Raw genomic sequence first — 57,671 nt, 5'->3', positions numbered from 1 at the left:
CAAAATTAATGCGTTGGCAGCAATAACATTTATACACAATTTTACAAATACCTCAAAAGTAAAGTTTTGTTTTAAATCTGTATTCTGTTTTATAAATCCAATAAAGAACCAAGTATTTAAAAGTGCAATCCCTATACTCTGTGCCCAAGGGTATAACACAAGTCTTACATAGTCCCATGCTTCTTGTGAGAATGCAGAGGGTGATGTTGTCATCACCCCTGTTACCATTCCCATTAAAAATTGCCATATTAGGTTGCCAATGGAAAATGCCGGTCCCATTAAGAATCCTGTCAATATATCCATCAATTTATCCATTTAAAACCTCCATTTTATACTAAGGTTGCCAAAATTTGCGGTGCAAGTACCATAACAATACCGCCACCAATCCGTTTCAGGGCACTTGCTTGTGTTGTACCATCTTGTGAACTTGTACTAATTCCCCATTCACCAATTCCCCAGGCACAAAGAATCATGCCAATCGCCGATACAAAGGCTAAAACAAGCTCTTGTAAACTACCAAGTCCTGCAGTAACAGCAGCTCCGCCTCCAGTCGCTGCAAATGTTGTCATTGGAGATGCAAAAATCATTACTCCAGCTACAAACACAAATGCTACAAATCGTTCAAATGCTTTTTTTCTAATTAACTTACTTTTTTCTTCTGTCATTTTTACATTAATGTTTTTCTTTACCATCTTCATTTTCTTCTCCTCTTATCGTCTATTAATTTTTCTAGCTATAAATCCAAAAATTAGTAATAGAAATAATGCGATTACAAAAAATACCAGCATTTTTCCTTTTACAAGTAAAAATGCGAGTGGTGTAATCGGCAACAGGTACGTTACTATTAAATACGCTAATACAAGCGCAACTATTAAAACTAACACTGTGATAATCTTATCTTTAATTCCAAATCCATTATTTCTCATAAAATAATCCTCCTTATTTTGATGTACCGAAATTCGGTACAAAAAAAAGACCCTTTAGGTCTTTATCATGGTTACTTTTTATCCGGGAAGTCTCCGGCATTTCATTTCTTCATTTTGAACGATTTTCCAATACGTCTCAAGATAGTCGTGACTATCTTCTTTCAAATAACATTCTAATGCCGTTTCAATGTCTTTATAACGACTTTTAGATAAATAGGCTTGTGCTGCCTGCAGACGTTTTTTTATTCCTCCTTCCTTATATCTCACCAACATACTATCTAATGCACAACGAAAATCCTCTGTAACAAAGTACATGTCACTAAGATCTGTATAGAAATCTGATCCGAAAGCAATTTTTCCTCTTGGTATTTCATATCCTGTTTTCTTTTGGGTGCTTTTCACTATATACCCAAAAACAACTAAGCAGCCCCCAGCTATTACTGCCAATACGATTCCAATTATGCTATAACTATTCATAGGCAGCTATTCCTTGGGTTTAAATGCATTGCTTACCTGATCTACCGCTTCAACAAGATTATAAAGAGGCAAATCTTTCATAAAATAAGTAGATGCAATTGCCTTTCCATCTTCATAATCAAACTTAGTCTCTGGATATAATTGATTCAATTCTGTAAATGCTTTTTTCAGTGCTCTATCATACTTCCGCTCCTTCAGGATTTCAAAGCGAGGAATATCAGTAAATAGAAAATAGTAATCCAATCCGTTCTTTTTAGCCGTTACAATCTCACCATCTACTCCGTGGCGTTTCTCCACATCGGAATATTCGTCATTTGAGGAAAGATAATTGTATATTACCATTGGTGTAATATCCTCTTTATTCTCCGTGCCTGCTACTGGCTCCATTTTTTCCTGCTTCAATTGCTCGGTATAATTTTCCTCAACAACTGCTATTTCTTCTGTTGGTCGCTCATTTTCTTGTGGACTAGTAATCTGTTGAGAAATCATTTTTTTTAGTAATTCTGCTTTCTCATTGACGAGATTCTGAATTTGCCCATTTAATGAGTCTACCTCTTTCTGGTGTTCCTCAATAGAAATCATATCATCACTCTGTCCTAGGGCATTAATCTCTATTTCAATTCCGCTCTCCTTTAAGCTTAAATCATACTCTAAGCGATCCTTAATACGCTCTGCTTCAATGCGGAGTGTAGTGACTTTTTCACTTTCCATTTGCGCCTTTAGCTTAAGTGTTGATATATCCTCCTCCATTGCTATACGATCCTGATTAATTTGCTCTTGAAGTACCCTTAGCTCATCCTCTTTCGCGCTTAATTGCCCCTCTCTTAATTGGTATTTTGCATTTAGTCCGTCAATTCTTTGTTGCTCTTCATTGAGCTGCTCTCTCGAAATTTGAATATCTTTCATTTTCTTGTCCAATTGTAACAACGCCTTTTTTAACTCGTCATTACGTTGACGGAATTCTGCATCACGCGCCTTATACTGTTCTTCTCGCTCTGCATGAATTGCTTGCATCTTTTGCATTATCTGTTCTGCTGCTTGCATCTTTTACCTCCTTTTTCTAATTCGGTATTAATCAGATTCTTAATCTTTTATACCTTTTTTCCTGATAAATACCCATACTTTCCATAGTAATAATCACACCAGATAAAACCTCGGCAATAAGCAGAAGAACCAAATTCTCTTCATCACCTGTTTTAACTGGTATCTCGTCTGTTTGGCGGCTTTCTAGTTGCTTTCCTTCTATATCTCCGTAATCTGCGACATTTTTTTCTTTAACTTCAATTTCTTCTTTTTTTTCTGAAAGAACAATAAGTTGTTCTCTTTTTGAGAACATCTTCCCATTTTTTTCATAAGTGATGATAATTGGATATGTACCTGCTGTTTCGCTATCTACCTGCGTCAAATCAACTGATATCTTTTTTATCCCTTTTTTAACCTTTAACTCCTTTTCTATGTTCGGAAAATCATCACATCTCTTCATATTTAACTCACTAGTTAGGATAATATCCGGTTCTTCTTTTTTTATCTCTTCTTTCTTACTTAAGTTTAAGAAGAGAATTGCACCCCCTGTACATAAGACAAAGAGTGCAATAAATAAAACACACCATCTCTTCATTAATCTACCCTTTCTTTGTACCGAAATTCGGCACAAAAAAAGCAGGTCATCCCTGCTCTACCTTAGATTTTTTTATTATAGCTCTTTTTCCCTTGTTTCCGGTAAATCAAATAACTAATGAACGCTATAATCAAAAATCCAACTGCAATTCCTAAATATAGATTCTTATTATTTCTAAGACCTGTCGCTGGTGCTTCACCATTCACTGTTTCAGGTGCACCCGGCTTCGGCAATTTAACTTTAAGCTCTGTTTCTGATGGTGGCACATTATCTCCTTTTGCTGTTGCCTTATTTGTAACAACATCTTCCTCAATTTCCTCTTTTAGCAAGGTTGAATATGTCACCTCCAGCTTATCCTTTACGGTTAAATCTTTACCTGTTTCTATTGTGAATTTATTACCTTCTACTATGATTTGCTCCTTTTTAAGTTCCAAAGCCTCACCATTGAAAAACAATTTAATAGTATCCGCTTTTAATTCACTTCCCTTTGTCACATTTTCATCTGTAATAATAACATTTTTTACAACGGATCCCTCTACCGTATTTACTACAGTCAGACGGTAATTTGCAGTTTCTCCTCGTACATAAGATTCCTTATCTGCAGCTTTTTGAATTTGCAATAAAGGTCTCAAAACTTTTGTCATATGCTCTGCTTCCGCCGGTGGAGTATTCTCACTCTTCACACTAGCTTTATTAACAATAGTATCCGCTTCTATTTCATCCGTAAATACAACATCATAGGTTACAACAATCTTATCTTTATCTGACAGGTCTTTTCTTGTTTCTATGGTGAATTTATTGCCTTTAACCTTAACTTGCTCCTCTGAGAGCTTTAGAGCCTCCCCATTGAAAAACACTTTAATAGTATCTGCCTTTAATTCACTTCCCTTTGTCAAATTTTCATCTGTGACAATAATTTTCTTTGCAACAGTATCTGCAACAAGATTTGTAATCTCCAAAGTATACTTTCCTGTTTCTCCTACTTGATAGACCTCCTTATCCACAGTCTTTATAAGATTCAGGGATGGTTCAAGAAGTGTCACTTTATTATCTGTATCAACCTTAGGAACTTCTTTTCCTTCCGCTACAGCTTTATTTACTACTGTATTATCTGTCACAGCTGTGTCAAAGAGAACATCATAAGTCACCGTTATTTTATCTTGATCAGTCAAATTCTTACCTGTAACAATGGAGAATACTCCATCTTTTACTTTTAACATCTTTTCTGTAAGCTTTATCTCTTCATCATTAAAATAGAGCTTAAGACTTGATGAAATCGCTTTTACTCCCTTCGTTTGGAAAGCATCTTCAATCGTTACATCAAGGACTTTAGAATCTGGGACTTTATTCATAACAGTTATTTTGTACTTACCTGTTTCACCTACGCAATAAGTTTCTTTATCAGATGATTTTTCAATGTTTAAAAGTCCATTTTTCTGCTTAATATAGACAATATTATCATCACTAACTGGGGGAACCTCTGTTGCACTAGCAGTCGCAATGTTAATAATTCCATCGTCTTGTACAAGAGCTGCTTCTTCAAAAGTACCTTTATAACGAACCTTAAGACGATCATCCTGTGTTAAGTTTTTCCCTGTTACAATTTTGAAACTCTTACCGTCATCACTAAAAGTAACTTCTTTGGGTTCAAATTCTTTTCCATTAAATGTTACTTTAATACTTTCTTGATCAATTACTGCACCATCAACTTGGAATGCATCTTCGATTACAACCTCTTTTGCATTTGTGCCTGGAACTTTATTACTTATATCCAATTGATAATGGAAAGTATCACCTATGTTATACTCCGCTTTATCTGCGGTTTTTACAATTGATAATCCCGGGAATTTTTCATCCTTTGGAACAATGACAACTTCGTCATCTTTTTCGTCTGGCGTATTATCAGATGAAGCTGTTGCAACATTTTCAACCGATTTTCCAGCTAGGCTTTCACTCACAATTGCAACTTGATACTCACAAGTGATAAGGGTCTCCGTTTTCAACTCCTCTGGATTCTGTTTCTTTTGTTCTGTCACTTTGCCGTTTTCATAAATGCTATAGTTGTCTGGATTAACACTGTCTTTTTCTAACACTGCCGTGAAGGTATTTCCGACAATTTCAATACTTATTGGCTTAATCACTTTTCCCTTTGAGTCGGTAAAGACAATACTGCCCTTTTGGAGTTTTACTCCTTCCGTTTTGATCTCGTCTTTTATGATAATATTACGAGCAATCGTACCGACCTGCTTATTGGTTAAATCAATCGTATAGGTCACCAAATCACTTACCTTATATTCTTTTGACTCTCGATCCGCTCTCTTGTCTAAAACAAGTTTAGGAGTGTTAATCCACACCTTAGCCTTTGCTTCGATATTATTTTTCTCAACGTTCGATGCAGACATAATTGCTGTATTGATAATCTCCATCCCATTTTTATCGGCTGGAGCTTTTACTGTAAAGCTTACAGCAACCTCTTCATTCTGTAGATATGGCCAGCTAACGGAAATTTTACTTCCATCTACATTCACTGTTGGCTTATTTTCCAAGGTTTTCCCGTTCAGTACAACATTAGCTTGTCCTGTTACCTTAACAGATTTTGGATCAATACTCATATCTGCCGGAAGACTTTCATCTTTTATTACGACGTTTTTAGCAGTCGCACCTGAAATTGTCTGTTTGCCTTTCAATGTGTACTTTATATCATCTCCTACTTGATACTCATATTTTTCAACTTCTTTTGATAATGTGATTTCCGGTGAATTGACATATACCTTACTCGTATCTTTTGGTTCGTCTGGAACATTCTTCGCCGAAACGCTTGCAGTATTTATTGTCTCTTTACCATTAAGAGTTTTATTTGCAACCCCTGTAAATGTTACAGTTACCGTCTCTGTTGTAAGTTCAGCAATATTAACCGTTAATTTGTTATTAGTTACAGAAGCTGTGGCACCTTGAATTCCTGAGACTTTAACACTTGATACATCAATCTCTAAATCCGTTGGAAGTGAATGGTCTTTTATGACAACTCCCTTTGCTACTGATCCAGCCGTTGTGTTTTTAATTACTAATTTGTAGGGGATTTTCTCTCCGACTTTATACTCTTCATATTTCTTTCCATTTATCGTTTTTTCAATGGAAAGTTTTGGCATAACAGGCTTAACTGTTGTAACATTTGTTTCAGCCTTATCTCCGTTGATTGTCGTCGTTCCTTTATTGGTAAACGCTGCACCTGTGTCAAATGCCTTTTTATTTACCTTTGTCTTGATTACAAACTGATAGGTTTCACCTTTATAATCCACCCCATTTGCTAAATAATTAGCATTGATGGTTCCCGTTACTGTATGACTATTCGGCTCATAATTAATAGTATAATTTCCACTACCAATGTCTGTCCCATTTTTGCAAATGGTTGCACTTGAATAATCAACTTCTGCTGGCAACTTATCTGAAAAAGAGAAAGAATCATATTTATAGGCTCCATTGTAACCAAGAGTTTCTACCCTCTGTTTTACTTGATATGTTATTTCTTCTCCAAGCTTGACACCATCATATTCTCTTATCCAGTCACTTCCTGCAACTTTCATATCTTTTTCTGGCATTGGAGCTGTTGCTGCCATCGGACTAAATGAAATGGCACACCATAAATCTGAGTTATAACCCGACCATTCTTTAACCAAATTAGAATCAGGAAGTTCAAAGCTTGGATCTAATAACCCTCGCCCTTGTGTATACTTTAGGGATCTCGTGTATACAGTGTAAAACAACTCAGCCGAATTAGTTTTTGCAACGATAGTATTTCGGTTAAACGTAGGATCAGTCATAACGTCCACGAAATTATCACTTAGACCTTCCCATCCCAAGTCTAGTGTTTGTACATTAGTATCTGTTAATCTTATTGTATCTACAACATTACCTGACTTGAAAATAACACCTTCTCCAAGATTTAGTGAACCGTAATAGAAGTACATGCCACTCCCAAGATATTTTTCTCCTGTGTCCCCATAATAGAACTCAGCATGAATATCAAATGAACTAATCCCATTAGAATTATGTCCTTCTTTTATATCTTCTGAAAACGAGATAAAAGGAATGGGTTCTGCTACACCACCTATACTTGGTCCTGTTAGCGAAAAATTACTTACTGTTAGTCTTAGTCCAACAGGACGACCATCTGGCATCTCAAGAACCCCTTCATAGTTAACCTCTATTGAACCAGTGTTATTAGTCGGAAAAAAATTCTCTGCTCGTCCAGCTGCAAATCCGTGATAATGGCGAGGATCAGAAAGAAATTGACTCCGATCACTTTGCGTAACTGTTATCTGTTCTATTCCCGAACTTGAAGATGACATCCCTGTGTTGTTTCCCGGCATAACTAAATCTTTCCATCGTTCAAATCTTCCGGGAGGATACAATTGATCTGCTGCTTCTACCTCCCTTAATCCCGGTGATACAAGTGACAACATCATTACCAGCAATAAAAACATAGATGTTATTCTGACAAAAATGCTTTTTTGTTTCTGTTTACTTTTTTTCATATAGTTCTCCTTTCGATTATAAAATTTATAATAAAAAGAGACTTAAGTGAAAATTCACTCAAGTCTCTTTTGCTTTAAATTATTTAAATCATTACATATCTGTTCGTAAAGTTCCCCATTCATAGCAACCTTCATACCATTGATCTAGCGTTTTATTGATAATTGCGTTGTAAAATACTGGATCATTTTTCTTAAAATCGTTACGGAATGTATTTTCCCATGCATCTGTACGTTTAGCTGCATAATACATGTATAAATCTCTAAACGCCCAATCTGCTGTTTCGTCATCTACGATTTCACCGCCGGGATTTGTTCCGCCGGGGTTGGTTGTACCACCGGGATTCGTTGTTCCACCGGGGTTGGTTGTTCCACCGGGATTTGTTGTGCCTCCGGGATTAGTTGGCTTAGTTGTTTCTTTAACTGCTCCGGGAACCCATTTACCTGTAATGTCTACATAGTAATTGCCGATCCAGCAATCTCTCCACATCCATCCATCATAACCGATGTAGTAGTTGCCGATCCACTGGCTCTTTGCACTTCGACCGTCGGCTTTGTAATATTTCCAATCGCCGTTACCGCAGTCGATCCATCCCGTCAACATTACCCCCTGATTGTTGATAAAGTATTCGGTATCCAAAGTGATGAATCTGTTACGAACCATGTATCCATCAGCTCCCATGTAGTACCAAAGTCCACTTGACAGTACCCATTGGTTTTTTGCCATATCACCGGAATTGTTAAAGAAGTTCCAGTCACCATTTCCACGGTCTAGCCAGCCTTGTTTCATTGCGCCCCCAGGCTGTAGGAAATATGTTTTTCCATTGTTTTCGATGAAAGCGTTATCTTTCATAACACCGTCAGCACCCATATAGTACCACGCATATCCCGTCCAGATCCAATCGTTTACCACATTCTTTCCCTTGCTGTTATAGTACCACCAAGTATTGCCCTCGTTATACCAAGAGTTTTTTGGTGCTGCCATTGCAACACTACTAAACAAAAATACCCCAGCTAACATCATCGCCATTCCGGCAATTAGTTTTTTTCTTAAATTTGTTAATGTCATCTTCATAATTGTCCTCCTTTACAAGTGATTTGATTTTACTCTCTTCCTTCTAACTTCTTTACGTAAGAATATTTTGCATTTCACATCATATAATATAAGATATCATGAAATTATGTTTCTTGCAATTAATCTTACTTTTACTTGAACATCCAACGTCTTTTACCATTTTGGTGGGTCTCTGTTTTTCATATCATCTCCAAATCATCAAAAAAAGAGCCCAATGATTATTAGACTCTTCGTGTTCTCCGTATCCATGTATCTGCTATAGATACACCTTCTTAAGTCTAATATAACATATTCGATTTTTCATATCTAGGTACATTTAGGTACATTTACTTCCGCTTTTTTCACTTACACATATTTATTGAATCAATCGTCTCTGCAGTTCATCCATATCATATTCTCGCTCTGAAAAGTTGCTAAACTTACTCTTGCCCTCCTTGTAGATATTACTGTTTTTAGCTTTCAAGTATAGTCTTTCAAACTCCGTTTTAAACTTTCTTGTATTTCTTATTTGGGGCTTCCAAAAATCATCTAGGTTTAAATATTCAATGGTCTTTGCAATTTGCCCTGCGGTGAATCCAGCTCGCAATAACTGTGATATCGGAGTAACCCACATATCAAACAATTCCCCGTATTCTGGAAAACGCTCTGTTGGTAACTGGTCAACTTGAAGTTGATTTATAAATTGTCTCGTCAAAGAAACCTCTGGGCTCTCTGGATCAAACCAAGGCTCATACTCTTCTACGCGCCTTAATTTATCTTTCAGTTTTAGGGTATCTTTAATACTATTATCAGTCTTGTTATTATTAGTCTTATTAGGGTGCACGTTTTTGCACTTCTTGACCTGCAAGAATTTGCACTTCTTGACCCGCATGTTTTTGCACCTCTTGACCTGCAAGAATTTGCACTTCTTGACCTGCACGTTTTTGCATGTCTGAAATTTGTTTACTTCTCCCGGGGAAAGAGTACTGTCTTTTTTTGCATATGAACTTTTACTGACTGTAATGTTTTGCTTTTGTCGCAGCACTACTTCTACATCTTCATCTCTTTTTTTAGATACTATTCCTTCATTTTCCTTTTCTTTACTTCTATCTGCAGCCTCTTCAATATGCTCTGCAGCAACGAAAATATTATTAACGTATATAATATTCGGTAATCCTTGCCCTTGCCTTCTTTTTTCAATTAAGTGTATCTGCTCTAACTCCTGCAGAAGCATAATTGCTTTTCTTTCGGAGCAATTAAATTCCTCCGTAATATTCTTAACTGTAAATATTATATATACTCTGTTTTCATCGTCTAACCAGCCATTCTTTTGAGATAATGACATTCTATCAAGCATAATGCCATAAAGGAGCTTTGAGTCTGATTTAAGGTTTGAAAAGCGTTTATCTTGAATAAGCATCTTCGGAAGTCTGAAAAAGCTAAACATCTCACTTTCACTTCCATAGTAGTAATTAAATTCCATCTCTATATCCCCCGTTTATTCTAATCATTACTCCATGTAATACCCTTCATTTCCCCCTTTCTCTTCAATGCTATTGTCATATCCATTTTCACTATCTGTGCTTCTCTTAAATCCATCTGCAAAATATTGATTCAAAACAAAAATTTCTACGGTTGGAATTTTCTTTCCAGTTTCAGAATCCTCGTAGCTACCAGACTGTAATCTTCCTTGTACAACAATTTTACTGCTCTTATTAAGATATTTGGCTGCAAATTTTGCTTTTGATCCAGTTACTATACAATTAAAGAAGTCACAGTCTTGTCCGGACTCTCTTTTTACATCTCGTTCGACTGCCAGACGGTAGCGACCCCACGTCTTCTCCTGACCATCTTTATTATTGCTATAAATATCTGGATCTTTTACCAATCTTCCCATTTGTATTACACTATTTAACATCCTATTTCCTCCTCATTTATTAATCATGTTTGGGTTCCTAATTACTTGTACTTATCTAATCCTTCAATATCCTTATACTGTACGTTCTTTTTCTTACTGCCACCCTGACTGTAATGAAATCCCGTGTCTGTGATTTTTACAATCTTGCATGAGCCAGCTCCACTACCATCCAGTCTCTTAATTGTTACTACGTCACCAATATCGTACGATTCCCCATTTTCTACATTGATAATAGACTTATGCGTTTCAAATTTCATCATCTACCTCCTCTGCCAATTCTATGGATTGTCTAACTTTGATTCTTTTACGACAGTTTGGACAGGTTATAATTGTTTCCGCTAAACTATTAGGTCTCCCAAAGTTTAAATATCCTACCAAAGTCCCTATAATTGGGGAAATAAAAACAGCAATCATATACAAGATATATGAGTTTTCTTCTATGACTTTTTTTGCAAAAACAAGACATAGAAGTAGTACTAGTAGGATTACACTCACAGTAAATATCATTTTCTTTATAGCTTTAAATCTTTTCTTATTATTCATGTTAAATCTCCTCAAATTCTTGCTATGTTCCTTTCCAAATTTCAGTTTATAAGTTTCTGAGTTGCTTTTTAAGCTGCTTCAGTGACTCCTCAAAAATCAACTTGCTTTTCTCATCCAATCCCTTTCCAAGTTGCCACTCTAAAGCTGCAATCTGCTTTTCAATTTTCGTTCTATCGTCTGATACCACTAAGTTTAATCCTTCTTTCATAGCATTCTCCTAAGCCTTAGTTAAGCATTTACTTATTTTCTCTCATTCATTCTTTGCATATCGTTTTTATTCTATTTTAAAAACAACTTCATGCCCTTGATTCTCCGCAATAAGCAATTGCTTCACTTCTTCGAGCATCATGTTTCTGTCAAGAGCCACTTCAACCACATCAACAAGTTTCTCGCCATCGATATATGCCCACAATGATTTCGTTTTTCTCATATTTGTCCTCCTAAATATTACTGCTGCTTAAACTCTATTCCTAGTGAATGGACAACAAAACGCGATGTCTCTGAATATTCACTGGTACATGTTGACAGCGTTAGCGTTTTATCTGTTTCTGTAGGAATTACAGTCTCTTTATATAATGCGTTTTCAATACTATCCTTAATCCATTCTTTATACTTTTCTTTAGTTTCCTCCTTGAATTGTATGTTGTATATTTCGTTATTGCTGGAAATGGTCTCTACACTAAAAATTTGATATCTTATCGCCTGTTTTGGTGTGTAAATATAAATACTGGAATGTTCTTTTCCAAATGCAGGATCGTTATACTTTGACAATTCTCCAAAAAGTTGACTTTCATTTACATAGTGTCCATACACTAATGTGTGCAATCCGGAAAAATCTGCTGCTTCCTTAAAATCCATATAAATCGCACCTAACGGATTAAACGCCTTTGTAAAATCATGATTGAGATAGTATTCATTATCTGTTCCTTGACAAATAGGATAGTCAATTCCTGTCCCTGGAATGTAAATCCACCCAACAATATCTACATTAATGTCTCTCAATCCCTTAAAATCTATCTGACGTTCTAACGGAGAGTCCTTTTCATCTCCAGATGCAATAAAATCTTCTTTTACTTTTTCCGTCTTTTGTTCACTGTCTCTATAGGGCTTATCTTCCTTGAAAGCAGCGTATCCAAAATATGCTGCCATTACAACGCAAACAATCATAATACCTATCAATATCTTTTTCCCAATACTCATTATTAATAATCCTTTCCGTACCGAATTTCGGTACATTTTTAAAAATGCATACATGATTCAATAATCTTAAATACTAAATAAAATGGTGCAAATATATAAAATAATAATTTCATAATTTATTCCTCCTTATCTTTTTGTAGGCTCCCTTCCATTTCGGAAGGGAGTATTGAAAACAGCAATGGCTATGTCTGTGATACAATAACCCTGCTAGAGGTGCTACTTTCGTAATATAGCTTTTAAATGTTCTTTAAGTTGTGTCATATTCGTTTCACCATCTTTAAAAAACTTCTTGTCTTCTGTCATGAGATAATAAGTGCTTCCTTCGTGTTTTTCAGCTCCTCCCCAATAACTGCTATAGGGGAAATGCCTTACAACAATATATGAGTCATCTGGTAAATCTAATCGATAAAATGTCTCCTCTGTATATTGATTAGTTGTCCAGATGTTCCATTCCTTATAATTTCGTAAAAACTCTTCACGCTGATCCATATTTTTCATGACTGGCAAATCAATATGATAACGACTTTTATTGATTCCATTTCGTTCTAATGGCTTTTCTCTCGGTAAAAGTTGAGTATCGTCTTCTTGGACTTCCATATCTACATTTATAATTTTAAGTTGTCCCGGCACTGTCAGTTCATCGTCTTCTGATTCCATTGTTGTACCGAATTTCGGTACATTCTCTTTCTTTTCCTTATAATCTTTAATTTCCTTATTGGTGATAATCCCTTGCTCCAAAACTTCTTCTTGCTCCTCCGGAGTCAAACGTGACAAAGTATGTGCTGCACTTTTCCCAAGGTCTCCTTTTTCAAAAGCCTCCATCCCCTTATCACTAAGACTTTTCGCAATAGCTCGATATTCCCCGATAGTGCTTTTTTTCATTTTTAGCTTACACGCTAACTTCTCAACTAAACGTCCCTTTTCTGGAATATCTGGAAACTCTTCTGGAAAATTTTCTATTAAGTATGCAGCCTCTTCAATTTCATGCATTAACTCATATGGTGTTTTTTCATCAAAAGAATTTGTTGATATTACAGAAAATCTCGTACGTATATCACCACTATCTACCAACATACAGGGGAGAAATGCATACTCCTCGAGTTTGTCTTCCTCTGTTAATAGAGTAGCTGCAGCATGACGTTTATGACCGGAGATAATCTCATATTCATCTATATCCAATTTTCTTACCACTAAATTTTGAAGAATCTGTCCATCCATCTTTACAATGTCCGCAAAATCTCTAACTGTCTCCCTGTCCCTATCACGATACTGGTACTTACTTTGCTTTAGCTTTGTATAGTGAATCCAGCTTGTTTTCCGCGTGGGGTGTGTTTGTTTCTGTATATTTTTCTTAAAAACACTTTCTAAATTTGCCATTATTAGATTCCTCCCTCTTCTTCCATCACCCTTCTCGCAAGATCTTGGAAATCTAAAGTCGCTTGATTTTTACTTGCATGACGTACCAAGGGTTTTCTAAGTGCCAAAGAATTCTCAACAGCAGCACGCTCCATAACGCAAATATCGAAAATTGGATACTCGTAATGAGCAATTAAATCTTCCAGAATACTACGTTGTGCTTTTCTATGTTTCAATTTATTCACAAATACATTCCACTGTAGTTTTGGATTTTCCTCTTTCACGTTCTCAATAATATTTTGCACCTCTATAAGATTATCTCTACAATATCCGTCGAGAATTATTGGTGTCAGTACCATATCCGTTGCCATTAGGGCAGCAAGTGTTAAATTCTCACAAGACGTTCGACAATCAATAATAACGTAATCAAACTCTTGTTTTCTCTTTGACACTTTCAACATATTTAGTAAACTACTTGGCTCAAAAAGCTCATCTTTCAATTTTGTACTTCCTTTGATTAGGGAAATGCCTTTATATTTTGTATCCTCAATTATGTCATCAAATCTATTAGGTTCTATCAATGCATCAGCAATGGTGTTCATTTCATTTGCCTGTGCATAAAAAGGTGTCAAATTACATTGTGGGTCTAAATCAATCCCAAGTACTTTATTTCCCTCTAATGCTAGGTTATAAAGCAAATTAATAGCGGTAGTGGATTTACCGACACCGCCCTTTAAGTTGTAAACTGAAATAATCATATGTAACTCCTTTCCGGTACCGTCCTTCGGCACGCCGTATCTTTTAGATACTTAATTTTAATTGAACATAGGATTTATCATCCTTGGTCTCATCTTGTCTCCCACTTTTATTTTTGGGTCGACAATATTTATGCTGAACAATCTGCAGGTTGGTAAATTCGCTCTCATATAGCATCTTTATGTGATTTAATGCACTCTTTCTCACAAACTCAAACTTACGATGGCTTCCCTCATACTCTGCCTCTACTGCCTTGTATGGCTCTAATCTTATATACAATGCAGTTATAATCGAGTATTCATCTCCACGTAAACTTCGATAACCAGCCCATACACGATTGTAATTTTCTTCCTCTTCTACCAATCTTTGTATTTCCGTCCGTATTTCAATAGCCTGCATTCTTACATTTTTTTCATGTTTTTCTAAAATATCAAACAAGTCTTTTTTCTCTGACTGAAATCCTCCATATCCATCCAGACTTGGTTTTTTATAAGCCACGGTTGCAATCTGACTGTCTGTATCTTCCATTTCTTTATATAACGACATTATCCGTTTAGTAATATGCTCCTTGAATTTTTCATAGCTCTGGAGGACTTTCTTTATTTCGTTTTCAGTTATAGATTTCATGTTTTCCTCCTTTACCTGTTTCTTATGCTCGTAATCTAAAGTTTTCTTTCAAATCATCTTTCTTGTTCTTAGTCTCACACCGTTCTCGTTTATACTTAATTTCTTCAGGTGAACTATCAGAAAATTGTGACATTGGTATTCGTATCGCACGTCCTAATGCTTCCGCTTTTTTTATTCTTCCTTCTCTAATCCATGTATATACTGTGTTAAGGTTTATCTTTGCTACTTTTGAAAACTCTTCTGGTGTTAGAAGTAACTGTTCCATATTTTGGGATTTCAGACCTTCTATCTCCGCTGCTTGTTGTATCACTAATTTCTCCAATTTATCGATTCGTTCTTCTAAATAAGCCATAAAGTTGCTCCTTTCTTTTGAATACATTTCTATTCGTAGAACCTCATAATCAGTTGACGCCTTATCATTCTTGCTCTTTGGGGAAATTACAATTCTTGTTTTTCTAAAACGTGAAAGTGTCTTGTGTCAAATATCTCCTCTACAGTCATTTCGAATATACTAGCTATTTTTATTGCCTCTGAAAGTGAAAATCGCAATTTACCATTCTCTTTTCTAGAATATGAGGCAACCGTGATGTCTAATTTTTGAGCCATTTCAGATTGTTTTATTCCATTCTTTAGCCTAATTTCCTGTAATCTTCTATTCATCTTATTATTATCTCCTTTGTACGTTTTCCGTAACTTATATCTTAATTATACTTACGTTTTACGTATATGTCAAGTGTTAATATACGTTTTTTGCAATTTGCGTACCATTGACGAATTTACCGTTGTGTTATTTGTTTGTTTACACTTAAAATCAAGTAAAGTGAGGTGGTTACATGGAAATCGGATATAAGCTAAAAGAAATTAGAACATCACAAAATTACACACAAAAATATCTAGGGGATTTGCTTGGTGTTTCTGCATCCATTGTTTCCAGATACGAATCAAATGTTCTGGAACCAAATCTTGACACCCTTATCATGTATTCTGAAATTTTTTCTGTTTCAACAGATTATATTTTAGGGTTGCGTACAAATTCTCTAAATAGCAATGAATCTTCTCCTGCTCATCAATATCGGAAATTGTCGGAAACTGAAAACGACTTATTGATTTACTTCAGTCAACTTAACAAGATGGATCAGCAATGGATTTTAGGACAAATTGTTGACCTGATTAAAGAATATGATAATGTCAAAAAGGATTCCTCCGATAAAGAGGGAAAATCAACGGCGTGATTATTGATATTACTGACTATTTGTAAATACACTGACGGAAAATGCCGAAAACGATTAACACAAACGTAAATATTGAAAGTTACTTTCTATCCATATACAACATTAACCTTCTTACGTATGAAAAAAAGATGTCATCAAAAGTATCCGTTCTTATGTTTAATAACTTTCAACTTCAAGTAAGGAGGTTTACTATGTCAACGATGGGATCTAGGATAAAAGAACTTAGATTATCAAAAGAACTAACTCAAGAGGAATTTGGTCATATTTTTGGTGTTGTAAAATCCACAGTTTCTTTGTATGAAAACAATAATAGTACGCCCAACGACCAAATCAAAAAAGAAATATGTAAATACTTTAATGTCACCTTGGATTATCTTGCCGGTATTTCCGACCAAAGAAAAGAGGATACTATAAATTTTATGCAAGAGAACACTCCTCTATTAAATGATGAAGAGAAAGAGTTGCTTCTATACTATTCTCAACTTAGTAAAATGGATAAGCAATGGATTATCGGTCAAATGATTGACCTCATCCGAAAAGGCGAAAATACGACTGACACGGAGTATGTAGGAGACAAAATCTCCTAACTAATGTTATTTCTATTGATGAGTGGAAAATTAGACGATGAGATACTATAAAATTAAGGTAAGAATAAACGATGAGTATTCAAAAAAAGAAAAGGAAATCTAATGGGAAAACAGTTACCTACTATTATCCTGTGATTTCTTTATATGCAATTACCGGAGAGAAAAAATATAAATGGGGAAATGCCTATTTGAGACACGGTGATGCTGTAAAAGAAGAAGCTCGTATGAAGCTCGAAATATCAAAAGATTCATTACAGCTTAAAGAAAAAGAAAACACCTTATTCAAGATTGGGAAAGAACTCTGGCTGAAAACAAGAATTACAAAAGATAAATCCACCCAAGAACGCGACACAAATTATGCTAATATTTACTTGGGGATACTGGATGATTATAGTTTTAAAGAACTTACTCCTGAAGTAATTCAAGATTGGGTTACTTTCTTAACTGAAAGATATGCTGCTGCAACTGTAAACGATGCCTTTAACCTCTTATCACAAGTTTTTGAATATTGCATAGAACCTTTAAGGGTAATATCTAAAAACCCCTGTAAAGCCAATATACAGCGCCCAACACGGAAGTCAAAAGGGGTGGAAAGCGATAAGTATTGGACCGAAGAAGCGCTCATGTTTTTTATGAATCACCCTCTTACTAAACAGGATCACTACTATAATCTGTATCGTATTCATGCAACCTTTGGGATGCGTCCCGGCGAGATTTGCGGAATCAGTATACGAGACGTTCTTCTTAAAAACAAGCTATTAACCTTGAATTATGGATTAGACCATAAAAAGCGAAAAACAGACTTAAAAAACTCTGGTGCACAGAGAAGTCTTCGACTTCCAGATAAAGTAATTCCACTACTTGAAACTCAAATAAAATTGAGCAATTCATTACGCTCTTCTTCTGACGAGTATCAGTATCTTTTTGTGGATGAGCATGGCGAGTGTATATCAACCAGTAATTATCGAAATCACCTTCGTCGACTGATAGCAAGAATAAATAAAGCGGAAGAAAAGAAAGGAAATACAGAAGAACGTTTTTTCCTTAATCCCATAACACCTTATGGTTTTCGACATACCTTTGCGACACTTGCACTTATTAAGAAAGTACATATTAAAGTTGTTGGTGAAATCATGGGGGACTCTGTTGAAACCATTATGCGGAACTATGCACATATTGTTGAGAAAATGTCAGATACAGCTTTAGATTTAATGTCCGACATTATTATTGACTAGCATAAAAAAAGTACCGAAATTCGGTACAAAACATAATACTTGAAATTATATAACTTCAATGTTAAACTATGTATATAAAGAGAGCAACCCCACAACAGAGTGGTTGACTCCCAGAATAAATCTATATCATACTAATAGACTTCCCGTTCCGTCAAGTTCAGGGAAGTCTTTTGTTATGTTTAGTCTCTATTCCTACGGTCTATGTAAGACAGCAAGGCAATTAGAAACGTTCCGGCAATAAATAATAGAGATATTACTTCGCCAAATTCCATAAGCCTCACCCCCTTCTTTCATTCTGGGAGCGAGAACCACCCTGATATACGATTGCTCTATACGCATAGTAGCAAAATAAGTGCATATTTGCAACCTTAATTTCTTTATACAAAGGGCAAGTGACAACACAGAATCCACAGAGGAATTGTTAATAAACCTCTTATGAGTATTTCTGTCTATCGTGCTTTATTGCAAACATTATTAGAACTTATTATTAGAAAAAATCGTTTTAGACAAAAAAAGAAGCTTTGCAATTTTCTGCAAACCCTCTGTTTTACTGGCTTTTCGCCGAATCGGAGTGACGTGATTCGAACACGCGACCTCTACGTCCCGAACGTAGCGCTCTACCAAGCTGAGCCACACTCCGGTATTCTTTTAAAAGTATAAGCCAGATGAATTATCATCCGGCTTATAACAGACTACGGATAGAGGACTCGAACCTCTACAAACAGAGTCAGAGTCTGTTGTGCTACCATTACACCAATCCGCATTGGTTATAACGAACATTCTTATTATATCAAAATAAATCCAAAAATCAATACTTTTTTTTAGATTATACAATTAAATGTTAAAACCCTCTCTAAACACCGGAAAATAGAGCATCAAAACCTTTGCTTAGAGAGAGTCATTTTACTATAATCTTTAGATATTCTTAATTCGATTAATCGCTGCTACTGTGTTCTCATAAGTACCAAATGCAGTCAGTCTAAAGTATCCTTCTCCGCTTGGACCAAATCCCGACCCCGGAGTTCCTACAACATTTGCTTTTTCAAGTAAATAGTCAAAGAATTCCCATGAACTCATTCCCGTTGGTGTCTCCAACCAGATATAAGGTGCATTGACACCTCCTGATACATTATATCCCGCTTCCTTAAGGCCATTATAGATTACCTTCGCATTATTCATATAGTAGCCAACCTGCTCCTTGATTTGAGCCTTTCCATCTGGTGAATAAACGGCTTCTCCTGCTCTTTGTACAATATAAGGTGCTCCATTATACTTGGTTCCATGACGTCTTGCCCAAAGCTGGTGAAGAGTTGTGTCTCCCGATTTAATATCCTTCGGTACCACAGCCGCTCCAAGTCTTACCCCTGTGAATCCAGCATTTTTCGAAAAACTTCTCAGCTCAATTGCGCAGGTTCTTGCGCCTTCACACTCATATATCGTATGAGGCACATCTTCTTCTGTAATATACGCTTCATAGGCCGCATCATAGATAATTACTGCTCCTACCTTGTTTGCATAATCTACCCAGGTTTGAAGCTCCGCCTTAGAAATCGTAGAACCTGTAGGGTTATTTGGAAAACAGAGATAGATTACATCAGGAGTTTCTTTTGGAAGCTCTGGTGCAAAATTGGTTTCCTTGGTACAAGGCATATAAATCACATCGCTCCACTTCTCTGTAGCAGGATCATAAGTTCCGGTTCTTCCTGCCATTACGTTTGTATCTACATAGACTGGATAAACTGGATCACAAACAGCGATTTTACTGTCTTTTGCAAATATCTCCTGGATATTTCCTGAATCACACTTTGCTCCGTCTGAAATAAAGATCTCATCTGCTTTAATATCACACCCTCTTACCTGATAATCATTCTGAGCCATGGCACTTCTTAGAAATTCATATCCAAGATCCGGTGCATATCCATGGAATCCATCTGGTCTTCCCATTTCACTTACTGCATCGTGCAATGCATCAATAATTGCTGGTACAAGAGGCTGAGTCACATCACCAATTCCCAAACGAATCAAAGACTTGTCTGGATTTGCATCCTGAAATGCATTCACTTTTTTTCCAATAGTAGAGAACAAATAGCTTCCCGGTAATTTCAAATAATCCTCATTAATTTTAAACATAAATATCTCCTTTTCTTTCCTATTCTGACATTATACTCAAAACCATCTGAGCAGTCTCAATCAGAGTGGTTTGATTATCCATACTGGTTTTTTGCAAATACTTATGTGCCTGTTCCTCTGTCATATTGTTTCGACTCATAAGTAAATTTTTAGCTTGGTCAATCAATGCTTGTTCTTTCGGCTCTCTTTCTTTCTTTACAAACCTCTTCTTTTTCCGCTTCTTCTGCATCGACACAGTCAACATATTTACTGTATTGACAAGATCATACGCTCGAAAAGGCATTGAGAGTCCTAAAACACCTGAGGCGTGACCACTGCTCCATCGGTCTGCTGAAGCAATTAACACCATCTCCATAGCCTCTGAGAGATATTCTCTCAGCTCTGTATACACCATATCGTTGTATTTATAACCACAGATTACAATTCCTTCATCTAATGTTTCTGCAGCCTTTAAAGCCTGGGCACCTGTTGTACAGACTTCTTTCACCGGAAGTCCTTGATGCATCAGCATGTTCTGAATCTGAACTGCATTGTCTTTATTGGGAAATACGATAATAATACCGAACAAAGCTTACACCTCCTGTTGTTTTTTCATGGCTTAAAATCGATGTAAGTATTTATTAATTTCCCATTGTGTTACTTCCATATCATAATCTTGATACTCTTCTTTTTTTACACGAATCAGCTTTCGTGCAAAATCATCTCCCAGAACACTTCTAATCAACTCATCCTTTTCAAACTCCTCCGTTGCCTCTAATAGATTTCCGGGAAGAGCGTCGATTTTTTCAGTAGGCATTTTCTGCTCTCTTATTCCATCTAAGCCTGCCTTTAAACACGCTGCAAGTGTTAAATATGGATTCGAAGTGGAGTCCGGGCTGGTAAGCTCAATTCTGGTTAAATCTCCCTGATTCGTAGGAATACAAATAAGAGGTGTCCGGTCTGTAGCAGACCATGCAATGTAAGTAGGAGCTTCATATCCTGGAACAAGTCTTTTATATGAATTGACAATTGGATTTGCCAAGAAGGTGATCGCTTTAATGTGCTTTAACAAACCTGCTATAAAGTAATAAGCCTCTTTACTTAATCCACTTTCATCACTTTTATCCTCAAATACATTTTTTCCATCTTTTTTCAAAAACATATTGATGTGCATTCCAGAACCATGACGTCCACTCGTTGGCTTCGGCATAAATGTAGCATGAAGGCCGTGTCTCTTTGCAATGGTTTTTACCACAAGCTTAAAGGTCATAATATTATCTGCCGTTTTCAACACTTCATCATGCTGAAAATCAATTTCATGCTGTGCCGGGGCACTTTCATGATGAGACGCCTCAATAACAAATCCCATCTCCTCAAGCATGAGCACCATATCTCTTCTGGCATTTTCACCAAAATCCAAAGGTCCTAAGTCAAAGTAACCTGCGTTTTCGTTTGTATGAGTCGTAGGCAATCCTTTGTCATCCACATCAAACAGAAAAAACTCGCATTCTGGCTTCGCAAAAAAAGTATACCCCATCTCCTTTGCCTCAGCTATCACATTTCGTAAAATATATCTGGGATCCCTTTCAAAAGGTGTCCCGTCTGGTTTATAAATATCACAAATTAACCGGGCAACTTTTCCTTGCTGTGGTCTCCATGGAAAGATTTCAAAGGTATCTAAATCAGGATAGAGATACATATCCGTCTCCTCCACTCTGGCATAGCCTTCAATTGAAGAGCCGTCAAACATACACTTATTATCCAGTGCCTTTTCAAGCTGGCTGGTAGTAATTGCCATATTTTTCATCATTCCAAAAATATCAGTAAATTGTAGTCGGATAAATTCCACATCCTCCTCCTCGACAAGTTCCAGTATTTCTTCTCTTGTGTACTTTTTCATCCAACTTCTCCTCCTATTTCATTGACTCAGTAAAAGCAGAAACAAAGTCATCCACTTCACTTTCTTGTGCCGCCTTCAGTGCCGAAAGTATATTCACCTGCTTATCCACAATCTTCATATCCTTCATAGACTCCAGCTCTTCTCGTATCAGCTTGCCTGATGCCGGAGCCCATGTACCATTCTGTACAATACCTACCGTTCTCTTTTGCAAAGCCAATGCTTTCATATCGTGAAGTAAATCTGCCATTTTCGGGAAGATTCCGTTATTATAGGTAGCACATGCAAAAATAAGATGAGAATACTTGAAAATTTCAGCTATCAGATAGGATACCTCCGTCTTTGATACATCATAAAGAACGACTTCTTTAACACCCTTTTCTTTCAGCTTTAAAGCGATTTTCTCCGCTGCCGCCATCGTATGTCCATAGACACTTCCACAGAGAATGAGTACCCCTTCTGTCTCTGGAGTATAAGTACTCCATCTATCATATTTCTCTAAGAAATAACTCAAATCACTTCTCCAAATTGGGCCATGCAAAGGACAAATCATTTGAATGTCCAGTCCTGCTGCCTTTTTAAGAAGGTTTGCTGTCTGCATACCGTATTTCCCAACAATATTTCCATAATATCTTCTTGCTTCATCCAAATATTTTTCTTCAAAATTCGCTTCATCATTAAAGATTCCACCATCTAATGCTCCAAAAGTTCCGAATCCATCTGCCGAAAAAAGAACCTTATCCTTTTCGTCATAAGAAACCATCACCTCTGGCCAGTGAACCATAGGCGCCATATAAAATGTCAGGGTATGGCTTCCAAGGTTTAAACTGTCTCCCTCTTTTACAATCTGTATGCAGTCCTCACAATCAAAATCAAAAAACTGATCAACCATCTTCTTTGTTTTTACGTTGCCAACCAAAGTCATATCCGGGTACAAATCCATAAGTCTTTTAATATTTGCTCCATGATCTGGCTCCATATGGTGAATGATTAAGTAATCAATATTCCTTCCATTCAATACGTAATTTATATTTTCAATAAACTGGTCTGTTACATCTGCATCTATGGTATCTGTTAATGCCACCTTTTCATCCATGATTAAATAGGAGTTATAAGAAACCCCATTGGGCAGAGTAAAAAGATTTTCGAAACGTTCCAGTTTCCGGTCATTACATCCTATATAGTATAAATCGTCGGTAACTTTTCTAGTTGTGTGCATACTTTATGTTCCTCCTTCTGTGTGTCTTTTATTCAGCATCTATTATAAATAGTTTATACTTCTATGTAAAGTCGATTAGTACTGCCCTTACTGGTGACCCTTCAATTCCTCTCATCCTGAGAGGCAGTGCACTGATGAAGTATTTCCCTTCTGTAATTCCATCCAAATTGAGATTTTCTAAAATAACCACTTCATTACGCAAGAGAATTTTATGTACCGTAACTCCCTCTTCGGCTCCAACGGTTGGATCTACCACTCCTAAAAGCTCCATGCCTTTCAAGGTCATCTCTTTTGCTGCTTCCTTTGTAATGGTATAGCTTCCTTTCAGTAATAGCTTTTTGGTACCATCTTCCAAATAGTCCTGAACAGCCTCTTTCGTCAAATCTCCTTGATGAGATACCACCTTGCATTCTCCAATACAGCGAGATAATTCCATACTTTCGACATCCTTCCCATTTTGCACAAAGTGCTTTGGTGCATCCAGATGGGTTCCGTTATGGGCTCCAAATGTAATATTGGTCAAATTGCAGGTGTCTCCTTGCTTCATGTCATAAACCTGAGTAAACCCAGGCGACGGATCCCCTGGGTACTCTGGTGTTGAAAATAATTCTTTTGTTATATCATAAATTTTCATTGGTGCTTCTCCTCTAATCTCTTGGGTTCAGCCACTCCTTCATTCGTTCCACATATTTTTCATTATCTTCGACAAAACACATATGCCGGCAAGTTCTAAACAGTTCCCACTCGCTGTTTGGAATACGATCATACATATACTTTGCAATATAAGGTGTACACAAATCATTTCCGCCATTAATTACCAACGCTGGCTCCTTAATATCCTTTAGCTGCTCTGTTACATCATAATCCTTTAAAGTTCCCTGTGGGGTATATTCATTTGGTCCCCAGCCTACCACGTAACTTTCCACGCCCTTTTTCACTGGACGTCTAAGGGGCTCTGGAGATTCTTCTGTCACAGCACCCGCTGCATGTCGCAGCATATATTCTGCCTCAGCTTTTGCATACATGGGGTCATCATAATTTCCTGTAGAAGTCGCTTTTTCAATTGCTTCCTGCATTTCAATTGGCAGTTCCTTAATCATACGGTGCTGCTCAATTCCCCACATCCATGAAGCCGGTAAGGTACTGGATAAGATAATACTTTTGATTCCTTCTGGCTTATAATTACAGATATAATCCAAAAGAAGCATTCCTCCCCAGGATTGTCCTAATAAATGAATTTCTTTTAAATTCAGGTGATCACGCAATGCAATCAGCTCTTCAACCCATACTTTTGCATTCCATAAATCCTTACGATTCTCTACGTAGGAGTTCCCACAGCCGATTTGATCATACATAATCAGCGCTCTGCCATCTTCCTCTGCTAAACGATCTAAAACCTCAAAATAGTTATGAGTCGATCCCGGACCTCCATGCAGCAAAACCAATGGTGCTTTTCCGCTTTCTAAATCCCCAACGATACGGTAATACGTCTGATACCCTAAATAAGGCATATATCCTTCTGTAATGTTCATAGTGCTTTTCCTCCTGACATATTTTTAACTGGTTCTATTATAGTCAATCTACTGTCAAAATACAATCTCAACCTTGGTTCCCTGATCCTTCTCACTGTCAATTTGTATTTTAGCATCATGCAAGATTGCCCCATGTTTTACGATTGAAAGGCCTAATCCAGTTCCTTCTACTTCTTTGGAATGACTAACGTCTACTCGATAAAATCTCTCAAATACCCGATCCAGCTGATTCTTTGGTATTCCGATTCCTGTATCGGCTACTGAAATCTTTATTCCCTGTAAGGTTTTCCCTACCCAAACCGTTACCTCGCCATTTTCTTTATTATACTTAATGGCATTTTCACAAAGATTTTGCACCATTTCTTCGATTACCTTTTTTATCCCTGTAATCGTAACTGGCTCTCCTGTCATTTTTATATGGACTTTATACTTCGCAGCCATTGGTGAGAGGCGGTTTACTGTCATCAGAGTAAGCTCAAACAAGTCAATTTCTTCCTTCTCAACCTCAACTTCTTCATCCAATCTTGAGAGTTGGATTACATCTTCTATCAAGGAAATCATTCTCTTTGATTCTCCATAGATTCGATTGGAGAATTCTGCCATATCCTCTTTTTTCACCAATCCGTCCTTCATTAACTCTGCATAACCGGATATAGATGTTAATGGTGTCTTCAATTCATGGGAAACATTTGCTGTAAATTCTTTCCGCATTTTCCCAATCTTTTCTTTTTCTTTATTTAATTCATCTATGTTCACCAGGAGAGGTGTCAATTCCTCATACACCTGGTTCTTCATTGGATCTTCTAAGTCCATCTGGTTAAGAGGTGCAATAATCTTCTTCACCTGCCACTTTGATATTCTCCAGGATACCCCGCACATCACCAGCATAATCAACCCGATCCATGGCAAAATACGCAGGGAAATAACCAGTGCTGTATCGATGGATTTTGAAACACGGAATATTCTTCCATCCTCCATCTTCTTCGCAAAGTATACGGTATCTTTTCCTGTCGTCGCAGATTTTCTTACATCTTTTCCGCTTCCACTTTTTAATACCTCGATGACCTCTGGACGTCTTTTATGATTCTCTTCTTTTGCTCCTCCTACATAATCATAAAGAACATCACCTTGCTCATCAATTAAAGTTACTCTGGTAGACCGTCGTACTGCGTCCAAATCTTCCAGATAATCCTCTCCAGCTATGTTAACCGCTGCAATCATATAGTCTGCTTCACTTACCAGTTCATCCTCTACTAATCTTAAGGTTTGTCTGTACACGACTAAAATTGTAAGCAAATAAGATACAATTAATGCAGCCAATACAATTATGATTGTACTTCTGGATATTTTCTTCTGTAGTTTCATAGATTCTCTCCTAATCACTTATGCGATAACCCACCCCTCGCACGGTCTCTATTTTATCTGCATTTTTTCCAAGCTTTTGCCGCAATGTCCGCACATGGACATCTACCGTTCTGGTTTCACCATCAAAATCGTACCCCCAAATCTCTTCTAATAGCTGATCTCTGGTCAGCACTTGGTTTGGATGGGTCATAAGACGTTTTAAAAGCTCATATTCCTTAAAGGTAAGAGGGATACTTTCCCCTTCTGATTTCACTTCATGCTTTTTTTGATTCATGACCAAGGTGTCAAAAACGAGTGTTTCACTGCTTTTCTCCACTGGCGCACCTCTTCTTAAAACTGCCTTCACCCTGGAAACCAGCTCCATCATACCGAAAGGCTTGGCAATGTAGTCATCTGCCCCCAGATCCAGCCCCAATACCTTGTCATATTCTGTGCTTTTGGCCGTCAGCATAATAACCGGTATGTTTTTCGTATCTCGATTACTTTTTAGCTTCTTCAGAATGGATAACCCATCCTCCTTTGGGAGCATGATATCTAAGAGAATCAAATCCGGTTTCTCCTTTTTGATTCCATCATAAAAAGAAGCCCCTTCTCCAAACCCTTTTCCTTGAAAGCCCGTACTTTCTAAAGTGTATACCACTAATTCCCTAATATTATCATCATCTTCTACACAGTAAATCATGGTCATATAAACTAATTCCCTTCGATTCGAATTCCTGTAATGGAATATTCCACCCACTCCGCAATGTTTGTTGCATGATCCCCGATTCGTTCTAAATACTTCGCCACCATGATTAAATCCATGGCTCGCTCTCCATGCTTCCCTTTATCTTTTGCAATATACTCTACTAGTTCTTTTTTATTTTCCACAAACATACGGTCCACCTCATCATCTGCCTCAATGACCTTACGAGTTAAAGATAAATCTTGGTTTACATATGCCCTGACACTATCCTTTACCATTTTTCCTGCTGCTTCTGCCATCTGAGTCAATTCCACCAATTCCATGGATTCCGTTATGTTCTCTGAAATAACAATTTCTGCTATATCCGAGGTTTGATCTCCGATTCGCTCCATATCTGTAATCATCTTTAAAGCTGCCGATACCTGACGTAAATCTCTTGCCACAGGCTGTTGCTCCAAAAGCATCTTCATACAAAGACTTTCAATATCTTTTTCAATCTGATCGATTTTCATATCTGCCTTTTGCACCTTCTTTGCCTGAGATACGTCACCATTTTTCAATGCCTTTGTAGCCTTATTAATCGCCACTTGACAAAGCTCTCCCATGTGGGTAAGAAGCTCATTCAATTCATCAAGCTGCATGTCTAATCTTCTTCTCATTATCCAAACCTCCCTGTGATGTAATCCTCCGTTCTTTGATCCGAAGGAATCGAGAATAACTTCTCAGTATCATTGTATTCTACTATTTCTCCCAACAAGAAAAATGCTGTATTATCAGAGATTCGAAGTGCCTGCTGCATATTGTGGGTTACCATGACAATAGTATAGTCTTTTTTAAGTTCCATCGCAAGGTCTTCAATCTTCGTGGTAGAAATGGGATCTAGTGCAGAAGTCGGCTCATCCATTAACAGAACCTCCGGCTGAACAGCCAAGGCTCTTGCAATGCAAAGTCTTTGCTGCTGCCCGCCTGACATCCCCAGTGCACTTTTCTTTAACCGATCCTTTGTATCTTCCCAAATCGCTGCATCCCGGAGAGATTTTTCCACAATATCATCCAGCATGGCCTTGGATTTAATCCCATGGGTTCTTGGACCGTATGCCACATTATCATAAATGCTCATTGGAAAGGGATTCGGCTTCTGAAATACCATACCTACCCTTTTTCGTAACAAGTTTACATCCAGATCCTTATAAATATTTTCTCCGTCCAGAAAGATATCTCCTTTAATGCGGCAATTTTCCACTAAATCATTCATCCTGTTTATGGATTTGAGAAGGGTTGATTTTCCACATCCCGAGGGACCGATAAATGCTGTTATTTTCTTTTCCTCGATTCCGATATTAATATCTTTCAGCGCATGGAAATCTCCATAATAAAGATTCATATCTTTTACTTCTATCTTCATCCTAGCTTCTCTCCTTTGTCAATTTCTTTGCAATAAATCCCGATAGGGTATTAATTCCCAGTACCAAGACAAGTAATACTACAGCCGTTGCATAAGCCTGATCCATGTACAGTCCTTCACTGGATAAGTTATACATATGTACCGCCAAGGTTCTTCCGGACTCCATTACTCCCTTCGGAATTTTCGTTACCGTTCCTGCAGTATATATTAGTGCCGCTGTCTCTCCTACAATTCTTCCTACAGCCAATATAATTCCGGCCAAAATACCGGGAATTGCCGAGGGAAGTACAATGCGGAATACGGTACGAAGCTTTCCTGCTCCCAATCCAAAGCTTCCTTCCCGAAAGGAATCCGGCACTGATTTCAATGCTTCTTCTGTCGTTTTCATAATCAGAGGAAGGATCATGATAGCAAGTGTAAATGCTCCTGCAAGAATAGAAAATCCCCACTGCAGTTTTGTGACGAAGAAAAGCATTCCAAAAAGACCATAGATAATGGAAGGAATTCCTGTCAGAGTTTCCGTTGTAATTCTTATAATACTCACAAACTTGTTTTTCTTGCTGGCATATTCTATCAAGTAAATTGCCGAAAAAATACCAAAGGGAACGGCAATCAGTAAGGAAAGAAGTGTCATAATAATGGTATTAATCAGTGCCGGCATAAGAGATACGTTTTCTGATGTGTAAGTAAAAGAAAACAAGGAAGGCTTTAAATGGGGAATTCCCTTCGCAAGAATATAAATCACCAGAAAAAACAGTACCAAAAAGGTAATTAAAGATGCAAACATGACCAAAAGCATTACAACCAGTGATCCAGGATGCTTTTTATAGGCTGAGAGTTTTTGTTTTAAATTATCCATTCTGTCCCCTCCTGTTTAATAAAGAAACACTTACATTAATTGCCAGAATAAATACGAAGAGTACCACCCCTGTTGCAATTAAAGCTTCCCGGTGTAAATCTGTTGCATATCCCATTTCTAATACGATATTCGCCGTCAAAGTTCGAATTCCTCTAAAGATTCCATTGGGCAGTCTGGCCTGGTTTCCTGCCACCATGATAACTGCCATGGTTTCTCCTATGGCTCGCCCGATTCCAAGAACTACTCCTGCTACAACCCCTGATTTTGCCGCTGGAAGCACCACCTTAAACACAGCTCCCTCATGGGTAGCTCCTAGTGCCAGTGCACCTTCATAATACGCAGCTGGAACTGCTCTTATGGCGGACTCGGTTACGCCGATAATTGTGGGCAGTATCATCATTCCCAAAAGTAGCGAGGCAGTAAAAATACTGCTCCCATTTCCGCCAAGCCCTAAGCTTCTTCCCACATTTCTCACAAATGGAACTAATACAACCAACCCAAAGAAACCATAAACTACGGAAGGAATTCCAGACAGTAATTCAATTGCTGTCTTTAATGGTCTGTAAATCGTCTTTGGACAGTACTTTGCCATAAAAACAGATGTTAAGATTCCAATAGGGACTCCAAAAATAATTGCACCCGCCGTTACGTATAAGCTTCCTACAATCATAGGAAGAATTCCAAATTCGTCATTGTTCGGCCGCCAGATTTTACCGCCGAGAAATTTACCTACCCCTATCTTTGCCATCCCAGGTATTCCATTTACCAATAGAAAATAGCAAATCAGCCCAACTGCTAAAATAGATGCACAAGCAGCAAAGAGGAATACACCCTTCATTATTTTTTCTTTCATTACTTCATCACCTCATCCCAGGTTAAATCATTTCCTAAATAGACTTCTCTTATCGCATCACTGCTTAACCCGTCAATATCATTGAGCTGGTTTACGATAATTGCAATTCCATCGATTGCCATTACTTGTGGCACCAATCCCTGCTTTTTTTCGCTGTCTTTTACTTCTCTGGAAAGCATCCCTATATCATAGCCACCTTCTGTTACCGCTGTGGCTCCTGTGGTGGAGTCGGTTGCCTGCAGCTCGACTTGTGCTCCCTTGTTAACCCTTTGGTATGCTTCTATCATTTTTTCCATAACAGGTGCTACGGAAGAAGATCCTCCTACCACGACTTTCCCTTTTACAGTTTGTGGCTTGTAGGGCACGGTATCTTTTAATGGGATATATCCTGCTTCCCCTACTACCTTCTGACCTTGCTCACTTAAAACAAAGCGGATAAAATCCTCTCTTGCCGGATTCTCTGTTCCCTCTTTCGTAACAATATTAAAGGGTCTCGAGATTTTATAATCTCCACTTACTATATTTGCTTCACTTATAGGAACCCCATCTACTTCCAAAGCTTTTACCTGACTATTCATTGAACCCAGGGAAATATATCCGATTGCATATTCATCCTCAGCAACCGTCGTCATCGTAACCGCCGTGCTATTCGTAATCTGTGCTTCTAAAGTAATCATATCAATATCCTTATTCTTCTTTTTCTGCACTACATTAAGGAGCTCTACAAAAGCCCCTCTTGTACCAGATCCTTCCTCTCTTGAAACAATTGTAATATCGTTGGAGGAATCAAATTTTTCACTTTGTCCACAACCGCTCAAAAAAACAAGAGCAATCAACAGGGATATAATCAAATACGTCTTTCTCTTCATTACATTCTCCTAATCTAAGCTTCCTTGATTAGGTTCAGTATATTAAATCCGTGTAAAGCTCTTGTCTTTATTATGTTAAATCTATGTAAAATTATTCTTGTCCTACCGAATCCCAGGATGTAATTTCCCCGGTATAGATTCCTTTGATTTCATCCTTTGTCAATCCGTCTATCTGACTGGCTTGATTCACAATTACTGCGATTCCATCTGTGGCAATTACGATTGGATCAGCTCCTTCTAATGCTTCCTCTTCTTTCACTTCTCTTGAAGCCATTCCCAAATCATAAGTTCCTTCTATTACATTGGTAACACCAGTTGTAGAATCTGAGGTCTGAAGCTCAAGTGTTGCTTCTGGGTTTACCTTACTATATGCTTCTACCAATTTTTCCATTAAAGGAGATACAGAAGAAGATCCTCCTACAATAGCTTTTCCTTTTGGTGCTGCTGTTGTAAATTCCTGAACATCATCAATTGAAATATATCCATTTTCCTGAACGACTTTCTGTCCTTCTTCGCTTAAAATGAATCCCACAAAATCATCAATAATCTCATTTTCTTCCCCTTCTTTTCGAACAACGTTAAACGGTCTCTTTACTCCATAGCTTCCATTTTTGATATTCTCTTCGTTGGCTGTCACCCCATCCACATCAATTGCTTTTACAGTATCGTTTAAAGAGCCTAGTGATATGTATCCAATTGCACTTTCATCTTCTGCAACAGTTGTCATCATTACAGATGTAGAGTTTGTGATTTGTGCCTCTGTCGTCATTTCCTCTTCTTCTATTCCAATTAATTCTACAAAAGCTCCTCTCGTTCCCGATCCATCTTCTCTTGAAATAATCGTAATTCCTTCTGAAGCTTTTGCTTGCTTGCCACATCCTGTTGCTCCAACTACCAACATTGATAACATTAGACATATCGTTACTATTCTTTTTTTCATCTTTTTCATTCTCCTTTTACTTTTCTTTACATGGTGTATCATAAGCTGGTTGTATTAAGTTTTCATGAGGAGAATGTAAAATTTAGGTCAAAAAAGGATGTGCAGCTATTGCACATCCTGTGTAAATCCCAGTATTTCATTATTTAATGATAACATCTTCTCATCCAAAGCCGATATCATCTCTGCACACTCTTTGAGTTCTTTGCTAATATGTGTCGGAGCGTGTCCTTCAAACTTATAGTAAATCTTATGCTCCAGACTTGCCCAAAAGTCCATTGCAATCGTACGAATCTGTATTTCCACCTTTGTATCTACCACACTGTCCGACAAAAAAATCGGCACTGCCACCAGCATATGATAGCTTTTGTATCCGCTTTCCTTAGGGCTCTTAATATAATCCTTAATCGAGATTACTTTCAAATCGCTCTGTTTTCCAATCATTTCGGCCAACCGGTAAATATCCGATGTAAAAGAACAAATCAAACGAACTCCCGCGATATCATTTACATATTTTACCATGTTTTCGATACTGGATTCATGCCCATATCTTCTTAGTTTATGAACAATGCTTTCTGCTGTCTTTATTCTGGTTTTAATATGTTCAATTGGATTATATTGATGCACGTATTGAAACTCATCATTTAAAATCTCAAGCTTTGTTCCCACTTCTTTCAACGCTGCATTATATAAAAACATAATTGTTTTCCAACTATCTACTGTTTCATATCCTCCATTTAGTTCCTCCATTTTGTCACCTCCTAATATTCAATACCCTCTCTCGCTGTAGTTCCCTCATCATAGGGATGCTTTATTTTTTTCATTTGCGTAACGTATTGGCCTCTTGCCTTCATCTCTTCCGTTATCACATGCCCCGTCAAAATGATTTCCAGACCTTGCGGCTTATGCTCCAAAAACCGAAAGACTTTTTCCTCACTTAGAAGATTTAAAGAAACTGCGTCCAAAATCTCATCCAAAATAAGCAAGTCAAATGAAGAACAAAATTTAACAATTTCATCCAAGGCCTTCGTATAATAACGACGAAGCTCTTTTTTCTCTTCCTGACTTAACTGCTTAAAGAATTTCACTCGATCCTTTCCTGGCAGACACGTAATCAAAGGTATCATCTCTAATACCCTTCTCTCACTGGAAGAATTATCCTTTAGAAATTGATAAAACAGCACCTTCATTCCACTTCCTGCCCCACGAATTGCTGCACCTACTGCTGCTGTCGTCTTTCCTTTTCCATCCCCATAGTAAACGTGTATTCTCCCTGTTCCTGCCATCGACTATTCCCCCTACAGATCTAGCTTCATGTCTCCATCTTTGATCCAACCTAATTTTCTCATACATTCAGAGAAAAATAAAGTAACAATTGCAGGAAGTACAAATAAAAGTACAACTATTTTAATTAAAACTACAATTGGGTCTTCACTTGTTATCATGGTCTGATATACCATAATCGGACCTACTAATCCTGCTGTTCCCATACCAGAACCTGTTGCATTACTCGTCATTTGAAAAAGCATGGTTCCCACAGGACCTAAAATTGCACTGGATAAAATAGCCGGAAGCCAAATTGTAGGCTTGCGGACAATGTTTGGAACCTGTAGCATAGATGTCCCGATTCCTTGGGCAAGAAGACCTCCCACCTTATTCTCTCTATAACTTGCAACAGCAAAACCAATCATATTACAGCAGCATCCTACTGTTGCTGCTCCTGCTGCAAGTCCGGACAAATTCAATATAATTCCAATTGCTGCCGAACTGATTGGAAGTGTTAAAACCATTCCCATCAATACGGATACAATAACACCCATTAAAAATGGCTGCTGCTCCGTTCCCCAGTTAATCAAGGAACCTAACCATATCATAAAGGAGGATATGCTTGGTCCTAGAAGTAGTCCAACAGCTCCACCTGAACCAATGGTTACAAGGGGAGTCACAATGATATCAACCTTTGTCTTCCCTGACACAAATCCACCTATAACAATGCCAATATATGCTGCAAGAAAGGCTCCCAGTGGTTCTCCTGGGCCAGAATATACAATTGCTCCTTCCACTAACAGACTTCCACTTAATATTCCAGAAGCAAAGGCTCCTATCATACCACAGGCTCCAGCTGATACCACTACCAAAGGAGACTTCTCAAATCTTGATGCTACAGCCACACCAATTCCCGCTCCTGTTAAAGAAGCCGCTACCTTTCCTAAAAGAAAGATTAAATCGCCCCATCTCCCTCCAATAAACAGCCCGATTTGCTGAATAATGGTACCAATAATAAGGGTTGCAAATAACCCCAGTGCCATGGCACTTAATCCATCTATAAATATCCTTGTAAAAATGTTTTTCGTATTCGTTTGACCTTTCCCTTGACTCATGATTTTCTCCGTTCCTTCTCTCTATTTCTACGTCCTCTGCATATTATCACATGGATGTATTGAATACAAGACTATTTAATTATAAAGCCCCTGTTTAAAAGAATAAAGTCCATTTTATATTCTTTTATATTATTTTAACTAATTCGTCATAAGTTGGACATATTTCCTTTCTATAATGAACTCAAGTAAATAAATAAAACATTTATTTACGAATTCCTTTTTATCCTTTAAATATTTATATTTTTTTCATTTCCTTTCCTAAAAGATGCGGCGCCGAGCCGCATCTTTTTTTTGGATGCATACTTCTTTTTTCTGTGGTATGATAGATTCACTATTTGATATTGGGAGGATATATATGTTTCGTTTATGGGCTAAGGAATTCAAGGACAATCGCATGGTAAAAGATATGGTAATCGAAGATGACAGCAAGGACACAAGGACTCATAAAGTCTTTAATGCTATTGAAAAAATAGCCTACGACTTCGACCTCAGCAAACCCATATGGCTGGATTCCACCATTGAAGAGTTTAAAAGACATGATAAGGCAAGATTTTATCAAGATAGCTTTATTGATTCTATTGATTTTGATTTTTTGGAAATACATGTCATTGAAGAATAAGAAGACCAGGGAAAATGTAATTTTATACATCTTAACCCTGGTCCTTGTTTTTTAAGAACGTATTACTTCATTATAAGTCGGTATGGAAGAGGATGCGCCTTTTCGTCCAACTGCAATTGCAGATGCCTTTGACGCGATATCCATAGCTTCTTTGACGGACTTATTCTGTATAACTGAGGCAATAAAATATCCTGTATAGGTATCCCCTGCCGCTGTTGTATCGACTGCCTTTACTTTATAACAGCTCTGATTTACCGTTTCTTCATTATCTAAATACCTCGATCCCAAGCTTCCCAGAGTAAGTACAATCTTCATATTTGGAAACTTCTCGTGAAGACTCACTAGAATTTCTCCTTCATTATAGTCTTCTGATGGAATATCAAGAAGCTGACACGCCTCCACCTCATTTAAAATAAGATAATCCACACAGGCAAGGGGAAAAGTAAACACCTTCTCATCCATTGGAGAAGGATTTAAAACAACCACCATTCCAACTTCCTTTGCTCTTTCTATAATATAGGACATCTCGTTTATTTCATTTTGCAGAACAATATAGTCTCCCTCTGCAAAATGGGAAAGAACTTCATCTACATATTCCTTTTTAATCTCTTGATTAGAACCACCATACAAAATAATACAATTATCACCTTCCTTATCATTTTGAATAATGGCATTACCGGATCGATATTCCTGACTCACATGAACATAGGATGTGTTTACACCCGCCTCTTCCAAAGTAGAAAGCAGAACTTTCCCGTCAGTACCTATACAGCCTGCCTGATAAACATTTGCTCCTGCTTTCGAAAAAGCAATCGCTTGATTCAAGCCTTTACCTCCACTAAATACTGAAAGCTCACTTGAGGATATCGTCTCTCCTTTTTGTACAAAATGATCCACACTGTACGTGTAGTCAATATTCAATGCTCCAAATACTAATATCTTCATTGTGTTTTTTCCTTTTCTTTTATTAAGAAGTTCTGCAGAATCATAATTGCTTTTTCATACTCATCCAGAGAAACACACTCATTTGGCTGATGGCAAAGCTTTGGGTCTCCTGGGCCAAAAAGCAGAACTTTTCTGTTCTCACCCTTTAAGATAGAACCGTCCGTAAAATAAGCGGTTCCTATATTATCACAGCTTACTTTACTTCCTTGTACTTCCTCTTTCAGACTTTTCAAAAACGTATTTCCCGGTTCAATTTCTACTGCTTCTCTACTGTTTATTATTTCAACTGTAATCTCTTTCTCATTTCCATATAGAGATGCTTCTTTCAAAACCATTTCTTCTGTCAGTCCTGGTACCATGCGAATATCCATTGTCATCTCACATAAATCCGGTGTAATATTTTGTGCAATTCCACCTGTAATCTCTGTGATTTGAGCTGTTGATTCTCCTGCTAAGGGATGAGAAAATCCTTTCACATACTCTGAAATACCAAAGGCAAATTTATATGCATCTTCAATTGCATTTCTTCCTTCTTTGGGATAAGCGCCGTGGCTTGCCTTTCCATGGAATGTACAAGACAACCACAAACAGCCTTTTTGTACAACCCCAACGTTTAGATTGGTCGGTTCTCCAATCAATATAATCTCAGCATTTGTAGGAATGATCTGCTCCTCAAGAAGCTTTGATGCTCCAGCTCCTCCCTTTTCCTCATCACAAGTTCCAATAAACAAAAGATCAAAGGCCGGTTCTTTCTCTAAATGTGTCAGAGCATAGGTAAGAGCCGCCAATCCACTTTGCATATCACAGGCTCCTCTGGCATATAGCTTTCCGTCTTTCAAAACCGGTGTTTGGGGATCTGTCTCCCAGCTTTTTAAATCTCCATAAGGAACTGTATCGATATGACCATTTAAAACCATCGTCTTACTGGAATCGCGCCCCTTTATTCTTGCCAGTACATTTCCTCTTTTTTCATCGATTATTTGAATTTTGGAATCAATTCCATGGTCTTTAAAATATTGCATCAAATATTCTGCTTTTTTTATTTCACCACCCTGCCCATTGACTGAGGGAATCTCCAACAGGTCCAGGAGTAATCTTATTCTTTCATTAACCATTTTGCAATATTTAAGAATAGTTTATTATAGTCTTCCCATTCGCAGAATTCCGGTGGTGCCCAGTGCGGTGCACAATCCGTTGTAAATGCTGCTGATCTGCCTTTACCATATTCACCGACTGCAATGAATGGATTTCCCTCTACCTCTGCAATGACTTCCCCATCTTCTTTTGGAAGTGTTCGGTTGTATCCCAGAATGCTTGGCCACTCTCCCAATCCATCCACAATCGCATGGGATTTCGTCGTAACCGGGGTGATTCCTTCACAGTGCTCCATTCTGTCATCTGTTGGAAGTACCTGTACCGGTAGTACTTCTTGAACCGCGGTATCCTGCCATTTTCCCTTTGCATCCACTCCTGAAAATGTCAGATATCCTCCAACCATAAATAAAGCTCCGCCTTCCAGCACGTAATCTCTGATCAGATTACATCTGTTTGGTCTTTTTATACTGCTTGTAAATGTTGCTCCCGGTAACAGCAGGGTATTTGCTCCGATATCCGATAGGATAATCATGTCATATTCTTTTAATTCTTCTATCGTAAAAGGAAATTCCTCTGTCGCAAGGTGATTGGGCAGAAATGTAAAATCATAGCCTCCCTCTTCATAAGCTCTCTTTATATATTTTTCTCCCGTTTCGTATACCGATGTATAAAATGAATCAAAGCCTTTTACGTGAGTGGTATAGCTCATCCATGATTCTCCGGCTAATAATATTTTTTTCATTCTAATTTTCCTCCTTATTTTGACACCATTCTAAAATGAGTTCTGCATAAATTAATATAGACTGTAGATAATCCCGTACTTCTATGGATTCATTCACCGCGTGACACGCTTCTAAGGTTCCCGGACCAAATTGAATCGTCGGCAGCTTCGCAATATTTCTCCAAAGCCTGGAATCACATCCACTGGGAGAGCCTACCATCTTTACTTGTTCTTCTTTCACTTCCTGATAAACCTTGTGAAAACTTTTTACGAAGGGATGATTCTTTTCCATCTCAAAACCATTTCCCTGTTGATACAAGGTAATCTTAGGCAGATGCTTTTCCATCCATTCGTCTGCTCTCGCTGTTCGATAGACCACATCTTCAAATTCTTTTACTACCTGCTCGTGGCTCATAAGCCCCGGTACGTAGTGAACACAAGTTTCAAATACACATTTTCCGGGGACTGTTGATCCTTCAGTGCCTCCTTTTAGTACACCAATATTTAAATTTGGCGCTGGTAACAGAGGGTGCTTATAAGTGAGAAGCCAGTGATGCTCCTTTTCATTTAATGCCTCTATCACCTTTAGTGCCTTATCAATTGCACTGACTCCATCATTCTTTGTTCCAGAGTGGCAAGCCTTCCCCTCAAACTCTACCCGGAAGAATACCCAGCCCATATGAGCAAGAATTAATTCTTCATTACTTGGCTCACAGTTTACAACTGCATCTGCTGTCATCCCACTCATTACAGCTTGGATTGAGCCATTGCCTCCACCCTCCTCATCGCATACAGAGGTAATGATTACTTCTCCCGGAAAGGATACCTTGGCATCCTTCAAAAGCTTTACTGCCATTAGTGAAGCCATAAGACCGCCTTTCATATCAGCGGCACCGCGTCCATAGATACGTCCGTCTTCCACCGTTCCTTTAAACGGAGGATAGTCCCACTCGTCTTCATTCGCAGGCATTACATCCATATGGCTGTTAAACAAAAGACTCTTTCCCGGTTTATTTCCTTTAAATCTTCCGTATACATTAAAGCGATTTGTAAGGTCATGTCCAACATTGCCTTCATTATGAAGAATCAGACTTTTTTTAATGTCCTCTTCCTTTAACGAATCACAGATAATCTCATCTGCTCCCATAGATTCCATTCGTTGAATCAAATATTCCTGTCCTTCTTTTTCCAGTCCGCCCTTTATCCCATGTCCAATATCGTGGGTATCAATCGAAAGAAGTTCCAGAAGTTCTTGAATATACTCCTCTTTATTTTGTTCTAATACCTCTTTTAAATTCATTCAAAACTCCCTTCACTTTAGTAGCGTTTAAGAGCATCCTCCACAATATCCCAGAACTTATCTGTATCGATATCAATTGCAATATCCGAATTATGATCTTTTTGCTGATAATCAAAGAAATCGCAATTCGTTCTTCCATAAGACTGTTCACTTCTTATTTCAATCTCCGAGTGCATCGGTTTTACAGTCAGAACAGTTGGATCAATCAAATAAGCAATTGTAATTGGATCGTGGAGTGGACCTCCATCCCATCCAAATACCTCTTTTTGAGATTTGTTAAAATGGCGCATAAGGTCAACAAATAACTTAGAAGCTTTTGTTCCGATTTTTTCCATGCGATCTACAATAGCCGGATAGCATAAAGCTTTTCTCGTCACATCGAGACCTACCATTGTAATTGGGAGTCCGCTATTAAAGCAAGCATATGCTGCCTCCCCGTCCGCAAATATATTAAATTCTGCAGCAGGGGTTACATTTCCGTTCTGGTAGCAGCCACCCATCAACACAATTTCCTTAATCTTTTCTTTAATCTTCGGCTCCATGCGCATTGCCATAGCAAGGTTTGTCATGGGTCCTGTTGTTACTATTGTTATTTTCTCATCCGACTCCATTAAAGCCCGAACTATGTAGTTAACCGCATGTTCTTCTTCCCGCTCTTTTTTTAGGGGTTCAAAAACCGGTCCATCAAGCCCTGATTCTCCGTGAATATCACCTGCAACCACCTGCTCTCTTACCATCGGCCCGCCACATCCTGCATATACCGGAATCTCAAGTTCTAACGCCTGACAAACATTCAAAGCATTTCGTACTGTATTATCTATGGTTTGATTTCCAGCCACTACCGTTATTCCAATTAACTCTAAAACATCATTCTTTGCCGCCAATAGAATGGCTACCGCATCATCATGTCCCGGATCACAATCCAAGATCATTTTTTGTTTTCCCATTTTCGTTCTCCTTTATCCTTGTGTTTTTAATTGTGCTTTCGGTGCAAGCAAGGAAGATTCCTTCCTTTTATTGTTTCTATATTTCACATACATTGAAATCGCCAATATAACAATTGTAACAATATAAGGCATCATCAGTACAAATTGGGATGGTATTCCATAAGCTTGTAATCTGGCTCCCACTGAATCTGCAAATCCAAAGAGCAAACAGCCAAGAGCCGTAAGAATTGGATTGGCGCCACCGAAATACATTGCTGCAACACCCATAAACCCACGATTATTTGTCATATTTTCCACAAACTGTGTACTGTATCCCAAAGAAAGATGTGCGCCTGCAAGTCCTCCCATAAGTCCCGACGCTATCATCGCTTGGTATTTAATCTGTGTTACCTTTATTCCTGCTGTCTGGGCTGCCATTGCAAACTGTCCTACTGCACGAAGACGAAGTCCCCAAACGGTTTTGTAGAATAGAAATTGTAATACTAAAATCAATACAATAGCTAACCATTCCGTAATACTCCAATTATTCAGCAATTGGTTTAATACAGGTATATCATCCATAAATGCAAAATGCACCTTTGGAATCGGAACAATCTTCGGATCTGAGAAAGTTCCATTGGTTTTAAAAATAACGTTTAGTAGCAGCTTCGTCACCGCCAAAGCCAACATATTAATTCCCATACCTATGGCACATATCTCTGCATTATATTTGATATGCCCCACCGCCATAATGGATGCTATGAAAGCCCCTGATATCATTGCCGCCAAAACTCCTATTACCCAATTTCCCGTCAGATAAGATACTCCAACCGCAGTGAAAGAACCTACCAGCATAATTCCTTCTGTTCCAATATTTAAAATATTCGCTTGTTGAGTAAGTGCTGCACAAAGAGCTGCAAATATAATGGGAGTGGCAGAACGAAACGTTGCATAAATTAGGGAAACATTAAATATTTTATCGACATTTTCAATTATCGCACTCATGCTTTTGCCTCTCCTTTCTCTTTCTTCACTTTTCTTTTGATCTTCTTTTTAAATTCGAACAACGTCTCCATCGTCGCTACTATAATGAAGATTGCTATGATTGTGTCTACAAGCGCCTTTGGAACTCCTGTACTTTGCTGCATTCCCATTGCACCGGCCTTTAATATAGAAAGGAAGAATGCCAAAAATGGTGTGAGAACTACATTTGATCTGGCAATTAAGGCTGCCAGCATACCATTTGATCCCAATCCAACTGCAAAGTTATTCAGAAAATATCCATGCACTCCTAACACCTCGATACATCCTGCGATTCCACCTATCGCACCGGATAGAATCATGGAATTAATGAATACTTTCTTCGAATTAATTCCAATGCAATCTGCAAACGCCGGGTTCGTTCCTACTACACGTATCTTGTAACCAAATTTAGTTTTATAAAGCATAATTGCCACTAGTACAACTATAACAATGGCAATGAACACACCTACATTCGCACTACTTGGCTTCATAAACTGAGGAAGATTTACTGCTACCGAATGAGACTGTGCATTTGCTGTCCCAGCACTCATCGGACCACTTACCAAATAGGACGTAATATAAACTGCTACGGTGTTCATTAAAATTGTCGTACACACCTCACTTACTCCATAATAAGCCTTTAGTACTGCCGGTATTGTCGCCCATGCTCCGGCAACCACCATCGCACCTAAGAAGCAAGTAATTAGTAGAATGGGCTTTGGTAGAAAGGTGAAATTAACCCCTATATAGGCCGCTGCGATTCCTCCCAGAAAAACCTCACCTTCCACTCCTACATTAAATGCTCCTGCCTGAGCAGCTACCGCAAAGGCAATGGAAGTCAAGAGCAGCGGGGTAAACGTCGCAACAGTATTTCCAAATCCAAATTTTCCTTTGAACGCTCCTTTAAATAATGCTTGGTATGCTTCAATCGGATTTTCTCCTATCATTAATATCAGAACCGCACCGATAACTAACGCAATCACTACAGTAAATAGAATTCTTTTTAACCCTGATGCTTTTATATTCATTCGTGTGTTCCTCCCATCATGAGCAGGCCTAAATTATTCTCATTCGCTTCATCCGCCGGCATCTCTCCAGTGATTTTCCCTTCATGAATAACAATAATTCGATCCGACAACGAGATGATTTCTTCCAATTCCGCCGATACTAAAAGCACCGCCGTCCCTTCTTTTTTTGCCTTTTCTAAAGAATTTCGTATTGATTCTATTGCACCAATGTCTACACCTCTTGTTGGCTGCGCTGCTATAAGAAGTTTGTTGTCCATGGATACCTCTCGCGCTACTACTACCTTTTGTGCATTTCCTCCTGATAAAGAGGAGGTAGGCAGATTATAATCGTCTGGACGGATATCAAAAGCTTCTACCTTTTCTTTCGCATTTTGCACAATTGCTTCCTGACGAATCATAAATCCCTTTGAATACGGTACGCGATCCATCTCAACAGCCGCAAGATTATCTGCAATACTCATTTCCCTGTTTAACCCTTGTGTATTTCGGTCCTCCGGAATCACAGAGAGTCCGCTTTTCCGAATCGCTCTTGTTTTCTTGTTCGCAATGTTTTTACCGGATAGCTTAATGCTTCCTTTTTCCACTTCCCGCAGGCCTATGATTGCTTCTACCAGTTCACTTTGTCCATTTCCATCGATGCCTGCAACTCCTACGATTTCACCCTCATTTACATGGAACGACATTCCTCTTATCTTTGAAGTCTCTTTCTGACTCGGAATCCATACATCTTCTACCTCTAATACTGTTTTCCCTGCTTTTGAATAGGTTTTGTCAATATTTAAAAATACTTCACGTCCAATCATAAGCTTTGTTAACTCTAATGGTGATGTATTGCCTTTTTCCACTGTATCTATGTATTGCCCTTGTCTCATAACAGAAATACGATCTGAAATATTCATTACCTCATTTAACTTATGAGAAATAAAGACAATGGTCTTATGGTCTTTTTTCAAATTCATTAATATCTTAAACAGATGCTGTGCTTCCTGAGGTGTTAGTACCGCCGTTGGTTCATCTAAAATAATGATTTCCGCACCTCTCATCAATGTTTTGATAATCTCAACTCTTTGCGCTTCACCAACAGAAATCTGATTCACTTTTTTCTCTAACTGAATATCCATATGGTATTGCTCAATATACTTCTTTACTTCTTTTTTTGCCGCATCGAAATCTATCTTCAAACCCTTTTGGGGTTCAAATCCCAATATGATATTTTCCAGAACGGTAAGCTCGCCTACCAGCATGAATTCTTGATGTACCATTCCAATTCCATGGTCAATCGCAATTTTAGGCGTCAGTTTGTCCGTATTGTTACCATTAATCAAAATTTCCCCTTCATCAATAGGATACATGCCAAACAGAAGCTTCATCATCGTTGACTTACCTGCTCCGTTTTCTCCAATCAGGGAATGGATTTCTCCCTTCTTAGCAGTAAAAAATCCATTTTTAACAGCTTTTACGCTGCCAAATGATTTCTGAATATCTTTCATTTCCACTACATATTCGCTCATTCTTTGTCCCTCTTTTTAAAGAAAGGGATGTTGCAGCTGCAACACTCCCTTTCAAATTCTTATTTAGAAAAGCAATTATTGTGCTTCCGGTCCAAACCCTTCATAATTTTCTACCACAATTTCACCCGCAATAATCTTTTCTGCCAACTCATCGCATTTATCCACGATATCCTGTGGGAATTTATCTCCTAAAGATTCCTTGATTACAGCGAAATCTGTCAGACTGACGCCACCTTCTTCTAATGACAGATACTGTGTTGTTCCACCAGCAAAAGTATCATTTACTACAGATTCGATAACAAGATAACATGCATTGTCTACTCGTTTTACCATTGATGTCAAGATAGATCCCGGTTGATCATTGTCCTGATTCAAATCCACTCCAATTGCATATTTTCCCGCTTCTTTTGCTGCCTCTAAGATTCCAGGACCCGTTCCGGATGCAACGTTCATTACGATATCAGCACCTTGTTCATACTGTGCTAGCGTCAGCTCTTTTCCTTTTAGTGGATCCGTCCATGTTCCTGCGAAAGCTTGTAAAATCTTAATATCAGGATCTATATACTTCGCACCTTGCTCATATCCGGTGTAAAAATCATGTAGTACAGGAATGTCCATTCCTCCAACCCATCCAATAATCTTCTCTTTGTTTACACCTTCAATATCCGTCTTTGTTGTAAACATTGCCGCTGCTGCTCCTGCTAAGAATGAACCTTGGTTCTGTGCAAAGCTTATAGACTGTACATTATCTAAGTCTACCGTTGTATCAATTACCGCAAACTTTGTTTCTGGGTAGTTTGGACCATGCTCCGTGATGTAATCAGCTATATTAGAAGAAGCTCCGATAATCAGATCATATCCTTCTTCACAAGCAGAAACCAAATTGGATTCCCACTCTTCTGCTGTCGCACCTTCCAAACTCTTTACTTCTACACCAAGCTCTTCGACTGCACGCTGTGCGCCTTCATTACATGAATCATTGTAGCTTTTGTCTCCCAAATTCCCCGTATAAACAATACACACCCGAATCTTATCTTTTCCTTTTTCATCCGATGATCCACCAGATGCCCCGCTGTCTGAATCCGATCCACCACATGCCACCAAAGAGAAACACATCACTGCTACCAGTAAAACACTTAATATCTTTTTCATTAATATCCTCCTTTTCTTAGGAAATCATTTTCCTAAACTGTTTTCGTAAACTTAGAATATCATTTTACTTCCTCAAATGTCAATTGTAAGTCTTGTACATATTTACCACTTTATATTGTGCACAACTCACAACGTTGTACAATATCCACTATAAAATGGTATCACTTTCTTTTTATCCACTTGACCGAAACGAATATTTAAGGTTAAAATATGAAATAGCTTACAAATGGGAGGCATAGATAATGACAATTAAAGATATCGCCCGGCTGGCAGGTGTCTCTATCTCTACGGTTTCAAAAGTCATGAACCAAAAGGACGAGAGCATCAGCGAGGCCACAAGAGAAAAAGTATTACAGATTATAAAAGAATATAATTATGCACCAAGGTATAATATTGCTTCTCAGAGTAACACAAAGACTTTTACCATAGGTTTGATTTTAAATAGTGCAACTAATGACAGCATCGTTTCCGGTGTTATTAATGTTGCGCAAAAAAATGGGTATTCCGTTATGCTCTATGAATCTTCTATGGATCAAACGCGTGAATTAAAGGCCATAACATCCGTTTGTCACCATCAGGTAGATGGACTCTTATGGGAGCCTATTTCCTCCGAAAGTATCCAGCATACATCTCTTCTTAAGGACAATAATATTCCATATTTCATACTAAATGCTTTTTTCTACGAAAAATCGATCAATCAAAACTTTGAGAAGGCAGGATTTTTGGCAGCGAAAACCTTATTCGAATACGAGCATACTGATATCGCCTTTCTGGGTAAAGAGAACTTTTGGGAAACCTGCTTCCTAGATGGATACAAAAGCTGTTTATATGAACAACAGATTCCATTTGATCAGGCAAATGTCTTTCATCATGTAGACGAAAGCTTAATACAACGAATTACCTCACGACGCATCAGTGCCATTGCGGTTTCCAATTACGACATGGCTTTGTCGCTCTACGAAAAACTAATTTCCCTGCATCTGAAAACTCCCGATGATGTTTCGATAATTTCCCTAAAGGAAGAATCCTTAAATCATATCCATCACCCATCCATAACTTCACTCTTGATTCCAAACCATGCCTTCGGTGAGAGTATTTGCGAGAAAATGATTTTTCATCTAGAGACCAAGAAGAAACCAAACTTAAATTTTTCAAAGGAATTCATCTTAGATACGGGAAGTACAATTGGAATCCCAAAAGAATTAAGTCCTGAGAAGATTTTGGTGATTGGAAGTGTAAATATTGATTACTACATGCGTGTAAAGGAATTGCCCAAGAGTGGGAAATCAACGATTGCCTCTTCACTTTATTCCTATCCCGGTGGAAAAGGAATCAACGAAGCAATCGGAGCCGCAAAATTAGGCGCCAGAGTTGCTTTAATCGGAACCGTTGGAAATGATCCGGAATCCGAAATCATCCTATCTTCGCTCAATGAACTCAGCATTAATTCCAGTGGAATCTGTCGAATTCCTAACGCGATTACTGGAAAAGCATACATTGTTTTAAGTGACTCCGGAGAATCTACAATTACTATTTTATCCGGTGCAACGGATAGTCTCAAAAGAGACTCCATCCAAAAGCTGGAGTCTCTCTTTGAAAATACTGCATACTGTCTTTTACAGACCGAAGTTCCTATGCCCGTCATTGAGTCTGGTGCCGCTCTTGCGAAAAAGCATGGTGCTACTACGATACTAAAGCCTGCCGCCTGCAATCATTTAAGTGACGAACTGTTGTCTACTATCGATATATTAATTCCGAATCTGGATGAAGCAAGTACCCTTTGCCCGGATTCCAATACCGTGGAAGAGAAAGCTTTATACTTTTTAGGGAAAGGTGTTTCTACAGTTATTATCACCCTTGGTTCAGAAGGGTCTTATCTGCGGACACAAACAGACTCCATGTACTTTCCTGCCTATGATTTTAAATCCATTGATAATACAGGCGCCGCTGATGCTTTTATCAGTGCTTTTGCTGTTTATCTACAAAAAGGAGTCTCTTTACCAAATGCTGTGAAGATTGCTTCTTATGCTGCCGGATTCTGCATTTCCCGGGAAGGTGTTGTTCCTTCTCTTGTTGACCTTAATACTTTAGAATCTTATATTAAGCAGAATGACCCTGCCCTTCTGCTAGAAGCGGATTAAGTTTCTTATAAGGTAAAAAATAAAACTGATTGAAAATTCAACCAGTTTTATTTTGCACTTTTGTTAGTTACCGTAATTATGTATATCGATCTCTGTCAATCCCATTTCATCATATACGACAAATCGCATGTTTTGCGAGTATTCGTTTTTATATTCGTATGTATAGTATCCCAAATCCTCTGAGCGATAGGGCTCCTCAGAAGGTTCTCCATATGCTGCTTTTATTTCCTCGTAAGTTGCACCCCAGGTAATTCCACCTGCAAGAACAAAATCTGGGTAAGGCTCTCCCTTTTTCATTGCACTGGAAACATCTGCCTGAATTGCCCATACATTACTCTCAGTCACATCGACAGCTCCATCTGTGGTATTGATAAATCCTGCTGAAACCCGGACAGCATACTTATCTTCCAGATATTTTTCATTCGTCAAATCAATGGTTGAAGTCAGCTTATCCTTTGGATTCAGTATGTAACCATCCTCATAGCCGTAGTCAGCCATATTAAAGGTCCATCCATTTTCCTCAAGAGTCTTATAAGGAGTTTCTAATAGTTTCATATTAACCCCATCAAATATAAACTCCATTTCAGTCCACTCACTGTCCACTGTTCCCGTCTCTTTTTTTTCTTCAACCTTTTTCTCTTCTACTTTTTCCTCTTCTTTTGGCTCTTCCGCCTTTTGCTGCTCCTCTTGCACTGGCTCTTCCTTCTTTTCCTGAGCCGGTTTTGAGCATGCTGTTACAGTCAATAGCATCAGTGCTACTACTGCCATCAATAATCTTTTTTTCATTTTCCTTTTTCCTTCCTTTTTATCCCTTTTATTCCTCTATCTGCTGCAATACTTCCTCTGCAATATTTCTAGCATGATCTGAAATACGTTCCAGACATACTAATGCATCTAAAAAGACGATACCTGCCTGGGTTTCACATTGATTCTTGGCCAGTCGCTTAATATGTTGATTTCTCAATGAAACCTCTAAATCATCTGCTCTTGTCTCTTCTTCAATTACCTTTAGCGCTTTATCACGATCCTGGTTTTCATAGGCTTCCAACGCATACGTGTAACTGTCTGCGCATACCTCAAGCATTTCTTTCAATTGAGTTCCACCAATTTCAGAGAACTTTATATTTTTTTCACGCATATTTTCTGCGAATTCAGAAATGTTTTCTGTATAATCACTTACACGCTCCATATCGGATATAATTTGAAGCATATGGGCTACTTCCTGATGCTCTTTTTCACCAATCTGTTTCGTATTAATTTTAATAAGATATTCCGTAATTCCGGCAGTCAGCTTATCTGCTGTCTTTTCTTCATTTTTCAGATATTCTATATCTTCGCTCTTCTGTGTAAAAAGAACTCTTTTCGATACAGCCATGGCTCCCTTTACGATATACCCAAGGCGTACTACTTCATTAACAGTTGATTGAAGTGCAATTCCTGGTGTTTCTAACATACGATCATCTAACTGTACATCACTTACTTCAACGGCTGCCTCATCAATCCTTCCAATCTTCTTCGCCAATTTAATAATCCAGTTCGAAAGCGGGAAGAGCATAACCGTTGTAGCAATATTAAATACCGTATGAATCACACTGATTTGAGTCTGAGTAATCTGTCCATTTCCTGCTTCCGGCTGAAGAATCCAAAAGTACGCAATGGTGATACTTCCTAAAATAACCGTTCCTAAAACATTGAAGAGTAAATGCATGATTGCCGCTGTCTTCGCATTTTTCTTGGCACCGATACTTGATAGAATCGCTGTCACACAGGTTCCAATATTTTGACCCATGATGATATACAATGCTGCACTAAAAGGTACCAGTCCTGCTGCAGCTAATGACTGTAAGATACCCACCGATGCCGAGGAGCTTTGAATAATTGCCGTAATTGCAAAACCGGCAAATACTCCCAGAAATGGATTCGAGCCTAACTTTACAAACACTTCCCTGAAAACCGGCGAACTCTGCAAAGGTTCAACTGCACTGGACATGGTTGTGATTCCGATAAACAGGAGCCCAAATCCAATAATAATGTTCGCAATTTCTTTTGATGAACGGCGTTTTCCGCTAATCATCAGGATGACACCACAGATAACTGCAACCGGTGCAATCTTAGCCGGACTTAAGAACTCTGCCCACTCTACAGAAGACACTAACCAACCTGTTATTGTAGTTCCTACATTTGCGCCCATGATAACGCCCATGGCTTGCTGTAAATTCATGATTCCTGCATTTACAAAACCAACCACCATAACGGTAGTTGCAGAGGAGCTTTGGATAACAGCCGTAATTGCCGCACCTAGTAACACTCCCATTAGCTTATTTTTCGTCAAGGCCTCTAAAAGAGACTTCATCTTATTTCCTGCTGCATTTTCCAGGCCCTGAGCCATGATTTGCATACCATAGATGAACATACCAAGTCCACCGGCAAACCCTAAAATAATACTAAGATTATCCATTCCTTCTTATCCTCCACATTCCATTAAAGCGCATTCAATGCCTCCTGAGCACCCTGCACATATTGTGAGCCTCCATACTGCTCCACCAATCTATTGTAATATTCCCTTGCCCACTCACTATCACCCTTTTGTCCATAGGCCTGACCTAGCAGATACAAGGCTTTTCCGTCCTCATACCCATCATTCATACGGATTACTTTTTCCAAATCGGTAATAGCGGCGTCTACTTCTCCTGCATTGAGGCTTGCTTCTCCTGATGCAATTAAGCTTTGGCATGCTCTTGGGAATACACCTCCCGCCACCTCATCATAAGTACTTTTTCCCAAAGGTCCCAGGGAAGGCACACTTACTTTAAACAGCTCCTCTATCATTTCAGAATCTGAAACATCTTGTGCTACATAATGGGTATAGACTCCCATAACAACTTCATAGCTGTTTTGCGTCGACGCGGCAGTTTCTTGAGCATCTTCTGCCGGGGCATCTGCCCGATAACTTTCCAATTCCTTTTTCAATGCACTAATCTGAGCTTCCTGTGTTGCAATTCTTTCACTGAAGGAAATGGTTTTGCCATTCAACTCCTTCTGCTTATCTGATACCACAGAAGGCATAATAAGAAAGAGCACTACAGCTACGCCCAACACCGCTCCAAGCAATATATTGAGCAGCGTATGAGTCCCCATATGCTCTTTAATTCCAGAATTAACCGGGGCAATAATGGTCTCATTTCCCACCATATATTCCACACTTTGATTCGCTTTCGTCTTCTCTCGTACAATCTTCGCAGTTTTTCGCTGTTCTTTCTGCCCCTCTGTTATTTCCTGCATATAGCTTAAGGTAATATCGCTGGTCTTATCAAGTTGATGAGCCGTGCGAATGTACTTCTTAGCCTCTTCGTATTCCTCAACATCGATTAACAATAAAGTTAGAAGTTGATATGCCTTCACAAAGGTAGGATGGTCTTTTACTACCTGCTTTAACTGAATCGTAGCCAAATCTTCTCCATTTTGATTGGCATAAACAAGTGCCTGATTATACTTCTTAATCCCTTGATTGATTGTTTTAAGCCAGACTAAATCCTCTTGAATCTTGTGAATAAAATAATTGGCTATGTTTTCCTGAGGCTGCAAATTTTTACTTAATATCCACTCTACAAGACCTTCTACTATATCTCCCCGTCCATAATAGACGAGACCAAGCAGATTTCTTGTTGCAATATTGTCACTGTTATATTGCAGACTCCTCCTAAGGGACACAATGGCACCTGATAAATCTCTAATATTGGCTTTTCTAAGGCCATCATTGTACCAGTAATTAGACTGATACAACAGTTTCGTTTTATAATCCATTTTAAAGTACCCTTCTACTTGGTGCTTTCAATCATCTCTTTAAGAATATCAGACATATCTGTTAAATCATCCTGATAAACTGCATCTTCAATATCCTCTACTTCTAAGCTTGGTTGAAACTTCTTTAATTCTTCTTCAAAATTTAGCATTGGATTTTCCTCCTAACGCTGCTTTAATCTCTCCCACTAAATAAAGAGAGCCAAAGCAAAAAACGGGTCTGTTTTCGGACTCGCTTTTTATATACTCAATAGTTTCTTGAACATTTTCCTTGACAACAATCTTTTCCTTTGTATTTTCGTGAAATACTTCCGCCAATTCTTTCCCAGAGACACCTCTTGAATTTGTCAGACCTACGACTGCATATTCCTTTGCCTTCGTATGAGTACAAATATACGGAATAATCTTCCGATAATCTTTATCGGATACTGCACTATAAAGAACCACCGGTAATGCTTCTGCCTCTTCTGAAATCTGATTCAGCACTTTACATGCCTCTGTAACTGCCTGAAGATTGTGAGCCCCATCCACAAAAATATTTGGAACTACTTCCTCCATTCTCCCAGGAATTTCTGTATTCTTTACAGTTTCTTTAAAGCTGTCTGGATAGCTCTGGGTTTCCAGCAACAAAGCAGCAGCCCTGATTGCTAAAAGAGCGTTTACAATTTGATACTCTCCATAAACGTTTATGCTCCAAACATCATTTTTATCATAACCAGTCGACGGTAAAAAATCAATAACTTTTCCACGAATGTTCATAAGTTGATAAGAGGAATCATCCACTATCTCATATGGAACACTTGCATTTTTAGCTGCATTCTCAATTATTTTACGGGATTTTTTCTCTCGTCCATCAAAGATAAGAGGAACATTTCTTTTGATAATACCAGCTTTTTCTCCTGCAATTTCTTCAATAGTTTCCCCTAAAATACTTTGGTGATCCGGTCCAATTGATGTAATAATAGAAAGAGTTGGCTTGATGACACTATTGGTTGCATCCAGCCTGCCTCCCAGCCCTGTTTCTAAAACAATGTACTCCACATCTGCTTTTTCAAAAATTACCATGGCCATTACAAACAGAAATTCAAAGTAAGTGGGATGTTCATACCCCTCTGCTTCCATTTCTTTCACCGTATCATAAACCTCATGAAAGGCCTCCAGAAATCCTTCATCGGATACTTCATCTTTATCGATTAAAAACCGTTCATTGATGCGTACCAAATGAGGTGATGTGAAAGTCCCCACACTTTTCTTTTCCCCCAAAAGTATATCTCTTAAATAAATACATACAGAGCCCTTTCCATTTGTTCCAGCCACATGGGTTATTTTTCTTAGAACTCCTGGATATTTCAACTTTATCAGTAAATATCTTGTATGTGAAAGTGAATTTTTCTTCGTGAATTTTGGAATGCTCTCAATATAAGCTACGGCAGATTGATAATCCATATTTAACTCTCCTATTCTTGTTCTTGCTTTGCCCATGACACACCTTTATCTGTTGCCGTCCCCGGACTTTCTACCAACGTTCCATCCTGGTAAACATATTCATTACTTCTCCTAAATTCCGTATTGCTGGAGCCCATTTGTTTTACAACCAAAACATCTCCCTCTTCAAGATTCGTTTCAGGCAGATTAATATGTGTATTATTCAAAAAGCTGCTCTTTTGCTTCTCACCATTCACATATACTTTGCTGGATTTTGTAAAATTCGTTCCGTACAAACTAAATCCCTTTTTTATTTGTGGTGTAATGTCTGTTACCGTTACATCTCGTACTCCCATCACCATATGACCTTCATCAATTGGTGAATTGTCTCCATATACATACTGCTTACCATATAAAAGATCGTATTGAAGAAGTTCTAAATCCTCCAAATAATGTTTCGTTTTTCGTCTCTCTTGATGATAATTAAAGACTGTTCCTGAGTGGATATCCAATCGCTCAAATACATCGGCCAAAAGTTGATAAGATGCGATATTCCCATCTCGCTTCTCTAAACCAATATTATCCCATATTACGTAGTTTGTATTATACAGATAACGACTTTTCAAATCCTCAGACTGCAATCCAAGGGTTGGCAAATGATCCCCGTAAAACACCATAACCGTAGGCTCTCCACGTTCCTCAATCTTCTCTTTTAACTTTCCAACAAACTGATCCATTTCATAGACCTGATTGACATAGTATTCCCATTTATTTTTAAGAGCTTCATCTTCGATACCACTTACAGTAACCGCTGGATTTTCAATCATCTTTTCTTCCGGATAATCTCCATGTCCCTGCACACTCACTGTAAAGACAAAGTCTTTCCCCTCTGTGGTGTCCATGGAATCTAAAATCCCCTGAACCAAAACATCATCCTTTGCCCATCCATTCGGTGTGGTTTGAAGGATGTTCATAAATTCCTTGCTGATAAAGGTATCAAATCCCATATGATCAAACACTTGGGCTCTACTGTAAAAATTTCCACCATTATTATGTAAGGCATGTGTTCCGTAATCCAAGACATTCAGGGCTGTTGCAGCACTTTCTAAGGGCGTTTCCTTCGCATAAGTCTTATAGGGATATTCCCCTGGTCCAAAATAGCGCAGATTCATTCCTGTTAAAACCTCAAACTCCGTATTTGCCGTTCCTGCTCCTACTGATGGAACTTTAAAATATCCTGTGGAGTAGTTTTCAAACATCTCTCGCAGATTTGGTAAGGCATCAATAGATGTTTCAAAAAACTCTGCATCACTTACGTCGAAAAAAGATTCCAGCTGTACCACGATAATATTAGGACGGGCTTCTGTTGCTCTCCCTGTCTCAGATTTCGTAATCTCTCCATTATTACTGATTGCTTCAATGGACTCCTCTGTATAATTATTCGGCTGATTAATGCCTGTATTAAAGAGAGATGCCATAAAACAATAAGGCAGACCATAATCTTCATATGCAAAGGCAATATTGCCAAAATACGTTGATACCACTCTCTTGTCAATTGCCTGATTTGTCGCCAGGCCAAACAGAGCAAAGAAAACACCACTTCCAATAATGGCTACCACTCGATGCATCCTTCCCTTATACTGCCCGCCTCGTTTCCACATGGAAACAACCCAAACACTCACTGCAACAATGCCAATACTAAGCACTACAATTTCAAATGCATTAAAATAGTTTGTCAAAAGGGTTAATCCATCCTTGGCAACCTTAATATCCTGAGCATTGAAAGGAGTTACTCTTTTCAACAACATATATCCATTGGTAACACCCAGAACCAGCCACAAAACACTGATAATAATTCGGGCAAAGGTTCTCCTTCTAAATATATAAACAATGGACAATGTACAAAAAATCATAAAGGCATTGTATAGAAATACCATTGGTGAACCAAACAAGTATTGGAGCCCCTTTATTAGTGAATGTCTGGAAATGGACTCAATTATCAAATTCAAAAAACAAGCTAACAGAACATGAAAAAATAGGGAATACTTATTTAATATCGTATAAACCGGCATCATCTTTCTGTAAAATCCACTATTCCTTCTTTGCGATAAAATGTACTCTCTTCTTATTTTACGCTTCCTCAAATGTTCCTTAATAACGGAAATTTGTATCTTCATTCATATCCCTCTTATCTGTTTTTAATCTGGGTAACCCGCTCTTTGACCTGTTCAAGCATTTGTTCATAGGTTTCCAATTTTTCTTTTTCTTCCTCTACCTTTGCCTGAGGTGCTTTTGATAAGAACCTTTCGTTTCCAAGCATTCCCTTCGCCCGGTTGATTTCCTTCCCCAGTCTCTCTTCTTCTTTCGTTAAGCGAAGAAGCTCTTGCTCAAAGTCTATCAGTTCCTCTAATGGCAAATAGATTGTTGCATCGGGAACCACAACAGAAACTGCATCTTTTGCAATTCCTTCCTTGGTCTTTTGAACGATAAAATCACTTCCTGCTGCCATCATAAGTGCAGACTCTTTCAATGCTTCCAATCCCTTAATTAAATTGTCCTTTTCCGTCACTACATAAATTCTTGCTTTTCTTCCATTTGGCACATTCATCTCTGAGCGAATATTACGTACTCCTCTTAGAATCTCCTTGAAATGATTTAATACATCTTCTTCCTCTGAAAATCGTTCTTCTTCCTGATACTTAGGCCATTGAGAAATCATAATAGATTCTTCATCCGGCATCAGATTTCCATAAATCTCCTCTGTGATAAAAGGCATATATGGGTGTAAAAGCTTCAAGGACTTTCCAAGAACTGTTTGCAATGTATATAACGCTTGATTAGCCTCTTCTTTTTCTTCTTCTGCATGATAGATTCTGTATTTTGCAATCTCAATATACCAATCACAGAATTCATCCCATAAGAATTCGTATATTTTAGACAAGGCAATACCGAGCTCGAACTTATCCATATTGTCTGTTACTTCTTTTATCATTTCATTGCATCTGGATACAATCCATTTATCTGCCGGATGTGTACTGGCTGCCTCAGGTGTAGTAACTCCATACTTTTCAATATTCATCAAAATAAAACGGGATGCATTCCATACTTTATTTGCAAAGTTACGGCTTGCTTCTACTCTTTCCCGATAAAAACGCATATCGTTTCCTGGTGCATTTCCCGTTACTAAAGTCATACGCAGGGCATCTGCACCGTACTCATCAATAATTTCCAACGGATCAATTCCATTTCCCAGGGATTTACTCATTTTTCTTCCCTGGTCGTCTCGTATTAAGCCGTGAATCAATACGGTATGGAAAGGAGACTGTCCTGTTTGCTCTAATCCTGAAAATACCATACGGATTACCCAGAAGAAAATAATGTCATATCCCGTTACCAATACATCTGTAGGATAGAAATAATCTAACTCCTCTGTCTTCTGTGGCCATCCCAAGGTAGAGAAAGGCCATAGAGCTGAGCTAAACCATGTATCCAGGGTATCTTCGTCCTGTCTAAATTCATGATGTCCGCATTTCGGGCAAGCCTCTGGCATCTTATCTGCTACTACGATTTCATCACAGCTTTGACAGTAATATGCTGGAATTCTATGCCCCCACCATATTTGTCTGGATATGTTCCAGTCTCTGATATTTTCAAGCCACCGCAAATAAACCTTGTCAAAACGCTCTGGAACAAATTTGAGTTCTCCTTTTTTCAACACCTCAATTGCTGGCTTAGCAAGCTCTTCCATTTTTACGAACCATTGCTTTTTCACCATTGGTTCCACAGTTGTTCCACAACGATCATGGGTTCCTACATTATGTACATGCTTTTCAATTTTAACCAGTAATCCCAGATCCTTCAGATCTTGTACCATTTGTTCTCTGGCTTCATACCGTCCCATTCCCGCATATTTCCCGCCGTTTTCATTGATAGTGGCATCATCGTTCATTACGTTGATTTCTTCTAGGTTATGTCTTTTTCCCACTTCAAAGTCATTTGGATCATGAGCCGGTGTGATTTTTACTGCACCTGTTCCAAACTCCATGTCTACATACTCATCTGCAACAATTGGAATTTCTCTATTTACAAGAGGAAGTATTGCCGTTTTTCCAACCAGATTTTCATATCTTTCATCCTTTGGATTTACAGCAATTGCAGTATCTCCCAGCATTGTTTCCGGTCTGGTAGTTGCAATTTCCAAGAAAGTATCACTATCCTTTACTGGATATTTAATATGCCAGAAGTTTCCTTCTTGCTCCTCGTGGATTACTTCTGCATCAGATATGGTTGTTTTACATACTGGACACCAGTTAATAATACGGTTTCCACGATAAATAAATCCTTTCTCATGAAGGCGTAAAAACACTTCCTCTACCGCTTCTGAACAGCCTTCATCTAAGGTAAAACGTTCCCGGTCCCAATCACAAGAAACACCTAGCTTCATTAGCTGTTCTTCAATTGCTCCTGCATACTCATCTTTCCACTGCCAAGTTCTTTCCAAAAACTTTTCTCTGCCTAGCTCTCGTTTATCAATTCCCTGATCCTTTAAGGCTTCCGTAACCTTTACTTCTGTGGAAATTGCCGCATGATCCGTTCCCGGAATCCACAAAGCATTGTAGCCCTGCATTCTTTTATATCGGATAATGATATCCTGCAAGGTATTATCCAGTGCATGTCCCATATGGAGTTTGCCTGTGATATTTGGAGGAGGCATTACCGTTGTAAAGGGCTTTTTGCTCCGATCTACCTCAGCATGAAAATATTTTTTATTCATCCATTTTTCATACAATCTCTTTTCCATATTTTGTGGATCATATGTCGTATTTAGGTTTTGACTCATTTCTTTTTTTCCTTTCTCTCATCACACATTGTTCACAAATAAAAAAACGTCATCTTACTATAATATACTATTATAATAAAAGGACGAATCATTTTTACCGCGGTACCACCTTTATTATATGGCGCTGCCATATCACTTCTCATATTCTTTAACGGGAACGATTCCGGGATTATCTACTCCTTGTTTCAATAACCCTGCTCCAAAGCTACCTGCAGCTATCTCTCCATAAATCACCTCTCAGCCATGGATGATTCTCTCTTAATGAAATGAATGTCTGCTCCTCTTTTTCTCAGCATTTTCAATCTATATAAACTACAGATAATAATACCATGAAATGTAATTTTGTCAAGTTTGTGTTATACTATTTGATGTATGAAAAATTTAATTGAAAAACTCAACAAAGAAAAAAAACTCTCAAAAGAAGAGTGGATTTTTCTTCTCAATCATCAAAATAACGATTTAGAACAATATGCAGCTAAACTAGCAGGGGATTTGTACAAAAAAGTCTATCAAAACAAAGTCTATGTAAGAGCACTCATTGAATTTACAAACTACTGTAAAAACGATTGCTTTTATTGTGGTATTCGAAAGGGGAACAAAAAGACAGCTCGGTATCGGCTTAGTACAGAGGCAATCTTAGATTGCTGTGAAAGAAGCTATGAAGCCGGATATAGAACCTTTGTCCTTCAAGGCGGCGAAGATCCCTATTTTACCGATGAGAGAATGATTCAAATAATAGCAAGCATTCACAAGCTCTATCCAGACTGCGCTATTACCCTTTCTATTGGAGAAAAAAGCTACGAAAGTTATAAAGCTTATTATGATGCTGGTGCAAGTCGGTTTCTGCTTCGTCATGAAACTTACTCTCCCAGCCATTACGCCAAACTACACCCTGCAAGCTTAAGCGCAGAAAATCGTCAGCAATGTCTGCTGAACCTAAAAGAAATCGGCTATCAGGTTGGCTCTGGATTT

General features: G+C 38.2%; 60 protein-coding genes, 2 tRNA genes and 1 other annotated feature (2 of these 63 cut by a window edge). Of the genes, 6 read left to right on the top strand and 56 right to left on the bottom strand.

The genetic code is table 11. The annotated features are described in order from the left end of the window. The 20 genes from NHH15_RS06075 to NHH15_RS05980 form a co-directional block, all read right to left on the bottom strand. On the bottom strand, positions 1 to 315 hold the start of the coding sequence (locus NHH15_RS06075) for a hypothetical protein (protein WP_262065768.1). Its footprint begins 513 nt before the window's first position; only the first 315 of its 828 coding nucleotides appear in the window; its start codon is at positions 313 to 315; its stop codon lies off the left edge, out of view. A gap of 14 nt (positions 316 to 329) precedes the next feature. Next, positions 330 to 698, bottom strand: a complete 369-nt coding sequence (locus NHH15_RS06070) for a hypothetical protein (RefSeq protein ID WP_262065767.1) — start codon at positions 696 to 698, stop codon at positions 330 to 332. Positions 699 to 710: 12 nt separating this feature from the next. Then, complete coding sequence (locus tag NHH15_RS06065) at positions 711 to 926, bottom strand: hypothetical protein (RefSeq protein WP_262065766.1); 216 nt, start codon at positions 924 to 926, stop codon at positions 711 to 713. A gap of 78 nt (positions 927 to 1,004) precedes the next feature. Next, entirely contained in the window at positions 1,005 to 1,403 is a 399-nt protein-coding gene (locus NHH15_RS06060; protein ID WP_262065765.1) for a hypothetical protein, read from the bottom strand. A gap of 6 nt (positions 1,404 to 1,409) precedes the next feature. Then, on the bottom strand, positions 1,410 to 2,447 hold the full coding sequence (locus NHH15_RS06055; RefSeq protein ID WP_262065764.1) for a coiled-coil domain-containing protein: 1,038 nt from the start codon (positions 2,445 to 2,447) through the stop codon (positions 1,410 to 1,412). A gap of 31 nt (positions 2,448 to 2,478) precedes the next feature. Further along, positions 2,479 to 3,021 (bottom strand): hypothetical protein, encoded by a 543-nt coding sequence (locus tag NHH15_RS06050; RefSeq protein WP_262065763.1) that lies wholly within the window; start codon positions 3,019 to 3,021, stop codon positions 2,479 to 2,481. A 62-nt stretch (positions 3,022 to 3,083) separates the two neighbouring features. Continuing rightward, entirely contained in the window at positions 3,084 to 7,556 is a 4,473-nt protein-coding gene (locus NHH15_RS06045) for an isopeptide-forming domain-containing fimbrial protein (RefSeq protein WP_262065762.1), read from the bottom strand. Positions 7,557 to 7,647: 91 nt separating this feature from the next. After that, positions 7,648 to 8,628 (bottom strand): PspC-like choline-binding domain-containing protein, encoded by a 981-nt coding sequence (locus NHH15_RS06040; protein WP_262065761.1) that lies wholly within the window; start codon positions 8,626 to 8,628, stop codon positions 7,648 to 7,650. A 355-nt stretch (positions 8,629 to 8,983) separates the two neighbouring features. Beyond that, on the bottom strand, positions 8,984 to 10,090 hold the full coding sequence (locus tag NHH15_RS06035; RefSeq protein WP_262065760.1) for a replication initiator protein A: 1,107 nt from the start codon (positions 10,088 to 10,090) through the stop codon (positions 8,984 to 8,986). Positions 10,091 to 10,117: 27 nt separating this feature from the next. Beyond that, complete coding sequence (locus NHH15_RS06030; protein WP_262065759.1) at positions 10,118 to 10,525, bottom strand: single-stranded DNA-binding protein; 408 nt, start codon at positions 10,523 to 10,525, stop codon at positions 10,118 to 10,120. A 41-nt stretch (positions 10,526 to 10,566) separates the two neighbouring features. After that, positions 10,567 to 10,782 carry a hypothetical protein gene (locus NHH15_RS06025; RefSeq protein WP_262065758.1) on the bottom strand — a complete coding sequence of 72 codons (216 nt, stop codon included), beginning with the start codon at positions 10,780 to 10,782 and terminating at the stop codon, positions 10,567 to 10,569. Next, entirely contained in the window at positions 10,772 to 11,068 is a 297-nt protein-coding gene (locus NHH15_RS06020; protein ID WP_262065757.1) for a hypothetical protein, read from the bottom strand. The genes NHH15_RS06025 and NHH15_RS06020 overlap by 11 nt, the downstream gene beginning before the upstream one ends. Before the next feature lie 46 nt (positions 11,069 to 11,114). Then, the gene (locus NHH15_RS06015; protein ID WP_262065756.1) at positions 11,115 to 11,276 is read right to left on the bottom strand and encodes a hypothetical protein; all 162 of its coding nucleotides are present in this window, start codon (positions 11,274 to 11,276) and stop codon (positions 11,115 to 11,117) included. 66 nt (positions 11,277 to 11,342) lie between these two features. Then, positions 11,343 to 11,498, bottom strand: coding sequence for a hypothetical protein (locus NHH15_RS06010; RefSeq protein WP_262065755.1), 156 nt, complete (start codon positions 11,496 to 11,498; stop codon positions 11,343 to 11,345). A gap of 17 nt (positions 11,499 to 11,515) precedes the next feature. After that, on the bottom strand, positions 11,516 to 12,268 hold the full coding sequence (gene srtB / locus NHH15_RS06005) for a class B sortase (protein ID WP_262065754.1): 753 nt from the start codon (positions 12,266 to 12,268) through the stop codon (positions 11,516 to 11,518). Between the two features lie 216 nt (positions 12,269 to 12,484). After that, positions 12,485 to 13,645, bottom strand: coding sequence for a ParB/RepB/Spo0J family partition protein (locus NHH15_RS06000; RefSeq protein WP_262065753.1), 1,161 nt, complete (start codon positions 13,643 to 13,645; stop codon positions 12,485 to 12,487). Between the two features lie 2 nt (positions 13,646 to 13,647). After that, on the bottom strand, positions 13,648 to 14,382 hold the full coding sequence (locus NHH15_RS05995) for a ParA family protein (RefSeq protein WP_262065752.1): 735 nt from the start codon (positions 14,380 to 14,382) through the stop codon (positions 13,648 to 13,650). A 43-nt stretch (positions 14,383 to 14,425) separates the two neighbouring features. Then, complete coding sequence (locus tag NHH15_RS05990; RefSeq protein WP_262065751.1) at positions 14,426 to 15,007, bottom strand: hypothetical protein; 582 nt, start codon at positions 15,005 to 15,007, stop codon at positions 14,426 to 14,428. 22 nt (positions 15,008 to 15,029) lie between these two features. Continuing rightward, on the bottom strand, positions 15,030 to 15,359 hold the full coding sequence (locus NHH15_RS05985) for a helix-turn-helix domain-containing protein (protein ID WP_262065750.1): 330 nt from the start codon (positions 15,357 to 15,359) through the stop codon (positions 15,030 to 15,032). Positions 15,360 to 15,445: 86 nt separating this feature from the next. Continuing rightward, positions 15,446 to 15,667 (bottom strand): helix-turn-helix transcriptional regulator, encoded by a 222-nt coding sequence (locus tag NHH15_RS05980; protein WP_262065749.1) that lies wholly within the window; start codon positions 15,665 to 15,667, stop codon positions 15,446 to 15,448. A 173-nt stretch (positions 15,668 to 15,840) separates the two neighbouring features. Here NHH15_RS05980 and NHH15_RS05975 point away from each other — a divergent pair, with 173 nt between their 5' ends. From NHH15_RS05975 to NHH15_RS05965, 3 genes are all read left to right on the top strand, one after another. Further along, on the top strand, positions 15,841 to 16,239 hold the full coding sequence (locus NHH15_RS05975; protein ID WP_262065748.1) for a helix-turn-helix domain-containing protein: 399 nt from the start codon (positions 15,841 to 15,843) through the stop codon (positions 16,237 to 16,239). A gap of 191 nt (positions 16,240 to 16,430) precedes the next feature. Next, a complete protein-coding gene (locus NHH15_RS05970; RefSeq protein WP_262065747.1) occupies positions 16,431 to 16,826 on the top strand; it encodes a helix-turn-helix domain-containing protein in 396 nt (131 codons plus the stop codon). A gap of 71 nt (positions 16,827 to 16,897) precedes the next feature. Beyond that, positions 16,898 to 18,061, top strand: a complete 1,164-nt coding sequence (locus tag NHH15_RS05965; RefSeq protein WP_262065746.1) for a tyrosine-type recombinase/integrase — start codon at positions 16,898 to 16,900, stop codon at positions 18,059 to 18,061. Between the two features lie 179 nt (positions 18,062 to 18,240). Here NHH15_RS05965 and NHH15_RS05960 read toward each other — a convergent pair whose 3' ends face one another. The 20 genes from NHH15_RS05960 to NHH15_RS05865 form a co-directional block, all read right to left on the bottom strand. Beyond that, positions 18,241 to 18,333, bottom strand: a complete 93-nt coding sequence (locus tag NHH15_RS05960; RefSeq protein ID WP_262065745.1) for a putative holin-like toxin — start codon at positions 18,331 to 18,333, stop codon at positions 18,241 to 18,243. 294 nt (positions 18,334 to 18,627) lie between these two features. Continuing rightward, a tRNA-Pro gene (locus NHH15_RS05955) sits at positions 18,628 to 18,701 on the bottom strand. Between the two features lie 52 nt (positions 18,702 to 18,753). After that, a tRNA-Gln gene (locus NHH15_RS05950) sits at positions 18,754 to 18,824 on the bottom strand. A gap of 152 nt (positions 18,825 to 18,976) precedes the next feature. Continuing rightward, positions 18,977 to 20,191: an LL-diaminopimelate aminotransferase gene (locus NHH15_RS05945; protein WP_262065744.1), complete on the bottom strand. Its 1,215-nt coding sequence runs from the start codon at positions 20,189 to 20,191 to the stop codon at positions 18,977 to 18,979. A 19-nt stretch (positions 20,192 to 20,210) separates the two neighbouring features. After that, positions 20,211 to 20,759 carry an ANTAR domain-containing response regulator gene (locus NHH15_RS05940; protein ID WP_262065743.1) on the bottom strand — a complete coding sequence of 183 codons (549 nt, stop codon included), beginning with the start codon at positions 20,757 to 20,759 and terminating at the stop codon, positions 20,211 to 20,213. Positions 20,760 to 20,789: 30 nt separating this feature from the next. Then, positions 20,790 to 22,070, bottom strand: coding sequence for a type I glutamate--ammonia ligase (gene glnA, locus NHH15_RS05935; RefSeq protein WP_262065742.1), 1,281 nt, complete (start codon positions 22,068 to 22,070; stop codon positions 20,790 to 20,792). A 13-nt stretch (positions 22,071 to 22,083) separates the two neighbouring features. Further along, complete coding sequence (locus NHH15_RS05930; protein WP_262065741.1) at positions 22,084 to 23,286, bottom strand: FprA family A-type flavoprotein; 1,203 nt, start codon at positions 23,284 to 23,286, stop codon at positions 22,084 to 22,086. A 61-nt stretch (positions 23,287 to 23,347) separates the two neighbouring features. Beyond that, complete coding sequence (locus NHH15_RS05925; protein ID WP_262065740.1) at positions 23,348 to 23,920, bottom strand: cyclase family protein; 573 nt, start codon at positions 23,918 to 23,920, stop codon at positions 23,348 to 23,350. A gap of 13 nt (positions 23,921 to 23,933) precedes the next feature. Beyond that, positions 23,934 to 24,818 (bottom strand): proline iminopeptidase, encoded by an 885-nt coding sequence (pepI, locus tag NHH15_RS05920; RefSeq protein WP_262065739.1) that lies wholly within the window; start codon positions 24,816 to 24,818, stop codon positions 23,934 to 23,936. A 54-nt stretch (positions 24,819 to 24,872) separates the two neighbouring features. Then, a complete protein-coding gene (locus NHH15_RS05915; RefSeq protein WP_262065738.1) occupies positions 24,873 to 26,183 on the bottom strand; it encodes a sensor histidine kinase in 1,311 nt (436 codons plus the stop codon). A gap of 10 nt (positions 26,184 to 26,193) precedes the next feature. Then, positions 26,194 to 26,865 (bottom strand): winged helix-turn-helix domain-containing protein, encoded by a 672-nt coding sequence (locus tag NHH15_RS05910; protein ID WP_262065794.1) that lies wholly within the window; start codon positions 26,863 to 26,865, stop codon positions 26,194 to 26,196. 11 nt (positions 26,866 to 26,876) lie between these two features. Next, positions 26,877 to 27,527: a phosphate signaling complex protein PhoU gene (gene phoU, locus NHH15_RS05905; protein WP_262065737.1), complete on the bottom strand. Its 651-nt coding sequence runs from the start codon at positions 27,525 to 27,527 to the stop codon at positions 26,877 to 26,879. After that, on the bottom strand, positions 27,527 to 28,273 hold the full coding sequence (gene pstB, locus NHH15_RS05900; protein WP_262065736.1) for a phosphate ABC transporter ATP-binding protein PstB: 747 nt from the start codon (positions 28,271 to 28,273) through the stop codon (positions 27,527 to 27,529). Before pstB ends, phoU begins: the two co-directional genes overlap by 1 nt. A gap of 1 nt (position 28,274) precedes the next feature. Continuing rightward, positions 28,275 to 29,132 (bottom strand): phosphate ABC transporter permease PstA, encoded by an 858-nt coding sequence (gene pstA / locus NHH15_RS05895; protein ID WP_262065735.1) that lies wholly within the window; start codon positions 29,130 to 29,132, stop codon positions 28,275 to 28,277. Beyond that, positions 29,125 to 29,985 (bottom strand): phosphate ABC transporter permease subunit PstC, encoded by an 861-nt coding sequence (pstC, locus tag NHH15_RS05890; RefSeq protein ID WP_262065734.1) that lies wholly within the window; start codon positions 29,983 to 29,985, stop codon positions 29,125 to 29,127. The genes pstA and pstC overlap by 8 nt, the downstream gene beginning before the upstream one ends. Then, the gene (locus tag NHH15_RS05885) at positions 29,985 to 30,854 is read right to left on the bottom strand and encodes a substrate-binding domain-containing protein (RefSeq protein WP_262065733.1); all 870 of its coding nucleotides are present in this window, start codon (positions 30,852 to 30,854) and stop codon (positions 29,985 to 29,987) included. The genes pstC and NHH15_RS05885 overlap by 1 nt, the downstream gene beginning before the upstream one ends. 91 nt (positions 30,855 to 30,945) lie before the next feature. After that, positions 30,946 to 31,803: a substrate-binding domain-containing protein gene (locus NHH15_RS05880; RefSeq protein WP_416386574.1), complete on the bottom strand. Its 858-nt coding sequence runs from the start codon at positions 31,801 to 31,803 to the stop codon at positions 30,946 to 30,948. 96 nt (positions 31,804 to 31,899) lie between these two features. Further along, complete coding sequence (locus NHH15_RS05875; protein ID WP_262065731.1) at positions 31,900 to 32,541, bottom strand: GTP pyrophosphokinase; 642 nt, start codon at positions 32,539 to 32,541, stop codon at positions 31,900 to 31,902. Between the two features lie 11 nt (positions 32,542 to 32,552). Beyond that, positions 32,553 to 33,077 (bottom strand): cob(I)yrinic acid a,c-diamide adenosyltransferase, encoded by a 525-nt coding sequence (locus NHH15_RS05870; protein WP_262065730.1) that lies wholly within the window; start codon positions 33,075 to 33,077, stop codon positions 32,553 to 32,555. Positions 33,078 to 33,089: 12 nt separating this feature from the next. Beyond that, positions 33,090 to 34,172 (bottom strand): PTS sugar transporter subunit IIC, encoded by a 1,083-nt coding sequence (locus NHH15_RS05865; RefSeq protein WP_262065729.1) that lies wholly within the window; start codon positions 34,170 to 34,172, stop codon positions 33,090 to 33,092. A gap of 355 nt (positions 34,173 to 34,527) precedes the next feature. On the opposite strand from NHH15_RS05865, the gene NHH15_RS05860 reads away from it, so the two are divergent. Then, the gene (locus NHH15_RS05860; RefSeq protein WP_262065728.1) at positions 34,528 to 34,791 is read left to right on the top strand and encodes a hypothetical protein; all 264 of its coding nucleotides are present in this window, start codon (positions 34,528 to 34,530) and stop codon (positions 34,789 to 34,791) included. Positions 34,792 to 34,842: 51 nt separating this feature from the next. Here NHH15_RS05860 and NHH15_RS05855 read toward each other — a convergent pair whose 3' ends face one another. The 9 genes from NHH15_RS05855 to NHH15_RS05815 all read right to left on the bottom strand — a co-directional run bounded on the left by NHH15_RS05855 (position 34,843) and on the right by NHH15_RS05815 (position 44,492). After that, positions 34,843 to 35,736: a ribokinase gene (locus NHH15_RS05855; protein ID WP_262065727.1), complete on the bottom strand. Its 894-nt coding sequence runs from the start codon at positions 35,734 to 35,736 to the stop codon at positions 34,843 to 34,845. Then, positions 35,733 to 36,851: a M20 family metallopeptidase gene (locus tag NHH15_RS05850; protein WP_262065726.1), complete on the bottom strand. Its 1,119-nt coding sequence runs from the start codon at positions 36,849 to 36,851 to the stop codon at positions 35,733 to 35,735. The genes NHH15_RS05855 and NHH15_RS05850 overlap by 4 nt, the downstream gene beginning before the upstream one ends. Beyond that, the gene (locus NHH15_RS05845) at positions 36,833 to 37,573 is read right to left on the bottom strand and encodes a glutamine amidotransferase (RefSeq protein ID WP_262065725.1); all 741 of its coding nucleotides are present in this window, start codon (positions 37,571 to 37,573) and stop codon (positions 36,833 to 36,835) included. Before NHH15_RS05845 ends, NHH15_RS05850 begins: the two co-directional genes overlap by 19 nt. Position 37,574: 1 nt before the next feature. After that, positions 37,575 to 38,852, bottom strand: coding sequence for a M20 family metallopeptidase (locus tag NHH15_RS05840; RefSeq protein ID WP_262065724.1), 1,278 nt, complete (start codon positions 38,850 to 38,852; stop codon positions 37,575 to 37,577). Between the two features lie 17 nt (positions 38,853 to 38,869). Then, positions 38,870 to 39,799 (bottom strand): nucleoside hydrolase, encoded by a 930-nt coding sequence (locus tag NHH15_RS05835; RefSeq protein ID WP_262065723.1) that lies wholly within the window; start codon positions 39,797 to 39,799, stop codon positions 38,870 to 38,872. Positions 39,800 to 39,811: 12 nt separating this feature from the next. Next, positions 39,812 to 40,783 (bottom strand): ABC transporter permease, encoded by a 972-nt coding sequence (locus NHH15_RS05830; protein WP_262065722.1) that lies wholly within the window; start codon positions 40,781 to 40,783, stop codon positions 39,812 to 39,814. Continuing rightward, on the bottom strand, positions 40,780 to 41,829 hold the full coding sequence (locus NHH15_RS05825; RefSeq protein ID WP_262065721.1) for an ABC transporter permease: 1,050 nt from the start codon (positions 41,827 to 41,829) through the stop codon (positions 40,780 to 40,782). The genes NHH15_RS05830 and NHH15_RS05825 overlap by 4 nt, the downstream gene beginning before the upstream one ends. Further along, on the bottom strand, positions 41,826 to 43,340 hold the full coding sequence (locus NHH15_RS05820; protein ID WP_262065720.1) for an ABC transporter ATP-binding protein: 1,515 nt from the start codon (positions 43,338 to 43,340) through the stop codon (positions 41,826 to 41,828). The genes NHH15_RS05825 and NHH15_RS05820 overlap by 4 nt, the downstream gene beginning before the upstream one ends. Before the next feature lie 75 nt (positions 43,341 to 43,415). Further along, a complete protein-coding gene (locus NHH15_RS05815) occupies positions 43,416 to 44,492 on the bottom strand; it encodes a BMP family lipoprotein (protein ID WP_262065719.1) in 1,077 nt (358 codons plus the stop codon). A gap of 242 nt (positions 44,493 to 44,734) precedes the next feature. On the opposite strand from NHH15_RS05815, the gene NHH15_RS05810 reads away from it, so the two are divergent. Further along, positions 44,735 to 46,633: a PfkB family carbohydrate kinase gene (locus NHH15_RS05810; RefSeq protein ID WP_262065718.1), complete on the top strand. Its 1,899-nt coding sequence runs from the start codon at positions 44,735 to 44,737 to the stop codon at positions 46,631 to 46,633. A 63-nt stretch (positions 46,634 to 46,696) separates the two neighbouring features. Here NHH15_RS05810 and NHH15_RS05805 read toward each other — a convergent pair whose 3' ends face one another. From NHH15_RS05805 to NHH15_RS05775, 7 genes are read right to left on the bottom strand one after another with little or no spacing between them, the layout of a single operon-like run. Continuing rightward, positions 46,697 to 47,419: a hypothetical protein gene (locus tag NHH15_RS05805; RefSeq protein ID WP_262065717.1), complete on the bottom strand. Its 723-nt coding sequence runs from the start codon at positions 47,417 to 47,419 to the stop codon at positions 46,697 to 46,699. A gap of 28 nt (positions 47,420 to 47,447) precedes the next feature. Then, positions 47,448 to 49,091 carry a Na/Pi cotransporter family protein gene (locus NHH15_RS05800; RefSeq protein ID WP_262065716.1) on the bottom strand — a complete coding sequence of 548 codons (1,644 nt, stop codon included), beginning with the start codon at positions 49,089 to 49,091 and terminating at the stop codon, positions 47,448 to 47,450. 23 nt (positions 49,092 to 49,114) lie between these two features. Beyond that, complete coding sequence (locus NHH15_RS05795) at positions 49,115 to 50,437, bottom strand: tetratricopeptide repeat protein (protein WP_262065715.1); 1,323 nt, start codon at positions 50,435 to 50,437, stop codon at positions 49,115 to 49,117. Between the two features lie 14 nt (positions 50,438 to 50,451). Then, complete coding sequence (locus tag NHH15_RS05790) at positions 50,452 to 50,586, bottom strand: hypothetical protein (protein ID WP_262065714.1); 135 nt, start codon at positions 50,584 to 50,586, stop codon at positions 50,452 to 50,454. After that, on the bottom strand, positions 50,573 to 51,880 hold the full coding sequence (locus tag NHH15_RS05785; RefSeq protein ID WP_262065713.1) for a bifunctional folylpolyglutamate synthase/dihydrofolate synthase: 1,308 nt from the start codon (positions 51,878 to 51,880) through the stop codon (positions 50,573 to 50,575). The genes NHH15_RS05790 and NHH15_RS05785 overlap by 14 nt, the downstream gene beginning before the upstream one ends. 11 nt (positions 51,881 to 51,891) lie before the next feature. Then, positions 51,892 to 54,036, bottom strand: coding sequence for an LTA synthase family protein (locus tag NHH15_RS05780; RefSeq protein WP_262065712.1), 2,145 nt, complete (start codon positions 54,034 to 54,036; stop codon positions 51,892 to 51,894). A gap of 11 nt (positions 54,037 to 54,047) precedes the next feature. After that, on the bottom strand, positions 54,048 to 56,699 hold the full coding sequence (locus NHH15_RS05775) for a valine--tRNA ligase (RefSeq protein ID WP_262065711.1): 2,652 nt from the start codon (positions 56,697 to 56,699) through the stop codon (positions 54,048 to 54,050). A 76-nt stretch (positions 56,700 to 56,775) separates the two neighbouring features. Further along, positions 56,776 to 56,999: a binding site (T-box leader), on the bottom strand. A 72-nt stretch (positions 57,000 to 57,071) separates the two neighbouring features. Between NHH15_RS05775 and hydE the strand changes: the two genes are divergently transcribed. Further along, positions 57,072 to 57,671, top strand: partial view of a [FeFe] hydrogenase H-cluster radical SAM maturase HydE gene (gene hydE / locus NHH15_RS05770; RefSeq protein ID WP_262065710.1) — the 5' portion only. Its footprint extends 441 nt past the window's final position; only the first 600 of its 1,041 coding nucleotides appear in the window; it begins with the start codon at positions 57,072 to 57,074; its stop codon lies beyond the right edge, outside the window.

This window comes from Aequitasia blattaphilus (assembly GCF_024721305.1).
Taxonomy (GTDB): domain Bacteria; phylum Bacillota; class Clostridia; order Lachnospirales; family Lachnospiraceae; genus Aequitasia; species Aequitasia blattaphila.
This window is presented reverse-complemented; position numbering and strand designations above follow the sequence as displayed.

Bases quoted from the DNA above. Each gene is read 5' to 3' on its own strand.
- NHH15_RS06025 (WP_262065758.1), bottom strand. From the start codon at position 10,782: ATGAAATTTGAAACGCATAAGTCTATTATCAATGTAGAAAATGGGGAA.
- NHH15_RS06060 (WP_262065765.1), bottom strand. From the start codon at position 1,403: ATGAATAGTTATAGCATAATTGGAATCGTATTGGCAGTAATAGCTGGG.
- NHH15_RS06055 (WP_262065764.1), bottom strand. From the start codon at position 2,447: ATGCAAGCAGCAGAACAGATAATGCAAAAGATGCAAGCAATTCATGCA.
- NHH15_RS05850 (WP_262065726.1), bottom strand. From the start codon at position 36,851: ATGGTTAATGAAAGAATAAGATTACTCCTGGACCTGTTGGAGATTCCC.
- NHH15_RS06020 (WP_262065757.1), bottom strand. From the start codon at position 11,068: ATGAATAATAAGAAAAGATTTAAAGCTATAAAGAAAATGATATTTACT.
- pepI (WP_262065739.1), bottom strand. From the start codon at position 24,818: ATGAACATTACAGAAGGATATATGCCTTATTTAGGGTATCAGACGTAT.
- NHH15_RS05980 (WP_262065749.1), bottom strand. From the start codon at position 15,667: ATGAATAGAAGATTACAGGAAATTAGGCTAAAGAATGGAATAAAACAA.
- NHH15_RS05995 (WP_262065752.1), bottom strand. From the start codon at position 14,382: ATGATTATTTCAGTTTACAACTTAAAGGGCGGTGTCGGTAAATCCACT.
- NHH15_RS05985 (WP_262065750.1), bottom strand. From the start codon at position 15,359: ATGGCTTATTTAGAAGAACGAATCGATAAATTGGAGAAATTAGTGATA.
- NHH15_RS06045 (WP_262065762.1), bottom strand. From the start codon at position 7,556: ATGAAAAAAAGTAAACAGAAACAAAAAAGCATTTTTGTCAGAATAACA.
- NHH15_RS06030 (WP_262065759.1), bottom strand. From the start codon at position 10,525: ATGTTAAATAGTGTAATACAAATGGGAAGATTGGTAAAAGATCCAGAT.
- NHH15_RS05930 (WP_262065741.1), bottom strand. From the start codon at position 23,286: ATGCACACAACTAGAAAAGTTACCGACGATTTATACTATATAGGATGT.
- NHH15_RS05785 (WP_262065713.1), bottom strand. From the start codon at position 51,880: ATGGATTATCAATCTGCCGTAGCTTATATTGAGAGCATTCCAAAATTC.
- NHH15_RS05875 (WP_262065731.1), bottom strand. From the start codon at position 32,541: ATGGAGGAACTAAATGGAGGATATGAAACAGTAGATAGTTGGAAAACA.
- NHH15_RS05880 (WP_416386574.1), bottom strand. From the start codon at position 31,803: ATGAAAAAGATGAAAAAAAGAATAGTAACGATATGTCTAATGTTATCA.
- NHH15_RS05860 (WP_262065728.1), top strand. From the start codon at position 34,528: ATGTTTCGTTTATGGGCTAAGGAATTCAAGGACAATCGCATGGTAAAA.
- NHH15_RS06065 (WP_262065766.1), bottom strand. From the start codon at position 926: ATGAGAAATAATGGATTTGGAATTAAAGATAAGATTATCACAGTGTTA.
- NHH15_RS06015 (WP_262065756.1), bottom strand. From the start codon at position 11,276: ATGAAAGAAGGATTAAACTTAGTGGTATCAGACGATAGAACGAAAATT.
- pstA (WP_262065735.1), bottom strand. From the start codon at position 29,132: ATGGATAATTTAAAACAAAAACTCTCAGCCTATAAAAAGCATCCTGGA.
- NHH15_RS05830 (WP_262065722.1), bottom strand. From the start codon at position 40,783: ATGAGTGCGATAATTGAAAATGTCGATAAAATATTTAATGTTTCCCTA.
- phoU (WP_262065737.1), bottom strand. From the start codon at position 27,527: ATGAGAAGAAGATTAGACATGCAGCTTGATGAATTGAATGAGCTTCTT.
- NHH15_RS06000 (WP_262065753.1), bottom strand. From the start codon at position 13,645: ATGGCAAATTTAGAAAGTGTTTTTAAGAAAAATATACAGAAACAAACA.
- NHH15_RS05925 (WP_262065740.1), bottom strand. From the start codon at position 23,920: ATGAAAATTTATGATATAACAAAAGAATTATTTTCAACACCAGAGTAC.
- NHH15_RS05775 (WP_262065711.1), bottom strand. From the start codon at position 56,699: ATGAGTCAAAACCTAAATACGACATATGATCCACAAAATATGGAAAAG.
- NHH15_RS05855 (WP_262065727.1), bottom strand. From the start codon at position 35,736: ATGAAGATATTAGTATTTGGAGCATTGAATATTGACTACACGTACAGT.
- NHH15_RS05885 (WP_262065733.1), bottom strand. From the start codon at position 30,854: ATGAAGAGAAAGACGTATTTGATTATATCCCTGTTGATTGCTCTTGTT.
- NHH15_RS05910 (WP_262065794.1), bottom strand. From the start codon at position 26,865: ATGATTTACTGTGTAGAAGATGATGATAATATTAGGGAATTAGTGGTA.
- NHH15_RS05795 (WP_262065715.1), bottom strand. From the start codon at position 50,437: ATGGATTATAAAACGAAACTGTTGTATCAGTCTAATTACTGGTACAAT.
- NHH15_RS06010 (WP_262065755.1), bottom strand. From the start codon at position 11,498: ATGAGAAAAACGAAATCATTGTGGGCATATATCGATGGCGAGAAACTT.
- NHH15_RS05915 (WP_262065738.1), bottom strand. From the start codon at position 26,183: ATGAAACTACAGAAGAAAATATCCAGAAGTACAATCATAATTGTATTG.
- NHH15_RS05870 (WP_262065730.1), bottom strand. From the start codon at position 33,077: ATGGCAGGAACAGGGAGAATACACGTTTACTATGGGGATGGAAAAGGA.
- NHH15_RS05975 (WP_262065748.1), top strand. From the start codon at position 15,841: ATGGAAATCGGATATAAGCTAAAAGAAATTAGAACATCACAAAATTAC.
- NHH15_RS05970 (WP_262065747.1), top strand. From the start codon at position 16,431: ATGTCAACGATGGGATCTAGGATAAAAGAACTTAGATTATCAAAAGAA.
- NHH15_RS05945 (WP_262065744.1), bottom strand. From the start codon at position 20,191: ATGTTTAAAATTAATGAGGATTATTTGAAATTACCGGGAAGCTATTTG.
- NHH15_RS06070 (WP_262065767.1), bottom strand. From the start codon at position 698: ATGAAGATGGTAAAGAAAAACATTAATGTAAAAATGACAGAAGAAAAA.
- srtB (WP_262065754.1), bottom strand. From the start codon at position 12,268: ATGAGTATTGGGAAAAAGATATTGATAGGTATTATGATTGTTTGCGTT.
- NHH15_RS05865 (WP_262065729.1), bottom strand. From the start codon at position 34,172: ATGAGTCAAGGGAAAGGTCAAACGAATACGAAAAACATTTTTACAAGG.
- NHH15_RS05990 (WP_262065751.1), bottom strand. From the start codon at position 15,007: ATGAAATCTATAACTGAAAACGAAATAAAGAAAGTCCTCCAGAGCTAT.
- NHH15_RS06050 (WP_262065763.1), bottom strand. From the start codon at position 3,021: ATGAAGAGATGGTGTGTTTTATTTATTGCACTCTTTGTCTTATGTACA.
- pstC (WP_262065734.1), bottom strand. From the start codon at position 29,985: ATGAAAGAAAAAATAATGAAGGGTGTATTCCTCTTTGCTGCTTGTGCA.
- NHH15_RS05805 (WP_262065717.1), bottom strand. From the start codon at position 47,419: ATGAAAAAAAGATTATTGATGGCAGTAGTAGCACTGATGCTATTGACT.
- NHH15_RS05815 (WP_262065719.1), bottom strand. From the start codon at position 44,492: ATGAAAAAGATATTAAGTGTTTTACTGGTAGCAGTGATGTGTTTCTCT.
- NHH15_RS05825 (WP_262065721.1), bottom strand. From the start codon at position 41,829: ATGAATATAAAAGCATCAGGGTTAAAAAGAATTCTATTTACTGTAGTG.
- NHH15_RS05960 (WP_262065745.1), bottom strand. From the start codon at position 18,333: ATGGAATTTGGCGAAGTAATATCTCTATTATTTATTGCCGGAACGTTT.
- NHH15_RS05810 (WP_262065718.1), top strand. From the start codon at position 44,735: ATGACAATTAAAGATATCGCCCGGCTGGCAGGTGTCTCTATCTCTACG.
- NHH15_RS05780 (WP_262065712.1), bottom strand. From the start codon at position 54,036: ATGAAGATACAAATTTCCGTTATTAAGGAACATTTGAGGAAGCGTAAA.
- NHH15_RS06035 (WP_262065760.1), bottom strand. From the start codon at position 10,090: ATGGAATTTAATTACTACTATGGAAGTGAAAGTGAGATGTTTAGCTTT.
- pstB (WP_262065736.1), bottom strand. From the start codon at position 28,273: ATGAAGATAGAAGTAAAAGATATGAATCTTTATTATGGAGATTTCCAT.
- NHH15_RS05965 (WP_262065746.1), top strand. From the start codon at position 16,898: ATGAGTATTCAAAAAAAGAAAAGGAAATCTAATGGGAAAACAGTTACC.
- NHH15_RS05800 (WP_262065716.1), bottom strand. From the start codon at position 49,091: ATGGATAATCTTAGTATTATTTTAGGGTTTGCCGGTGGACTTGGTATG.
- NHH15_RS05845 (WP_262065725.1), bottom strand. From the start codon at position 37,573: ATGAAAAAAATATTATTAGCCGGAGAATCATGGATGAGCTATACCACT.
- NHH15_RS06040 (WP_262065761.1), bottom strand. From the start codon at position 8,628: ATGAAGATGACATTAACAAATTTAAGAAAAAAACTAATTGCCGGAATG.
- NHH15_RS05840 (WP_262065724.1), bottom strand. From the start codon at position 38,852: ATGAATTTAAAAGAGGTATTAGAACAAAATAAAGAGGAGTATATTCAA.
- NHH15_RS05820 (WP_262065720.1), bottom strand. From the start codon at position 43,340: ATGAGCGAATATGTAGTGGAAATGAAAGATATTCAGAAATCATTTGGC.
- NHH15_RS05835 (WP_262065723.1), bottom strand. From the start codon at position 39,799: ATGGGAAAACAAAAAATGATCTTGGATTGTGATCCGGGACATGATGAT.
- NHH15_RS05790 (WP_262065714.1), bottom strand. From the start codon at position 50,586: ATGCTAAATTTTGAAGAAGAATTAAAGAAGTTTCAACCAAGCTTAGAA.
- glnA (WP_262065742.1), bottom strand. From the start codon at position 22,070: ATGAAAAAGTACACAAGAGAAGAAATACTGGAACTTGTCGAGGAGGAG.